General features: G+C 45.5%; 52 protein-coding genes (2 of these 52 cut by a window edge). 7 read left to right on the top strand and 45 right to left on the bottom strand.

Annotated features, from left to right (window positions below; translation table 11 throughout):
* The 6 genes from GC102_RS08890 to GC102_RS08915 all read right to left on the bottom strand — a co-directional run.
* Positions 1–18, bottom strand: partial view of a response regulator transcription factor gene (locus tag GC102_RS08890; RefSeq protein ID WP_171689175.1) — the 5' portion only. The gene continues 1617 nt to the left of window position 1, outside the view; the window shows 18 of its 1635 coding nt (coding positions 1–18); it begins with the start codon at positions 16–18; the stop codon falls past the left edge of the window.
* Positions 15–1793, bottom strand: coding sequence for a sensor histidine kinase (locus GC102_RS08895; protein ID WP_246320820.1), 1779 nt, complete (start codon positions 1791–1793; stop codon positions 15–17). The genes GC102_RS08890 and GC102_RS08895 overlap by 4 nt, the downstream gene beginning before the upstream one ends.
* 270 nt (positions 1794–2063) lie before the next feature.
* Positions 2064–3407, bottom strand: coding sequence for a DUF455 family protein (locus GC102_RS08900; protein WP_171689177.1), 1344 nt, complete (start codon positions 3405–3407; stop codon positions 2064–2066).
* A 118-nt stretch (positions 3408–3525) separates the two neighbouring features.
* The gene (locus GC102_RS08905; protein WP_171689178.1) at positions 3526–5376 is read right to left on the bottom strand and encodes a heparinase II/III domain-containing protein; all 1851 of its coding nucleotides are present in this window, start codon (positions 5374–5376) and stop codon (positions 3526–3528) included.
* 45 nt (positions 5377–5421) lie between these two features.
* Positions 5422–6573: a trans-sulfuration enzyme family protein gene (locus GC102_RS08910; protein ID WP_171689179.1), complete on the bottom strand. Its 1152-nt coding sequence runs from the start codon at positions 6571–6573 to the stop codon at positions 5422–5424.
* A 52-nt stretch (positions 6574–6625) separates the two neighbouring features.
* Complete coding sequence (locus GC102_RS08915; RefSeq protein WP_171689180.1) at positions 6626–7420, bottom strand: phytanoyl-CoA dioxygenase family protein; 795 nt, start codon at positions 7418–7420, stop codon at positions 6626–6628.
* Positions 7421–7599: 179 nt separating this feature from the next.
* Here GC102_RS08915 and GC102_RS08920 point away from each other — a divergent pair, with 179 nt between their 5' ends.
* Entirely contained in the window at positions 7600–8484 is an 885-nt protein-coding gene (locus GC102_RS08920; protein ID WP_171689181.1) for a helix-turn-helix transcriptional regulator, read from the top strand.
* 40 nt (positions 8485–8524) lie between these two features.
* On the opposite strand, the gene GC102_RS08925 is transcribed toward GC102_RS08920, so the two are convergent.
* The 3 genes from GC102_RS08925 to GC102_RS08935 are packed head-to-tail and all read right to left on the bottom strand — an operon-like array spanning position 8525 to position 13115.
* On the bottom strand, positions 8525–11368 hold the full coding sequence (locus tag GC102_RS08925; protein ID WP_171689182.1) for a family 78 glycoside hydrolase catalytic domain: 2844 nt from the start codon (positions 11366–11368) through the stop codon (positions 8525–8527).
* Positions 11369–11394: 26 nt separating this feature from the next.
* The gene (locus GC102_RS08930) at positions 11395–12108 is read right to left on the bottom strand and encodes an SGNH/GDSL hydrolase family protein (RefSeq protein WP_171689183.1); all 714 of its coding nucleotides are present in this window, start codon (positions 12106–12108) and stop codon (positions 11395–11397) included.
* Entirely contained in the window at positions 12105–13115 is a 1011-nt protein-coding gene (locus tag GC102_RS08935; protein WP_171689184.1) for an aldo/keto reductase, read from the bottom strand. Before GC102_RS08935 ends, GC102_RS08930 begins: the two co-directional genes overlap by 4 nt.
* A 192-nt stretch (positions 13116–13307) precedes the next feature.
* Between GC102_RS08935 and GC102_RS08940 the strand changes: the two genes are divergently transcribed.
* Entirely contained in the window at positions 13308–14528 is a 1221-nt protein-coding gene (locus GC102_RS08940; protein WP_171689185.1) for a BNR-4 repeat-containing protein, read from the top strand.
* Between the two features lie 167 nt (positions 14529–14695).
* A complete protein-coding gene (locus GC102_RS08945) occupies positions 14696–15118 on the top strand; it encodes an ester cyclase (RefSeq protein ID WP_171689186.1) in 423 nt (140 codons plus the stop codon).
* Positions 15119–15140: 22 nt separating this feature from the next.
* On the opposite strand, the gene GC102_RS08950 is transcribed toward GC102_RS08945, so the two are convergent.
* The 16 genes from GC102_RS08950 to GC102_RS09025 form a co-directional block, all read right to left on the bottom strand.
* Positions 15141–21248 carry an OmpL47-type beta-barrel domain-containing protein gene (locus GC102_RS08950; protein ID WP_171689187.1) on the bottom strand — a complete coding sequence of 2036 codons (6108 nt, stop codon included), beginning with the start codon at positions 21246–21248 and terminating at the stop codon, positions 15141–15143.
* A 34-nt stretch (positions 21249–21282) separates the two neighbouring features.
* Positions 21283–22296, bottom strand: coding sequence for a glycoside hydrolase family 88/105 protein (locus GC102_RS08955; protein WP_171689188.1), 1014 nt, complete (start codon positions 22294–22296; stop codon positions 21283–21285).
* A gap of 15 nt (positions 22297–22311) precedes the next feature.
* On the bottom strand, positions 22312–24066 hold the full coding sequence (locus GC102_RS08960) for a hypothetical protein (protein WP_171689189.1): 1755 nt from the start codon (positions 24064–24066) through the stop codon (positions 22312–22314).
* Positions 24067–24116: 50 nt separating this feature from the next.
* Complete coding sequence (locus GC102_RS08965) at positions 24117–25763, bottom strand: extracellular solute-binding protein (protein ID WP_171689191.1); 1647 nt, start codon at positions 25761–25763, stop codon at positions 24117–24119.
* A 67-nt stretch (positions 25764–25830) separates the two neighbouring features.
* Positions 25831–26706, bottom strand: a complete 876-nt coding sequence (locus tag GC102_RS08970; RefSeq protein WP_312883204.1) for a carbohydrate ABC transporter permease — start codon at positions 26704–26706, stop codon at positions 25831–25833.
* 24 nt (positions 26707–26730) lie between these two features.
* Positions 26731–27693 (bottom strand): ABC transporter permease, encoded by a 963-nt coding sequence (locus GC102_RS08975; RefSeq protein ID WP_171689192.1) that lies wholly within the window; start codon positions 27691–27693, stop codon positions 26731–26733.
* Positions 27694–28033: 340 nt separating this feature from the next.
* Positions 28034–30271 (bottom strand): AraC family transcriptional regulator, encoded by a 2238-nt coding sequence (locus GC102_RS08980; protein WP_171689193.1) that lies wholly within the window; start codon positions 30269–30271, stop codon positions 28034–28036.
* 179 nt (positions 30272–30450) lie between these two features.
* Positions 30451–31401: an alpha/beta fold hydrolase gene (locus tag GC102_RS08985; RefSeq protein ID WP_171689194.1), complete on the bottom strand. Its 951-nt coding sequence runs from the start codon at positions 31399–31401 to the stop codon at positions 30451–30453.
* A gap of 142 nt (positions 31402–31543) precedes the next feature.
* Complete coding sequence (locus GC102_RS08990; RefSeq protein ID WP_057302418.1) at positions 31544–31753, bottom strand: YezD family protein; 210 nt, start codon at positions 31751–31753, stop codon at positions 31544–31546.
* Between the two features lie 18 nt (positions 31754–31771).
* Positions 31772–32602 carry an alpha/beta hydrolase family protein gene (locus GC102_RS08995; RefSeq protein WP_171689195.1) on the bottom strand — a complete coding sequence of 277 codons (831 nt, stop codon included), beginning with the start codon at positions 32600–32602 and terminating at the stop codon, positions 31772–31774.
* A gap of 218 nt (positions 32603–32820) precedes the next feature.
* A complete protein-coding gene (locus GC102_RS09000) occupies positions 32821–33240 on the bottom strand; it encodes a DUF4395 domain-containing protein (protein ID WP_171689196.1) in 420 nt (139 codons plus the stop codon).
* A gap of 22 nt (positions 33241–33262) precedes the next feature.
* On the bottom strand, positions 33263–34282 hold the full coding sequence (locus GC102_RS09005; RefSeq protein WP_171689197.1) for an ABC transporter substrate-binding protein: 1020 nt from the start codon (positions 34280–34282) through the stop codon (positions 33263–33265).
* A gap of 47 nt (positions 34283–34329) precedes the next feature.
* Positions 34330–34668: a 4Fe-4S binding protein gene (locus tag GC102_RS09010; RefSeq protein WP_171689198.1), complete on the bottom strand. Its 339-nt coding sequence runs from the start codon at positions 34666–34668 to the stop codon at positions 34330–34332.
* On the bottom strand, positions 34668–36278 hold the full coding sequence (locus tag GC102_RS09015) for an FAD-dependent oxidoreductase (RefSeq protein WP_171689199.1): 1611 nt from the start codon (positions 36276–36278) through the stop codon (positions 34668–34670). Before GC102_RS09015 ends, GC102_RS09010 begins: the two co-directional genes overlap by 1 nt.
* 35 nt (positions 36279–36313) lie before the next feature.
* The gene (locus tag GC102_RS09020; RefSeq protein ID WP_171689200.1) at positions 36314–37084 is read right to left on the bottom strand and encodes an ATP-binding cassette domain-containing protein; all 771 of its coding nucleotides are present in this window, start codon (positions 37082–37084) and stop codon (positions 36314–36316) included.
* A 16-nt stretch (positions 37085–37100) separates the two neighbouring features.
* On the bottom strand, positions 37101–37892 hold the full coding sequence (locus GC102_RS09025) for an ABC transporter permease subunit (RefSeq protein ID WP_171689201.1): 792 nt from the start codon (positions 37890–37892) through the stop codon (positions 37101–37103).
* A gap of 502 nt (positions 37893–38394) precedes the next feature.
* Between GC102_RS09025 and cysT the strand changes: the two genes are divergently transcribed.
* Genes cysT through GC102_RS09045 form a run of 4 tightly spaced genes read left to right on the top strand, consistent with a single transcriptional unit; the run spans position 38395 to position 42242 of the window.
* Positions 38395–39201, top strand: a complete 807-nt coding sequence (gene cysT / locus GC102_RS09030) for a sulfate ABC transporter permease subunit CysT (protein WP_312883205.1) — start codon at positions 38395–38397, stop codon at positions 39199–39201.
* Complete coding sequence (locus GC102_RS09035) at positions 39198–40004, top strand: sulfate ABC transporter permease subunit (protein ID WP_171689203.1); 807 nt, start codon at positions 39198–39200, stop codon at positions 40002–40004. The genes cysT and GC102_RS09035 overlap by 4 nt, the downstream gene beginning before the upstream one ends.
* A gap of 14 nt (positions 40005–40018) precedes the next feature.
* Positions 40019–41104 (top strand): ABC transporter ATP-binding protein, encoded by a 1086-nt coding sequence (locus GC102_RS09040; RefSeq protein ID WP_171689204.1) that lies wholly within the window; start codon positions 40019–40021, stop codon positions 41102–41104.
* Between the two features lie 34 nt (positions 41105–41138).
* Positions 41139–42242: a sulfate ABC transporter substrate-binding protein gene (locus tag GC102_RS09045; RefSeq protein ID WP_171689205.1), complete on the top strand. Its 1104-nt coding sequence runs from the start codon at positions 41139–41141 to the stop codon at positions 42240–42242.
* 74 nt (positions 42243–42316) lie between these two features.
* On the opposite strand, the gene GC102_RS09050 is transcribed toward GC102_RS09045, so the two are convergent.
* The 20 genes from GC102_RS09050 to GC102_RS09145 form a co-directional block, all read right to left on the bottom strand.
* Complete coding sequence (locus tag GC102_RS09050) at positions 42317–43111, bottom strand: TIGR00266 family protein (RefSeq protein WP_171689206.1); 795 nt, start codon at positions 43109–43111, stop codon at positions 42317–42319.
* A 102-nt stretch (positions 43112–43213) separates the two neighbouring features.
* Positions 43214–43999 carry a sugar phosphate isomerase/epimerase family protein gene (locus GC102_RS09055; protein WP_171689207.1) on the bottom strand — a complete coding sequence of 262 codons (786 nt, stop codon included), beginning with the start codon at positions 43997–43999 and terminating at the stop codon, positions 43214–43216.
* Positions 44000–44029: 30 nt separating this feature from the next.
* A complete protein-coding gene (locus GC102_RS09060; RefSeq protein WP_171689208.1) occupies positions 44030–44413 on the bottom strand; it encodes an NUDIX hydrolase in 384 nt (127 codons plus the stop codon).
* A gap of 97 nt (positions 44414–44510) precedes the next feature.
* Positions 44511–45008, bottom strand: coding sequence for a GNAT family N-acetyltransferase (locus tag GC102_RS09065; protein WP_171689209.1), 498 nt, complete (start codon positions 45006–45008; stop codon positions 44511–44513).
* A gap of 91 nt (positions 45009–45099) precedes the next feature.
* Positions 45100–45648 (bottom strand): nucleoside/nucleotide kinase family protein, encoded by a 549-nt coding sequence (locus GC102_RS09070; RefSeq protein WP_171689210.1) that lies wholly within the window; start codon positions 45646–45648, stop codon positions 45100–45102.
* Positions 45649–45720: 72 nt separating this feature from the next.
* Positions 45721–46581, bottom strand: coding sequence for an aminoglycoside phosphotransferase family protein (locus GC102_RS09075; RefSeq protein ID WP_171689211.1), 861 nt, complete (start codon positions 46579–46581; stop codon positions 45721–45723).
* A gap of 43 nt (positions 46582–46624) precedes the next feature.
* Positions 46625–47503, bottom strand: coding sequence for a methyltransferase domain-containing protein (locus GC102_RS09080; protein ID WP_171689212.1), 879 nt, complete (start codon positions 47501–47503; stop codon positions 46625–46627).
* A gap of 34 nt (positions 47504–47537) precedes the next feature.
* The gene (locus GC102_RS09085; RefSeq protein ID WP_171689213.1) at positions 47538–48095 is read right to left on the bottom strand and encodes a hypothetical protein; all 558 of its coding nucleotides are present in this window, start codon (positions 48093–48095) and stop codon (positions 47538–47540) included.
* 46 nt (positions 48096–48141) lie between these two features.
* Positions 48142–48585 (bottom strand): NUDIX hydrolase, encoded by a 444-nt coding sequence (locus tag GC102_RS09090; RefSeq protein WP_171689214.1) that lies wholly within the window; start codon positions 48583–48585, stop codon positions 48142–48144.
* A gap of 24 nt (positions 48586–48609) precedes the next feature.
* A complete protein-coding gene (locus GC102_RS09095; RefSeq protein WP_171689215.1) occupies positions 48610–49422 on the bottom strand; it encodes a class I SAM-dependent methyltransferase in 813 nt (270 codons plus the stop codon).
* A 175-nt stretch (positions 49423–49597) separates the two neighbouring features.
* Complete coding sequence (locus GC102_RS09100; RefSeq protein WP_171689216.1) at positions 49598–49996, bottom strand: hypothetical protein; 399 nt, start codon at positions 49994–49996, stop codon at positions 49598–49600.
* A 148-nt stretch (positions 49997–50144) separates the two neighbouring features.
* A complete protein-coding gene (locus tag GC102_RS09105) occupies positions 50145–50633 on the bottom strand; it encodes a DinB family protein (RefSeq protein WP_171689217.1) in 489 nt (162 codons plus the stop codon).
* Between the two features lie 300 nt (positions 50634–50933).
* Positions 50934–51416, bottom strand: a complete 483-nt coding sequence (locus GC102_RS09110) for an acyl-CoA thioesterase (protein ID WP_029195928.1) — start codon at positions 51414–51416, stop codon at positions 50934–50936.
* Positions 51417–51459: 43 nt separating this feature from the next.
* Positions 51460–52638 (bottom strand): formate-dependent phosphoribosylglycinamide formyltransferase, encoded by a 1179-nt coding sequence (gene purT, locus GC102_RS09115; protein WP_171689218.1) that lies wholly within the window; start codon positions 52636–52638, stop codon positions 51460–51462.
* Positions 52639–52785: 147 nt separating this feature from the next.
* Positions 52786–54705 carry a nitric oxide reductase activation protein NorD gene (locus tag GC102_RS09120; protein WP_171689219.1) on the bottom strand — a complete coding sequence of 640 codons (1920 nt, stop codon included), beginning with the start codon at positions 54703–54705 and terminating at the stop codon, positions 52786–52788.
* Positions 54706–54709: 4 nt separating this feature from the next.
* Positions 54710–55594, bottom strand: coding sequence for an ATP-binding protein (locus tag GC102_RS09125; protein ID WP_171689220.1), 885 nt, complete (start codon positions 55592–55594; stop codon positions 54710–54712).
* 471 nt (positions 55595–56065) lie between these two features.
* Positions 56066–56770: a hypothetical protein gene (locus GC102_RS09130; RefSeq protein ID WP_171689221.1), complete on the bottom strand. Its 705-nt coding sequence runs from the start codon at positions 56768–56770 to the stop codon at positions 56066–56068.
* 21 nt (positions 56771–56791) lie between these two features.
* Positions 56792–56953 carry a hypothetical protein gene (locus GC102_RS09135; protein WP_171689222.1) on the bottom strand — a complete coding sequence of 54 codons (162 nt, stop codon included), beginning with the start codon at positions 56951–56953 and terminating at the stop codon, positions 56792–56794.
* 142 nt (positions 56954–57095) lie between these two features.
* A complete protein-coding gene (locus GC102_RS09140) occupies positions 57096–57575 on the bottom strand; it encodes a hypothetical protein (RefSeq protein ID WP_171689223.1) in 480 nt (159 codons plus the stop codon).
* Between the two features lie 38 nt (positions 57576–57613).
* Positions 57614–57671, bottom strand: partial view of a trimeric intracellular cation channel family protein gene (locus GC102_RS09145; protein ID WP_171689224.1) — the 3' end only. It continues 578 nt past the right edge of the window; the window shows 58 of its 636 coding nt (coding positions 579–636); its start codon lies off the right edge, out of view; its stop codon occupies positions 57614–57616.

Genomic DNA, 57671 nt, shown 5'->3' on the forward strand with positions numbered 1-57671 from the left:
CACCACTTTATATGTCATTCGGAGCCCTCCTCGGTTATGATCGGAAGACGAATCCGAATCGTCGTCCCCTGATCCATTTCGCTCATAATGCTTAAACCGTATTCTTCTCCGTATAAGATTTGAATCCGTTTGTGCACGCTGATGACCCCGACATTCGTATGCTTATCCTTCTGTTTCAGCTTCGAGTGCTCCGGAGGGTTGAGCAACTGGTTCCTCGTTTCTTCATCTATGCCTACTCCATTATCGGACACTTCTAGATACAGATCGTCTTCTTTGGTCCAACAGCCGATACTGACAATCCCTTTGCCCGGTTTCTCTTCAATTCCATGCTTGATCGAGTTTTCTACTAGCGGCTGCAGGATGAATTTAGGAACCATGAAGGACATCAGGCTCGTGTCGAAATAATAATTGACCTCAATTCTATGACCATAAATTATTTTATGAATAGTCAAATAACTCCTAATGTAGTCCACTTCTTCCTGCAGGTAGATGATATCGCCCTTCTTGCTAATGCTCTCTCGAAGCAGCTTGCCGAGCAGGTAGATCATTTCACTGACTTGTTCGTCGCCACGCAGCTTGGCTAAGCTATGAATCGACTCCAGTGTATTGTAGAGAAAATGGGGATCAATCTGGGCCTGCAGCGCTTTATATTCGAATTGCAGTGTGCGGTATTCGGCTTTTTGCTTAAGCAGCTTCTCCGTGTAGATGGTGTGGATCAGCTCGCCGATTTTCTCGGCCATCGAATTGAATTTCTCCGCAAGCAATCCCACCTCGTCTCTGCTTCTGGGTACAATCGCCTTATGGGTGAAGTCCATGGAGAAATGGGTCATGCTCTGAAGCAGCAGCCGGACGTTTCCTGTAATGTTTCTGGAAATGATCACCGCTAGGATGAACGCAATAAACATCGAGACCAGTATGGTGCTGATTGTCCACACCTTGATGACTTCAGTGCCGCGCGTTAATTCGTTGACCGCGATGACCTGGACAATCATCCACTTGTCATAGGGTGTTGTAATAATGGTGGAAATGTACGTTTGCCCTTCAAACTGAAAACCCTGATTGAGACTGGGCTTGTGAGCGTACATCTTGTTTTCGATGAAATAGCGGGACGGCTTGGAAACAAGCCTTTCGAACAGCAGCGGTTCGAATACCTCGTTCAAGATGACGATGTTCCCCTTCGTAAGTTCGTCCACGTTCGTGTAGATGCCGCTGATCAGCTTGCTGTCCACACCGACGATAATAATGCCCACATAACGGTTGGTCGTGACGTCATACACCGCTTTTTCCATAAAGATAACGTTGCTGTTTCCCGGAATCCAGGAAGCGCGACCTCGCTTATCCTTAATCATCTCGACGTCCACATTCATCAAGTTTTTATTGTAATTTTGGGTTGCACTGCGTTCGAACCCGAACTGATTGCCTGCGGCATCGATTACCATAACCGACAAATAATCATCTTTGGAGAACAGTAAATCTTTCATAAATTCACTGATCGCCCTATTCTTGATGTACAAATCGGGTTCGCTGTTTTCAGGAATGCCCAGTGTCGTATTGAGCGCGGAATTACGGAACTGCTGGAATACTTGCTCCTCGATATCCTTGGTGCGTTTCTCGAGGTTTATCCCGATTTGTTCGATTAAATATTCGGAAAAAATGGCTGTATTCTGTTTGATTACGCTTACAGAAACGTAGTAATTAACGGAGCTGATCATTAGCACGGTTACCAAGATCATAACGGTAAAGGACAGCAGAAACTTCGTACGCAGCTTCAAATTCAGAAATTTGGAAATCATCTTAGACAACCGCTTCACCCGCATCCTGATGGAATGGCAAGTGCGTGAAGCAAAAAGGAAATCCGTTCGCTCACGCACCTATTGTTAGCATTATAAACCTTTCCACCGTAATCGGCTATTGACTGCCGACCTCACGCCTGAATCGCACTCTAAATATAAGGCATGACAAGAAAGCTTTCTTGGTCAATCTGCCAAAAAAATAGGGGATTTCCCTTATTAAAATAAACCTCCAACCCCACCTTCATCATAGTGGTTTTGGAGGTTTATTCACTAGTACTTGTCGTAATTGAGTTCCATGGTCGCAAATCCACAAAACTCAGGAAAGCTGTGCAGCACTTTGTTTATCTCATCCTGGCTGTAGCCCATTTTGCGAAGATGCATCTGCTTGACGGTTTCAGCGGCATTCTGGGCGGATACGAAATCCTCCATATGCTCGAATAGCTTCGCGCCCCATTTCTGTCCGAATCCAACATGGAGACGCTCGTCGGCGATATCGTATTCGGATTGGATTGACGACAAGGGATCGCCATGCTTCATGAACGCTCCAATCGATTTGCGCTTCTTTATGAAGGAACAGGGCTCCATAACCATCGTCAGGCTAGAATAGAACTCCGGAAACACCTGCTTCATCGTTGCAGACGTCGGCGCCGTGGACGGGTGCCAGGAGAAATCCTCCGTGCGATAGCCCATCTGCTTCAATCGGCGAACGCCCATTTGGCTGTGACGGACTTCATCCCACGTATGCCGTGCTACATCGAGATAGAAGTCTACTGGCATTTTATGCACGCCGTAGTACAGATAGGTCAGGCTTTCCACAGCCGACATTTCGCTGGCATTGATGAAGATCATATGTTTCACACTATCGTAAGTGGGAGATTTCGGATCGAACATGGCGCTTTTATATTTCGTCAGATCGACATGCGGATACTTTGGATCGTTAGCAGGCTTCAGCGGAATCGGTCCTGCCGGCTCGGAGACCGGATGGTCGGGCCAATCGATCTTTTTCTTCGACGACGAACTCTCAAGCATCTTCCACACTTGATCGATATAGACTAACCAACTGTGATATGCATCGCGTTTCTCTTGGTCTTCAACAAAGGCAAACTTCATGTAAGGAATACCCCAGGAAAGCATCTGCTCCTTATCGAGCTCGATATATCGCAGCTTATCGAACGTCGGTCCGTCGAGAATAGGGTCAAGCGTTTCATGAAAAGCGGTATACTGTTCATAAAGCTTAGTGACGATGAACTTATAGCCCGCTGCGAATTCAATCAGCCCTCCCGCATGCGTAATACGCTGACAAGCTTCTTGGAGACCCCTCGGCGTCCAAGCTTTATCGTTGATATCCGCTCCAGGCAGCTCGCTGATCCGTTCGCGCAGCTGTACCATGTGCTGGGTATGCAGGTACGACAGTCGCACCAGTTCCCCTTTCAGATCCCAATCCGGTACAGACGGGACCCATCCCATCGTCATCCGCGACAGCTCAAACTCTAACCAGAAGCACATCTTAAGCAGCTTCGCAGTATCGATCGGCCGCAGCAGCGAACCTCTGTAGGAAGATGCAGCTTCAAGGAAGCTGTAATCCGTTACGTCCACTTCTATTCTCTTCGCCATCGATGATTACCTCCCCTAAGAAAAAACGGATTCAAAACTCTTCTGCTTTCTATTACAAGGAAACGCTTTCGCGAAATCTTGTTGCATTGTCTTGAAGTAATGGGGTATTCTCTACTTTTCACTCTATCGTGTAAACGGCACGGTACTCTGCTCCACAGCCTTTCCTTCTTACCAAAACACCGAATCGTTTATTCGCAGTCGTATCTTCGTAGCCCTCGAATAAATAAATTTCCGTTCCCATACACCCTTCCATCCGAAGAATCAACGTTCGTTCCGGCAACACCCAGCGTATCGACCAACTGTCGCTAGTCGTGAATACTCTTAGATTCATGAGGTGCTGGTAGCCGAACTCGCTCCCGAGGGGCGCACACGGCTGCGTCTCAAAATCAGTCTCCATCTGCCCGTGGCAATGAAAAAGCCAATCAGTCAGATGTTCGTCTTCGCTGATCACCTGAAACGTATCCGAGATGCATCCTTCCTGAAGATGAATATCGCGCATATAATCGACGCCAGGATATACTTCCTTGGCCTTGGCGCGAATCCGGTTCCGCTCCGGTTCGAATCGTTCTACGATTCCACGCTCAGAACAAATCTGATCGACGGCATCGACGATGACCGTATTATGGGCGATTGTCTTCCGCTGCCACTCCAAAAACAAGAACGAGCCATAGCCGTTCGAGGAGATATCGTGAGACCATAAGCAATCCGCGTCGAACAACTCGATATTCATTAAATCAGGGTGCGCATGGCTCCGCGTATTTAGGCCGTACTTCATAAATAAAGCCGTCTTTCCTGCGCGTAACGAGCAAATATTCGAAGCCGGATAATATTTCGTTCCGCGCTGCATCTCTTCCCCGGCGTATTCCCCTTTGCCGAACAAGAGCCGCTGAACCCACCCTTCAGGCGAATTTTCAATCATACCGCCATAGGCCATCGTTGGACTGTAGTACTCCTCGTATGATCTGGAAAGCGCATACTCGAAGGCCGGATCTGGAAACAAACGATTCGCATACTCGTACTGTCCCGCATAGTGAGTCAGCGCGATATTCGGCCAGCCGTCATTCGGATTGGGAAAAATTCCGTTATCAAACACAAGCTCCGCTGGGAACACATACATCCGTTTAACGATTTCTTCCATGCCACCGCATTCCACATCATAAATACGGGCGAACAATAGGAAATACGTGAACGGTTCTACGCAATAGAAGTGATAGTGAAATGAACCTTCGTACCAGAATCCTTCCGCTGTCACGCCTTCCTGCAATTGCTGCAGCAGGCCGAACGGACCATTCAGTGCCCGTTCTACGTAGCTTCTCTCCCCGAAGAACATCCCCGCCATACCGACTGCCGCCTTCATCCAACAGGGGATGTTGTGAATGCTGGTAGAGTGGCTGTCCAGCAGCTCTACCTGAGGGTCGAACAGCTTGCTTTTATAGAGCCGAAGCTCTTCGGAGCTTAACGTTTCCTTAATCATCTCCATTCCCTGCAGCAGCCAAATCATGCCGACCGCGTCACAGAGATCGGTGCCGGCTATTTTGCCGACGTAGCCGGGTTTAACGTCTACCTGAAGCTGCTCATAATGATCGCTGTAAAAAGACAGCACCTTGCGGATGTAAGCCGTGTAACGTTCATCGCCCGTGAGCCGATACAGCACCCCAGCGTAAAAAACATGCTTGTGAGCTTCATCGCGGTACAAATAGTTCCATGCCTGATCGAAACGAGCACCCTTGTTCCGGTACCCGCAGCTTCGGCAGCTATTCTCTTGGGGTGTTTCTCTCTCGAAATCGATCCTGCTCCCGCAAGCTTCGCAGAAATAGTTGTGCCCCCATCCGGTAATTCTCCCAGGATCATCTGCGTAATGATTGACCCACCACTCCGTGGTCTCAAGCAGAGTGTCATAGACGTGCTTCGCCCACGCTTCCGTCCGAATTTTCTCTTGAATATGCTGCCAGTCCTGTACATAGCTCACGTTTAACACCCGTCCTTTCATTCTTAGTGCAATACCCTTAACCGACTATCGTGTCATTTCGATCAGTGCGCGGTCCAGATCATCGATAATCGAAACAGCACTCTCCAGACCGACCGAAATGCGCATCAGACCGATCGGAATTCCCGACAGGAGAGATGTTTCCTCGTTCACCCATAAACCCGGTGAATTGATTAGACTCTCGAACCCGCCCCAGCTAGGGCCTTCTTCGAAATAGCGCAAGCTTTTCATCATCTTCATAATCTGCTGTTTGTCGCCCTTTGGCACGAAGCTCAGCAATCCCGAGTAACCGGACATCTGTCTGCACCCAAGCTCATATTGCGGATGGCTGGGTAGACCCGGATAGTAAACAGCGGATACTCGGGAATGCTCTTCCAGGAAAGCTGCAACCTTCTTACCATTCTCCTGATGCTGCTTCATCCTAACCGGGAGGGTGCGCAGGCTTCGGATGAGCAGCCAGGATTGATGCGGATCCATAACAGCCCCGAACAAGCTTCTTTCGTTATTTGTGATCGATTCTAGAACCTGCTTGCTCCCTATGATGACGCCGCCCAGAATATCACTGTGTCCGCCCAAATACTTAGATGCCGAGTGGACCACGAGATCAATGCCATATTGAAGGGGATTCTGATAGAGCGGCGTCGCCCAGGTATTGTCGATAATCGTCGCAATCCCATGCGATTTCGCCAAAGCGGAGATCGCTTTCAGATCCTGAAGCGAGAAAATGTTCGATAGTGGGCTTTCCAAATAAATAACCTTCGTATTGGGGCGGATCGCCTGTTCGAATTCCTCGATGCTTTCGCCTGAAACGAGGGTCACCTCACAGCCGAACTTCTTCATATAGGTTTCCAGAAATGCTTTCGCCGGCACATAGGCCGCGCGCGGACAAATAACATGGCTATCTTTCTCCAGATAGTATGTCAAGGCGGCGCTGATAGCGGCCATTCCCGAAGAGAAACAACGCGCTTCCTCCCCGCCCTCGAGTGCGGCGATCTTCATCTCGGCAATCTCTGTCGTCGGGTTAGCGACGCGCGTATACGTATACCCGTGATTGATTGTTTTCCTTGTAAATAACGAGTTTTGAAAAATGGGGGGCACAATCGCACCCAAATAACGGTCATAATCGTCGCCCAGATGAGCAAGAATGTCTTCCTTACTCTTTAAAGAATCCTTGTCCATACCTTTTCCCCTTCCTTATGAACCGTTGATACTCTCAAATTTAAATAATTTGTTACATATGGGCTAATAGCGGGAACATCCGACCTGCCAACGGCTGGTTTTCTTGCAGGTTCAAATCCATCGTTATCGCATGCTTTTTCCCGTTAAAGGTCGTTCCGTCAGGCATGTAAATAATCGCTAGCGCCCGCCTCGGTTTATCGGTTACATTGGAGTGCGCATAGTGAAAGGTAAGCCCATTATGGAACGTACAGCTTCCTGCTTTCAGCGGCAGCTTCACCGGCTTCGCATTCTCATAATCGGTCCCCTTAACGAACTCGAATAGATCCTGCGGATTCGCCAAGTCTATATGGTTCAGCTTGCCGGCGTTTTGCGATTTCGGTACGAACATCATACAGCCGTTCTTCTCATCTACGTCATCGAGCGCGATCCATATCGACATAGCGCCCTGCTCATTCATCGGCCAGTAGGGGAAATCTTGGTGCCACGGGGTCGGCTTGGAATCGCCTGGCATTTTCCACAGCGCATGATCGTGAAAGAGACGAATGCCGCTAGCACCAGTAAGCTCTAGTGCCATTTGTGCAAAACGCGGGTTGAACGAATACTTGTGCATGCCTCCATGGTCCCGCCATACGTTAACACGCTGGTTAAGCACGCGGTAGTAGCTGCCGCCTTTTTTATCCGTTTGCAGTGACATCGATGCGGATTCCTCGACCATCACTTCTTCCATATATTGACGAAGCTCGATTAATTCTTGCTCACTCAGTACATTATCCACTTGTACGAACCCGTTCTCCTGATAAAATGTACGATGCTCCGAGGTTAAAAGCGATTGAATGGCATTGGTCATGACAGCCAGCTCCTTTTGTACTTTCTATACTTTGGTATCACTATATCACGCGCAAAAGGGAGCAGACTTGGTGAATCCGTCAGAGTTTCAAGGTGATTTACCAGCTTTTCTTCTTCCTGGAAATACTCTATGATAAAAGGAATTGAAGCACTTATCATCCTTCCCGGAGGTCTTGCCCGATGACCCGATTTCAGAATGAAAGCTACTTGGAAGCCCACGATTTTCCCTTTCATCTCGAGCAGTACACGTCCAAAAGAAAAGAATCCGTTTTGCCGCATTCGCATGAATTTATCGAGTTTGTGTATGTGGTGGAAGGATCGGGGCGCCATATCTATTCCGGAACGGAATACCGAATCCAAGAAGGCGATGTCTTCGTCATCGAGCCAGATGTAGAGCATGCCTATTTAATTGACGAGCACCTCATCGTTTACAACATCCTGTTTGCTCCTTCGATCCTGAGTCACGAACTGCAATCGTTATCCAACGTAACGTCGTTCGTCGACTTTTTCTACGTAGAGCCTTTTCTGCGGCAGTCGGTCCACTTCCAATCCCATCTTAGACTGAATCCGCACCAAAGGATCGAGATGAAGCAGCTGCTTGACCGCATCCTCAGCGAATACACGGAGAAGAAGCTCGGTTATCGCCTGCTCGTGAAGACCCGGCTAATCGAAATGTTCGTATTCCTCAGCCGCTGCTACGATCAGATGCTGCACAAACCGATGACGGCGCTAGCCTCCGAGCATAAAGTAATCGAGCGCGTAGCTGAGTTTATCGAGCTGCATCACGCGAATCCGCTGTCGCTTGCCCAAGTCAGCCAGATGTGCGCCATGAGCCAGTCCGCCTTCACATCCAGGTTTAAGCAGTATATGGGCAAAACCTTCATCGAATTCCGCAACGAAATTCGCATACGCATGGCCAAAGAGCTGATGCTTTCTACAAACAGCAACATTTTGCAGATTGCCCAGGAGGTCGGTTTCGACGACTTGAGCTTTTTCAATAAACTTTTTAAACAGATGACCGGGCTCTCGCCCGGGAAATTCCGCAAAAGCCAGAAGGAGGTTTAACATTAGCAACGCGCTACGTTACAACCCTGCCTAACCGGAGCTATCCAATCACATGAATCTGAATGTCCCAATCCTCCGACAGCTCCGGTGCAGCCTCAACTTGGATGTCTCGCGGAACAGATACGCGCATCACTCGTTTATCCTCTTCCTTCGACCACGATACATCGATACGCCCGTAAGCAGTCGGAACGATCCCATCCGCCCAAAGCAGCTCCGTAACAGGGGGAGCGATTCGAATTTTGCGGTAGCCCTCCTCCAGCTTTTCAACGCCCAACAGCTGATTGCCAAGGACAAAAGCCGGCGCAGATGACCAGGCGTGCGCATGGCTCCTCGGGAATACATGAAACGTTTCCCAAGTGGTGGTAGCGCCGTATTGGATCATCTTGCCCCAGTCGGTCCTGATCTGCGCCAGCGTACGATCGAGTTCGCCGAAACGCTGCCACACCTCAAACAGATAGAACGAGAAAAAAGGCGAGCCAATCTTAATCCAATCCTCCGGCGGGTCCAGCAGCTTGAGTTTGATAACGGCTGTCTGCCGCTCTCCGAGGCAGTCGGCCAGATACAGCAGCACATGCGTCTGGAGACTTCTCGTTGTCGAAGGCTTACCGTTACGGTAGATACCGTCTAGGTAATCTTGAGCATCTTCGTCCCACAAATGCTCCTGAATCGCCCGTTTCAACTGCTCCGCATGATTGAGCAGAGTCTCCGCCTCGCTATGCAATCCGAGCGATTCCGCCATCTTCGCTGCGATCCGGTGGCACTGGGCCAGCTGCGCCTGCTGCGCTGTGACTACGCCGACATAGGGAATATCGATTGGCGCCCAATCGAGCATATTCCAAGAGCTGGTATCAAACAGGCCGTCTTTGTTGAGAAAGCCCCTATACGCATCGAGCGTTTCCCGGATTTCCGGATAGATCGCCTCGAAGAACGTGCTATCGCCGCTGTAATCGACATATTCCTTGCAGGCGATAATCCAGCTGAAAGTCCACATCGGAATAGCCGCCTGCCAATCGGTTGGCAGTAAAGCAAGCAGCAGCGGACTTTGACTCCGCGACCGCGGTACCATTTCCAAGCAATGCCTGACGAGCTCATAGGAACCGAACAACTGATAGTTGACAAGCGCGCTCACCCGGCAGTCCCCTACCCAGAATACCTGCTCATAGGTGGGACAATCGACGAACGTATCCTCCATGCACATCTGCGACGTATGTCTGGAAATTTCCCAAATATCATTCAGCAAGGGATCCGAACAGCGGAATAACGCCTTATCCGTAGCCGGGTAGCTGGACTGGTGCAGCTGGAGCCGGTGAATCCGCATCTGTACATCAGCCTTACGCACCGTGACGATCAAATAACGGAAGCCCATCCGGGTGAAGCTCTTGAACATCTGCCTGCCATCGCGACATATGTACCGGAATGAATTATTGCAGCCGGATGTATAGGCATTGACGCCGTTGACGCGGTTTTCGAAGCCGTATACATCGATCACCGTTCCTTGGGGGGCATCTACTTCTAGCTCGATTGTCCCTACGTAAATTTTCCCGAAATCCAGAACGATTTCTATATCCCCGCCTTCCATGGGAACGGGCAGCTCAGTCGGCAGCAGATGATCATGGAGCATCCGCTCCAACCGGTTGGTAACGGGATAGTGCTTGACTACTCGTTTACGCATCATCAACGAGTAGATCATATTATTAACAAGCACATGTCTTGAATGAACGTCCTTGCACATGTCTTTGTACGCCTCTAATGCAGTCAACGTGGAGCAGGCCCCGATTTCCAGCAGCAGAGGATGCTCGTGATTCAAACCCGTGCTTTTCTCAACGCCCCCATATACAGGCTGGAAGCCGTCGGCATGCGACTCGATCGTCTCGAACGGGCCAATGGTAACGAATGAGGCATCTTGATTGCCCTCAAATGGATGCGCGAACCGCAGTTCCGTATCGAAATCGAATTCCATATGGGAGAACAAATCATTATGAACGCCGCAAATTTCCATCAAGAACAGATGCTCGCCGGCAGCCACCTGAATCTCGTCATTATGAACATACCAGCGGTCATCGATCCTGAACCGTCCCTGAACGCCGTTCCACTTAGAATGTGCGAACGTTAAGCGGCCGCAGGCTTCAGCCTCAGCCACCAGCTTAACCGCCAAAAATCCGCTGAATATTTTCGCATTCGCATCGCGCGAATCGGGATACAGGTTCTCCCGCATATTGACGGATATCACTTGGCGGATCGGTACAATCTCGCTAAGGGCGATGATCTGCTTCGGCCTGACGATCTGCGTGGACAACGGCTCGATACCCCGGGGATATAACTTCCCCCAAGGTACGCCTCCATAGGGAGCGACAACTTCACTACGCGCCCAGTTCCTGTCATCGTAGGAAGGAAGCACCCATTGTTCGCTCATCGCATTGGCATCGTATATTTCCATCCAACCAATATTCACATTACGTTTGACCACATCGGCATCGTATCCCTCATGTCTACGGTAGAGCCACGTTTCATCCGTGCCGATCACTTGAATACCGGCGGAGCCGTGCAGCGATAATTGAGCAATGAGGCCCGCTTCATTCTCAACATATTGATAATTGGAATGACCGTAGTGCCAGACCTTCACGGCAATCGCATTAGCGCCAGGCCGTAATAGGTGAGTAATATCAAACTCATCGTAATACCAGTGGTCAGCGGTCGAACGAATAGGACCTTCTCCAAGCTCCGTCCCATTTACCCATAGCCTGTACTTGGTATCCGCAGAGATGGACAGCATCGCTCGATTGGATAACGCAGCCGCCCATTCGAACGTTTTCCGAAAGATGATGTGCTCATTAATCGGTCTCCGGTCTCCCGTCTTCCATATCCAATTAGCCTTTTCGAACATGAGGCTCTCCCCGCTTTCTGTAGGCGTTATTCGTGTTCTTCGAATATTCGGGCTTCGATTAGTTCTGCCAGCTGGGCATGCAGCGCGCGGTCAGGGTGATTGATTCCATTGGCCAATCTAGCATGAGGAGCTTGCCCCTTCATCAGCCAGTCCTCCCACAGGGCATATATATCCACGTAAGGCAGCTTTTCTTGATCCAAATACTCCCGCAGCGCAAGGGTATACAGCCGTAAATAGCCCTTCTCTGCCGTATCCGTGAAGCGTGGCAATACGACTCTATCCTTCTCGTGAATGTTACAGTTGTCGTGCAGCATCATCATGTTCGGAGTGAGCAATAGGAGATCTGCTTCCGTATCGCGTTTCACGGTTCGTACTAACGCGTCCATTTTTTCCAAGTAAATCTTAAGCCCGGCCTCCCCAGCATGACAATCATTCACGCCGAAGCCTATTGTGACGAGATCCGGCTGATAAGCAATCAAGTCCCGCTGCCACCTGGGTTCCGACTTCACAACCGTATCACCAGATACTCCGGAATTGATTACATTCAGAACAGTCGTAGGATACCGTTTCACGATACGATTCTTAAACAGATTGTGATAGACCCGTTCATGCTCGATCGTAGCGTATTCCATACATCCCTGGGTCACACTGTCACCGAAAGCCACGTATGTGACGGGACGGGCCCGGACATCGTCAGCCTTCTCCTTTAGACGCTGCCGGAATCTGGAAAAAGCGCTCATAACGGATCCACCAGCGTGTCCGGATTATGATAATTACGCGGCCAATTGAACGATTTCAGCTGCTCAAGCAGCTCAGACGGCAACGGCTTCCCGTCCGAAACCTTGAGATTGGCTTCCAATTCCTTGGCGTTGCGCATACCCGGAATGACGCAGCTCACAGCTTCATCCGACAGACAGAAGCGGAGCGCAACTTCGGCAAGCGTCATAGTAGTATCGTATTCACGGATCATCTGTTTGATCGCTTCCACCTTCTCAAGCGTCCGCAGGAAACGATCGCCCTTGAAATAGCTCCGTCTAACATCGCCTGGCGCGAAAGTCTCGTAGGATTCCGGCGTCCAACTGCCTATCAGCGAGCCTTCATCAAAAGGTACCCTGGCAAGCACAGCCAATCCGTTCTGCTTACACGCAGGAAATAGTTCTTCCGCCGGCCGCTGTTCAAAAATATTATAAACAACCTGTTGGGCTTGGATCAGCCCAGCCTCAGCAAGCGCAATACCTTCCTGCGGACGATAATCGCGAATTGACACGCCGAACTCGCGGATTTTACCTGCCTTCTGCAGCTCCGTCAACGCCTCATGCCATTCTCGATCCTCCAACCCCTTCGGAAACCAGCCATGCAGCTGATACAAATCAATCGCTTCCACACCTAGCCTAGTCAAGCTGTCCTCGCACTGCTTGCGAATGTGAGCATTGGGATAACGGCCTGTCATATCCGGATCAATCTCATTCGGATGCGGCCATTGAACGGGCTGCACCTTGGAAGCTATATAAATATGATCACGATTCCATTCCTTGAGCGCCATGCCGATGACTTCCTCGGAGTGGCCCTTCCCGTACATTTGAGCCGTATCTACCAGATTGATACCCCGGTCCCACGCTTCAAGCAGGGTTCTTACCGACTCGCTGTCGTCCACTTGTCCGAAAGCCCCGCCACCGCCAATCTGCCAGCCTCCGAAACCGATCTCCGAAACGTCCCATTCCGTATTACCGAATTTTCGATATTTCATAAGAAGCACCTTCCTCCCTCGAATCACCTTTAAGTATAAGGAATTTACGAAGAGGCTTTCTTGGTCAATCTGCCAGAAAAAACACGCCAAATTCGAACTTCACAGCCTATAGCGGATGATGTAGAATGTAGGAACTTGACCATCCGAGTGCACGAAGGGACGAAAAAGCATATGAAGGAGGATTCGATTTCTATGCGAGGAGAGAATTATGCAAATTTTACAGAGGACGGGGCGTGGTGTTTCTTCGCCGATCCGAGGGCAGTCCGTTATGTCGGGCAGCAGGATCGTACATATGTCGGCTGGTTAACGAGACATGGCCACGTCATGATCGGTACGTACGATCATCGTGACGGGACCCTCGACTCCGTAGCGATTAAGCCAAGTCTGCAGCAGGACGACCATGCGAATCCTTCGCTCTATTTTCCTGCTGATGGACGCGCAATTATCTATTATTCAGCTCATAACGGGAAGACGATGTATTACCGCAAGATGGAAACTGCCGAGGATATCACATCCTTCAGCGTCGAACAGGAACTTCCGGAGAATACGAGCGGCATGCACGGTTATACGTACCCCAATCCGATCTATGTCGGCCAGGAACGGAAGCTGTATTTGTTCTGGCGGGGCGGCAATTTCAAACCGAATTTTAGTACCTGTCCAGATGAAGAAGGCGCATGGTCGGAGCCCCAAACCTTAATAATGGGAGATGGAGCCCGCCCATACGTCAAGTATGCGGGCAACGGGGAGGATACGATCTACTTTGCTTTTACCGACGGACACCCCAATATAGAGCCGCATAACAGTATCTATTTCGCCTGCATCCAAGACGGTATCGTCTATCATGCGGACGGATCAGCCATTAAGCCGGCCTCCGACCTGCCCATGCTTCCCTGCGATGCTGATGTCGTGTTCGACGGAACCCTGCACGATGCGAAGGCCTGGATCTGGGATATTGCGGTGGACGCCAGCGGTCGTCCCGCCATCGTGTACGCCGTCTTCCACTCCGATACGGACCACCGCTATTGGTACAGCTATTGGAACGGCGATTCCTGGGAGAATCATGAAATGACAGCCGGCGGCTCTTGGTTCCCGCAAACCGCGCAAGACGCCGTGGAACGGGAGCCCTTCTACTCGGGCGGTCTTATACTGGATCATGCCGATCCAGCCAACGTCTACTTATCCCGTTCGGTGAACGGCATATTCGAGATTGAGCATTGGCATACGGCTGATCATGGGAAAACGTGGGAGTTCGCTGCCGTAACCACCGGTTCTTCCCGCAACAACGTGAGGCCCGTCCTAGCTCGGAGCAGCGGGCAAGAAGACGCGCTCCTTCTCTGGATGCACGGGGATTATGTGCATTTCACCAGCTATGAGACGGCGTTGAAGATGAAGACGGTTATGGGGAAACAATAACTCTCTAAGGATAAATTCTGACCTGTATACCTTCGATTAAAGACGGGAAATACTTCTAGTTAATTATGCTATCATAGAAAAAAAACGAAAATCTCTCTGAAATTGATCAGTGAGATTTCGTTTTCATGTACAATATAAGTAGAATCAGCTTTGTGAAGAGGTGTCCTATGACCACATTACCATCAGAAATCGTACGCCATTTTTTTGAAAAAGTTCGCTCCGGTCTTGCACCGGATACAGCTAATCTTTACATGGCCGAGCAGGTGCTTGCTCATCAAATAACCGCAGAAAACGAAACCACCGTTCGCCGAACTCCTGCCAATTATGCAGACCACGTTAGGGAAATGATCGCAGCCTATGGTGATTTCCACCTGGAAGTGCAAGAATTAATTGCTCAGGATGATCGTGTTTACGTACGCTGGAAACAGACTGGCACTCACATCGGAGAAGTCGACGGCTTTCCGCCAACTGGTCGAACCATCATTGAAATCGCCAGTGCTGTGTATCGCCTCGAAAACGAACGTATCGTAGAGTACTGGATTCAAATCGATCGTGAGGGCATCCGTCTGCAGCTCCAAAGAAACGCTTAAGTCATACCTGTTTTCCCATAGCTTATTGGTTATGTGGTACGCGAACAGTGCTTATCGATGTTGATTTATTACCTGCATTGTCAGTTATCCTATACGTAATCGTGTATATTCGCCCCGTTCCATTACCTAATCTTTCCGCCCGTAACTGAAATGAAGTAGCGGGCGTGCCTATATTAGCCTCAATGTCACCCTGACCACTATCCGGTTCATTACTTGTAATGGAGGTTAACACCAGAGATGCAACACCTGATGCAGCATCACTCGCGTACACCGCAGCATGAACCGTCACCATCTCATGATTCGGCGGCCATAATGACGTTTTATCTAACTGAACTGTTACTAATGGAGCTGTTTGGTCAATCTTAAACTCAATTGTTTTGACCTGTTCTACATTGCCTGCTTGATCCGTGCTTCGATATCCGACCTTATACGTCCCTTCTACAAAGGCAGGAATGGAACCGGTATAGGTTATCCAAGCCCCGTTATTTACTTGATATTCTGTTTTTGCTACACCGGATATTTGGTCATACACGGCTATGCTTACCGTTACTTCCGATGTATACCATCCGTTGCTGCCGTCTGGAGTCACCGTACTTACGGAGGCACTGCTTATAGGAGCTTCCGTATCCCCCTTAAAATAAGCCCAATCCGTCTGGATTCCCACTAGCAGTGCAGGTGCACTGGAGTTTTCATTTAAACTTCCAGCTTGGGTGCCAATGGAAATTTGAGTTCCCTTATTTAGGCTTCCTGTAAAACCATTCAATTGACTTTTTTTCATAATCCCTTCCGTCAATACTCTTCCCGACTTGCCTGGTATAATCCGCTCTAGCGTGATGCCTACAAAGCTTCCAGGTGAATCAGCAGCGCTCATGAGTCGCAGCGTGGTATTGTCGGTATCAAATCGTACAGCGGCAAATCGGGGAATGCCAACCTGGGTATTATTTCGTAAAGTTAATTGCTTATCTGGCACCTGCGGATAGTATTCAGCACCAGTGACGTTATACTCCGCCACTCTGCCCGAAGCGCCCAAAATTCCGTTCATTTTTGCCAATATATAGGTATTAGGTTGATTTGTATAATTTTCATTAAAAATGATCGTTTTGGTTGTTCCATCTTCAAAGATCACTTGAAGTGTTTTATGAATGATCGTGCAGTCCCCCAGCCTTCTTCCGAGCGTATTATTGACCTCAATGTTGGCATTCAGCCCCACTTTGATGCCGGATATATCCCAATAGCCGTATAGATAACCGCTCAGGCCACCGCCCCCGTCTCGGGTTTCATACTGTCCTAGAATAGCTGGTACCGCATCACCGCTGACCCTTACATAGGAACTGCTGCCTGTGGATTTACTGAACAAGGCTAGCGCTCTTCCCCTGTGCTCATCCGAATAGCCAATAGGTGTACTGTTATTAAAAGTAACCTTATAATCCGCATGATTGGCATATTGGTTCTCCGGTTTTTGCGTAATCCAAGGCGAATCATCCTGAACCATGTAAGTCCCAATAATCTCCGTGTTGTTGAAAAAAACCTCATCTTTGGTTCCACTGCCTAGCGATTGTATGATAATAGGCTTCAAAGTCTCCGTAGAAACAATTTTACTGTCGTTGATGATATTGATCTGGGGTTTGGTGAAATCCTCCCGATTATGCACATACCAGCCATCAGCTTTTGAAACAAAAGTGCTTCCATACACAATTTCCGTTACACCGCTGGCGGATCCATAACCCCAAGCATGGGAACCAACCCCGCTGATCCCTCCCCATACCTTGGCTGGATCTAAGTCTGCTGGTGGAGTAACCCCCGGATGTGCGGCCATCCAGTTTTGGCGATACACGACAGCTTCCAGATTGCCGTAATGCTCAATATGGGAATTCTTCACGATATGGATAGCATCCTTATTATTGCCGTTGTCTTCACTATGAATCGGATATCTCATGTTTTTAGCGGTGACGGTGAGATTCTCCAGATTTGCCGTCCCCTTCAACCATACGGTCGATTGATTGGTAATTTCGCTGTTCGTGGCCGAAGCGACGTTCTCTCCTTTCAGGATAACTTGATCCCTATCAGTTCCTCGAAGCGTCGTATAGGGCTTTACTACCCAATTTTTCTCGGTGTACACGCCCGGATAGATCAGAATGACATACTGCTTAGCAGAACTGCTATCCTGAATGCTATCATTAGCCAATTTAGGAGAGACAAAATCGCCAGTTCCATCAGGCTTCACTGTCAAGGTGACCGTTTCGTAAACCCCTTCCCGAACTGTTACAGATGAAGTAGCCGTTTTACCCCCATCCACGGTTGTAACCGTGATATGGGCGCTTCCCTCCTTTTTTCCGTAAACAGCTCCATTCACGTCCACGATTGCCACTTCTGGATTGTCAGAACTCCAAGTAACTGCCCTTTCTACCGCATTAAGAGGCTCAATGATAGCCATCAACCTCGCTGTCGTTCCAGGATTAATCTCCATAGCCGTTTTATTCAGACTGATTCCCGAGACTCTAGCAGGGATTGGATCATTAGCATAAGTCACCGGCCGAATCTCCACATCATCCAGATAGTAGCTATCTGCCGCTGCCGGAAAATCCGTATAGATATACATGGTTAAATTGGTAATAGTGCCGGTTTCATTCAGCTTAAAATATCCTTCCGCCTTTTTCCAAGTAGAGGTATCCATCGCAGGCCCCGTAACCATCACCACCTGTTTGGTCTCTCCGTTCACTTTGTACTGCAGACAAATTCGGAGCTTCTCCCCCGCTGTGGAGCCGGGAGCCAGCTTCCCCCAAGCCGAGTAGTAGTATTCTTTACCATTCTCTATGCCGGGGAAAAGAATTTTTCCATAAGCATACTCCTTGGTGACTTTAACCGACTGATGGCCCGAATGGTACTCCGTGGTGCTTAGTTCTGCAGCAATTCTTTCACCGGAGTAAGACAGAGTACCCATTTCCATTCCTGGATCTGTTAAAATATTGTCTCCAACTATTTTGAATGGACCGGAGATATACAAGGTCTCATCTAACGCTTCCCATGCAACGTTATAACCAAATAGTTCCTTCAAAGCATCAGGTGACACCAACAGATCATAGCTCGTAGTCACAGGAACATGCTGCAAGGCTACGGCCGTATTTCCTGTATAAGCTGTAAGCTGTCCTGGCACGACCCGAATAACACTGCCATTCTTGATGGCTAGGATGGCTCCTGTATCATCTCGTTCCGTCGTAATTCCATCCTTCGCCAGAACTTCGGCCAGCGGCAGCATGGCACTGCCGTCGATCATTTCCAGCGGAGTCACGGTTTTCATCGGTTGCCCGTTCAGATACAATTTCACTCCCGCAATGGGAACCTTCACGAACCCTATCCGGTCAATGCTGAAATCACCCGTAGTTGTAAGGGGATCGAATCGGATTGCTTGGATATTTCCCGTCCACTTCTTGTTGCTCCACATGGGAACATAATAGTCCGTGTAACCGTTATCATTCGGCCTTACAAATAATCCGATTCCTTTGGCTTCATTCCAATTTCGATCCGTTTCCGTAATGAAATAAATCTGTCCGGCTGTATCACTGGAACTATTTTTCATACGGATATGGATATAGGGGTTTTCTTCTGCTGATATCCCCAAGGAAGTCGGTGAATGAAGGCCTGGATCACTTCCTGTTGATGTACCTGAATAGTGTCCTTCTGCTGTACTTACAGGATAGACTTGCTTCGCTACCGCCCAGCCCTCACTGTCCCCATCTGTGTTGAAATCCCACAACTTGCTGTACGTAATAGGACTAATATCCGTTATTGGAGGGACTTCCACTGTTTTTGGAGGAACAATCCGCCCTTGGGGATATAATCCTCGGACTCTCTCCTTTTGTGCCTCTGAAGGAACAGTATCCGAATGTTCTCCGCCCTCCGTAAACACATTACGAATCGCACTCAGATACTTGAAACCGTTTAATCCGGCAGGCATGATGAAGTGGCCTTCCCCATATTCGTTCCAGTTATCCAGAAGAACCATTTTCCGGCCCACGCTGTTTACTGGCAAGGATGGCACAAAAGTGTCCTTCACCCATTGGCCCGTTGACTGGAACTCCTCAGGTGTCGCATAATATCCGGCTGGTCCATCCCATGCACGATCGTCCCTCCCCATGCTGACAACGGGAACCACATCCATGGAACCAGCATCTCTTTGCTGCTCCAGCTTTGTCTTTTGCAATTCTTCTTTCCCTGCAAAAGCTCCCCATGAATAGGCAAACATGGCGTCGAGTCCGGCTTCATTCTTCATTTCTTGTATCAAGGAGGCGTCAGAACTTGAATTGGATATCAGAATAATAACATCATCGAAGCCAGCATCTCTGGCTGCCTGTCTTAAATATTCCACTTCTGCCTTAACACCTGCCGCAGTGCCTCCGAAATTCCGTTTCAAGCCGGAATAACTAAAAATCCCAATGACAGGCTTATTGTCAATGACCACATATCGTGGATCTTTAAAATAGTATTCCATCCAATACGGCACAACATTGTTTCTGAAATCCTGGCTTCCGCTAACTTTGGAGGATGAGGCCTCCCACATGATCATAAAATCGGCCTTGTCGCTGTACTTGGCATTGAAATAACCATCATGAAGTGCCGCTCCCAGACGGGGCTCCTTTATCGGCTTTCCTTCTGTGCCTGTCGGTCTGTACCAACAATACATCTGGAAATCAACCCCATGTTCAGCCATCCATTTGATTTCCCAGTCAGCTACCTCTGGGTTACCTTCGTCATAATAACCAAGATAAGGCTTTCTTTCTGGATATGGATTGATCCGGTCCCATCCCAGGTGCTGCCCTTCTCTCCACAAGGAACAAGCTTGAGCTCCTACCAACTCATCATCCGAGTTTGCGGGGACGGGTGCAGGCACATAATCCTGTGGCTCTGCTGCCTCGTGATATAAGAGGATATCATCCAGTGACATGCTTCCCCTATTTGAGCCTCCGATTGAAAAGTTAACACGGTTAACACCGCTGGGCGGGGTGTCGATTTGTTCTACTTTCAATTTACCGTTCAGGTAAAGATCTGCTTTACCCGTCACTGTATTCAGTTTGAGTTTTACATGATACCAGAGGTTTGGTATGTAGTCGTAGAAGGCCACATTTTGACCGCTTGAGTTCTTATAAGCAAATTTCCCGTCTGCTGTAAGCCATTGGAAGACTGTCGAATTTTCATTTTTTAGCGCAGCTGAGAAACCATCCATTTTAACGGGAATAAATACTTTGTATTCAAAAATCAAGCTTCCTTCCTGAGAAGGTACAGATTTCTCCATACTCATCTCGCCAGTCGCATTCGTTGCATTCATCTTCAGACTAAACACATCCGGCGGCTTCGAATTATCCATCTTCTCCACAGCAATCACACCACCACTAGTCTGTGACTGCCAATCCTCAGGAAGGGGGCCTTGAACCGTGGATATAAATTTCTCATTAATGGCATACCCTTTGTGAATCTTTACCGGAGCGAAAAATAGGTCTCCCGTTGTGACATCACCCGTGATCACATGAAAGTTATCTATAAATGCCACATCGTTCGTAAAACTCTTCTCTGATGCTTTTACGATACCGTTTACATAAACCTGGACTTTTCGCGCATCCAGATTAACGATCACTTTGACTCCGAATTCCGCATTAGCGTTGATCGTCTGGAGATTGTAACTAGTATCACTAGATTCCAGAACTAAATTGCCATTCTTAACCTCAAGGCTGACCCCTTCAGTTACTCCGCTTCGAAGCTGCCACTTTACACCATTTACGACAGATGGCATCTTAAAGCGGTATTCCAGGGTAAGGATGCCGGCATTCTGAGATCGTATTTGTTTATTCATGGATACGGGAAGTACATCACTGGTATCACTGATTTTAAACCAATTGTTAAAACTGTAGGAGATCGATCCTCCAGCTCTTTTCACATCCCATCCGCTTGGTACGATGTCACTCGGTTCGTAGGAAGTGGCAAGGTTAGAAAAATCTTCATCCAACAGGTATTCCGCTTTTTCAGGAGTAGTTGTCGTTTCTGCATAAACCGTGGAAGTTTCCCATGGATTTACTGTTAAAGTGGACAACATACATACCATCATAAGGATCGCAACCAGCCTGCGCCTTGTCTTCATATCACTTTCCCCCCTTCATGATTTAAGTTGTTTCTTACGCCTCTTGGCATAGCATCAACAAGGCAATCCCTTGACCCCAAGGCATGATAGACTGCCGGGGAATAGTGTTATACTCCAGAATACTTTTTTGAATGCCCGTTCCTGCCGAAACACCCTGCACCGTACCCTCTTCCGAAATATGCCGAAGTACAGCCTGATATCCTTTTTCCGCGCAGAGCAAGTATTTTTTATCCAAATAGCCCATACGCACGCTTTTAGATATGCCATATACAAAGCCCGCCGTAGCAGAAGTTTCCTCATAAGAGGAGGCATCATCTAGAATGGTAGACCACATGCCATTGTCCTTTTGAACAGCCGCCAGTGCCTCGACCTGCAGGTGGATTCTTTCAAAAAACCAACTCTTTTCCTTTTCATAACCACTCAAGGTTGCGAATATTTCCGGTATGCTGATCGTTACCCAGCTGTTTCCTCTGGCCCAGAGACAACCGCTGAGATGATAGTTGCCTGACAAACTGTAGCCATGGTAAAGCAAGCCATTGTCCCCGGTTTGAAGGCATTCGATATGAAGTCTAGCCTGCAGTAGCCCTTCCTCGATATATGCCGCTTTATTCACCATCTGTCCCAATTCGGTTAAGAACACACCGGCCATAAATACCGTATCGACCCACATTTCTCCGGCAAACTTATCGTTAATGACGGTATGCTCAAGAGCCCCATTAGATAAACGTGGAGCTTCCTTCATGAGCCAACTGGCAAATTTTTCGGCAAAATCAAGGTAATGATGTTCTCCCGTTTCTCGATAGAGCAGCAAAACCGAGAGCAGCGGTGCTGTCGTATTGATGTTATACGAAATCTTCTGGCTGTTCGCCATGTTAGAGTCGATAAACGTTTTGATGAAGTTATAGATCTCTTGGCTTCCGGTTGTCTCATACACTTTGCGCAATCCGTACAAAGCGACGCCTGCGCCCCAGTCCCAATCGCCTTTCTTGTCTACATTAAAATCCATCCTCATCGTTGTTTGTGCTACTTTTTCCAGAAATTCATTCACTTCTCACACCTCCAGTTACTCTTGCCTGACGGTCATCTGGTTAAAATCGTAGGTTGCTTTTTTTTCGTTTGACCTTAATTCGATAATGCCACTGTTAAAAGCTGAAACCATATACGGTCCGTTATATGTAGGATAAGGAAAGATCACCGTTTCTCCATTTACGGATCGCTTAGATTTGTCCATCGATAGTTCCCCCACGGAGGAAGAACAGTACGATAACTGCATATTTACAGGGTCGAAAACAATACGGTTCTGCAAAATCGTCCTGCGAAACGTCTCAAAATCCGGGAAGCTCATGTCATCTCCCACTTCGCAAATGACCGCATTGCACCTTCCATGAATTTTGACTTCTTTTCTGGCGTACTCACCTTCTTCCGTCCAGTCATACCCATTGTGGATAAATAAGGAGATATAAACCCCGGACTTTCGTAGAAAAAGGTAATTCCCCTCTTCCTTCACCTCATCAAAGGTATCCCTCGGAACATGGAGGTGAATCCAGTGCAGCGCTTGCCCATGGGGGATCTGATACATGGACATCACCACATTTTTCTCACCGAAAAAGTGCCCACAACCACAACCCAAATCTCCCGTCCAGTAGCCATGCTCGCTGCCCTCCGTGCCATTATGCCCGGGATGATGACTGAATATTTTCAAAGTGGTGTCCTCCGCAAGACTCAGATCCCATTGGTGCTGCTGATGATGGGCATACCAGCCCGCTTCACTACCTAGTCGGTATGAATCTTGGAAATTCACGGCTCCCATGATATACCGGGGAGTGTAATAGGTATATTTATTGATGCTTCCCTCCTCCTGCGGCAGCCTTTTGTGAGGTGTTTCGCAAGTTATGCAATGTAAATGCTTGCTTTCCTGATGCACATAGGGCTGCGTTCGCCCTAGTGCAATTTCATAAATCTGCTGAGGGGGCCGATAGCGCGAGCAAATGGCAGCTAAGAGGCAGGAGCCTTGGATTTCCTCCCTGTAACTATGCCCGAAATACAGATAGTAGAGAGGAAAGGTACCGCTTCGGGCGTGATCCAATGCCACAGGCGCATAGATGCGGCCATGAGCCCCTCCGTACAAACCGTCGAGGCTATCGCATACCATGTCCATCATCAGCAAATCCAGCATCATCTCTGCAAGTTTAACAAGGTCTGAATCGTAGGCAAAATCATAGAGACACAGCAGACACTCCACGACTTCTGGCATATAGCTGGAGGAATCAAACTCTGCCCATCCCCGCTTGGCGCGAAAAATAAGGTATTCCCGGAGAAGTTTTCCTTCCGCCTCCAGAAGCTCCTCTCCTTTCTTTCCATACGCCTTGAAGCACTCTTCCGGATATTTCTGTGCAGCCAGATACCGAGAGGTATGAAAAAGCAGCATGTGATTCTCTGACTTGTATTTACTTTCAAAATCATGATTCAGATAGAAGTTTCGTATGGAGCTGCTGGTCGCCTCCTGTAGAAGGCCAATAGGCTCAAACTGGTAAAGGGCGCGTATAAGCTTGATGGCGGCGAAATCCGATTCTCCTTGCGGATCGCGGCCGTAAAGATGGGGATGCACAAACCACTCAGCTGTCCTAAGTAATCTCTGATTACATGCCTCCACATAGATGCCTTTACTCAGATTCGCAATGGCCATACCTCCATAAAGGTCCTTGGACATATCCTTCTGAATTTGCTTATCGAGCAAATAGGAGCTTCTTTCTTCGAGGCTATCTATAGCCTTGCATGCCAGAGACTCTGCATCGTCGGACAGTGTAATGAATTCCATTCCCATCTCACCTTATTCCACAATGTCATATTTGGGGTAATTCCTACCATTCAGTTATTCTTTAGCAAGTACTGGTAAATATCCTTGGTCAGGAACGCATTCTTTTTATTCTGCTCATACCACTTCGCATACCAATCGAGGGTCTGATTTTGTCCGATCTTCTGCTTCAAATTCTTAAGATCATTCATCCCTTGATCAACAGAAACGCTGCCGCCGCTGACTACAGTCTTTGCAATCAGGTCCTTGCTTTGCTGGATCCAGTCATTATTGATTTTTAACAAATCGGCTGGAAGCGTGGGCATATGCTCACTATGCGTAAGAGTGTATAACGGTATTGCGGGATTTTCGTATAATGCACGTGTTTGTTGTCTGATTCCAGCCCATTCCTCAGCATTTGGAATATTCTTGTCAAGGACAGGAAGGTTGCATATCACTTTGGAATCAACCGTTGTCGCTATCAAGTTCAAATCGGCATTATAGTTTACTTCAGTTTTACGTAAATCCGGATTAATCGCTCTGGGACATCCGAGCTCGTCATTTTTCCAATGTACGTTTTCCGTGCCGAATTTCAGCATTTTCCACGTCGGTTCAGCTATCATGAAGTCGATCGTTTTCACTGCAGCGACCGGATCCTTCGAGCCTGCATAGACCACCGTCGTCATCTGAAGTGGATTTAACATTCCGATCGTGTATTGTCCGAACTCTGTCTTCGGCATCAGCATGGGGGCGATCGTTGCATCTCGATTCGTGCTGCGGAGCGTCGTTAATAAATCAACGTTAGCGTTGTCAGCCACATAGATTCCGAGTTTACCAGACAAAAAGTCTTTTTTTGCCTTCTCGCCGTTCTTGTCCGTCAAATAATCACGATCAACAACGCCTTCGTCGAACAGTCGTTTCTTGAAGGAAACGGCCGCTTTCATTCTCGCATCATCTTCGATCAGCTTATCATCTTTAATAAACATCGTATTGCCATGCATAGCATCAATCGCTTTATCCCCTAAGTAGGCGAGTGAAAAGCCATATGTATCCTTTTTCCCATTGCCGTCCGGATCTTGTTCGGTGAACGCTTTCGACACTTTCAATAGATCATCGGGCGTTTGCGGTATTGGCAACGAAAGTTTTTTAAGCCAGTCGGTGCGGATGAATACGGCTATTTGTACAGAGCTAGGAATAACTCGCCCGATTTCGTATAATTTGCCGTCAGGTTTTGTACCGATCTGGCGCAGAATCGGATATTTTTCCAGCAATTTGTTGTAGTTCGGCGCATGTTGTTTGATCAGATCCTCCAGCGGAAGCAGCTGCTTCTGACTATAGAGCTGATCCCGGTAGCTCGTATCAAATTCGGTGATTACGTCCGGAGCTTCTCCTGAGGCAAACAGCGTATTAAACTTCTGCTTCGATTCAAACCGCGGAATGGCGACATATTCGACATCCGCAGGCGCGTTCTCGTTAATCCATTTCGTCCAGCGGTTATTCGTAACCGTTCCTTCCGCGGGCGGAGTGTTGCCACGGTCGTAGAGGGACATTTTGATCTTGCCCCGTTTCTCCGGTGCTGATGACGACGATCCCGCTTTTGTTGGTGAGACGGAAGCTCCACTACCCTCTTCTTTTGGTTTGCTACAAGCCGTAAGTACCGTCCCTGCCGCCAACAAAGTCACCACTGCCATTAACGTACTTTTCTTCATTTTGTCTTCCACTTCGTTCATCCCCTTTAGTATTTATAGACTGACTTCGAATCCGTTCATCCTATCGCCATTTTACGATTTATCCTTTGATAGCGCCAAGCATCACACCCTTTACAAAATACTTTTGCAGAATCGGATATACAATCAGCATGGGCAGTGTCATGATCACAATGCCTCCGGCTTTCACAGCCTCAGGCGACATATTCTCCAGATCTTCCGGCTGCAAGGCAATCGTCTGCAACAGCAAGCTCTGACTCTGCACCATCTGCTGAACAAATACGGTCAAATTCATCTTCTCCCCATCATTGATGAATATGAGGACGCTCAGGAAGGAGTTCCAGTAACCAACAGCTAAAAATAGGCAAATCGTCGCGATAACAGGTAAGGATAGAGGAAGAAATATTTGCGCAAGAAGCCGCCATTCACCACAGCCGTCGATGCGTGCGGACTCCTCGATCTCTGCCGGAATTCCTTCGAAATAGGTACGCATGAGCAGCAGATTATAGGCGCCAACCAACCCGGGGAGCCATAGTGACCAGTAGGTGTTGATCAGGCCGAGGCTTTTCATCACAAGAAAAAATGGAATCAGCCCACCGCTGAACATCATCGTAAAAACCATGGCCAGCGTAATAAATCTGCGTCCGTAGCAGTATTTACGGGACAATGCATAAGCGGCAAGAGTCGTACAGAGCAAGCTTAATGCCGTTCCTCCTAACGTGATCTGTAAGCTGTTCAGAAAAGCGGGGATGACTCTTGAACCGAGAAACAGTGTTTTATAAGCTTCCACATTGAAATGAATCGGCCACAACCAGACGAATCCGGAATCGATTGCCGCTGAGTCGCTGAATGAAACAGCGATAATATTGATTAGCGGAATGAGGCAGCTGACAGCAGCCATCAGCAAAATGATATGAACCATAGCACTAAACCATTTTCCTGCGTAATTCTCTCTCACGTTCTCACTTCCTTTCAAGCTCGATTACCATAGACTCTGGTTGAATTTACGGGCAATACTGTTTGCGGTCAACACAAGCACGAAGCCTACTAGTGACTCGAATAAACCCATCGCAGCAGGAACGCCGAATTCGCCCCCCTGAATTCCCGTCTTGAACGTGTACGTGCTGATGACTTCCGAAATATCGGCGACTACCCGATTCTGCATCACATAGATGTGGTCGAAACCGACCTCCATGACACGCCCTACACCAAGTATCAGCATCAAAATGATCGTCGGTCGAATGCCCGGCAGCGACACATGCCACATCTGACGCCATTTGCCAGCGCCGTCCATTGCGCTCGACTCATACAAGCTCGGATCGATCGTCGTAAGCGCCGCTAAATAAATGATCGCCGAGAAACCGGCTTCCTTCCAAATGCCTGAACTCAAAAACACCGCAACCCATGAGAACGGTTGATAAAGGAAGGCATACCGCTCACCGCCAAGCTTCTCCAGTATGTCGTTCACCATCCCGGAATCCTGAGAAAACAAGGTGATAAAGATGCCGCCGACAATAACCCAGGAAAGGAAATGGGGCAAATACAACAGTGTTTGTACGATTTTCTTGAACCACATTTTCCGAACCTCATTCAGCAGCAGAGCAACTAATATCGGAAATGGAAACCCAATAAAGCTTAATAAGCTCAGCATGAACGTATTGCGAATTATCTTCCATCCTTGTGGATTGTTAAACAAATAATCAAAATGCTTTAATCCAACCCAAGGACTCCCCCAGACTCCATCCCAAAAGTTATAATCCTTGAATGCAAGGACGATCCCGCCCATCGGCGCATACTTGAATAGGAGAAAACAAATAATGGCTGGAGTCAGCATGATATACAGCGGAATATTTTGCTTCAGATACTTGCTTTCCCGCTTCTTCGTATCTCTGGATCGAACCGATTTTTCCACTTCCAAAGCTGTGTGCTGCGAAGATACTTGCATGTGACTTTACCTCCTATGTCGCCCTGCCGAGCGTGTACCGCATGGTTGTGATCGTTTCTATTCCGCTCACAACTCAACACTACACGGAAGTCCCTTAGCTCAGCAATTCACACATTTAGACGCGATGCACAACTTCAATAATCGGCAGCAGATAGGGGTTTAAAAGGTATGCAGCCACGCTTGGTGGCATCCCATGCACAGTTTTTACACAAGACTCCGTTTCCACAATTCCTTTGGATAATGAGGATAAACGGCTTATCGGCCTTCAATAAACAAAAAACGACCCCTTCAGGGACTTTGTTGATCTTTCCCTAAATCGATCGTTTTCGATACTTCTTGATTATGATTGTTGGAACTCCTTGCGGTACTCACCAGGTGTCCGGCCTACGAGTTTCTTGAATACACGGATAAACGAAAAGGTATGTGTATACCCGACCTTCACTGCGATTTCCTGGATCGCCACGGGTGTTGTGACCAACAAATATTTGGCCTGTTCGATTCGTAGGCCAGCCAAATAATCAATGAATTTCTCACCGAATTCTTCTTTAAACAAGCGGCTTAAATAATTCGGAGTCAACTTAAATTTCTCACTCAGCATGACGAGCGAGAAATCCGGATTGTTATACTCATTCTCGATATATACTTTCACTTGGTCGATCAGATCGTGCTGACTTCGCTGTTCGCGAAGGGTATCCAACCTCCGGGAGGCATCTTCCAGAATATCATGCAGTTCTTTCTCCAATTCATCTACCGTGTCGAAGGCCACAATCCATTCGTTGATTGGATTCATGGCATATTCTCGCCAACACTCCAGATATTCTGCGGATAACCCCGACATTTCCTTATAGAAGTGAAATAATAAATAATTCATTAGATTAACAACTTGTTCCCGTGAAAAAAGCTGTATGCGAATTTCCGCAAACAGGGCGCTATAATGGCGTTCCCATTCCGCTTCGCCGATCCTATAGAAATGGACCAGTTCACGAACATAAGGTAGAGATCGGAATATTTCTTCGCCCGATTTGTTATTAATATCCTTGAATTCAATGAGGCTGCTGACTCCAAACGTAGTCTTATAGCTGAGTGCTTCTATAGCTTCTTCATAGGAACTAGATACCTTATGAATACCCGACACTTTCGTTCCAAGTCCACAGGTGACCGTAATCGATACATTTTTGTAGATCCAATCCACCGTTTTGCGCATGATCTCTCGGAACGGATCACCTACAGCAGTCTCATTCGGCAATTGACAGACGACGCATAACCGATGTTTTTCGATCCACTCTGGACAGATTAGGATGCCCGCATTCTGATTCAGTTCTTGAACGACGTTATCAATGATGAATTTAATCAAATATTGATCCTTATTATTGTAAGTGGAGGTAAAATTCGAATACTTGTCGATCTCAAGAATGGCCACTATATATTGATCGTACGTCTCTTGAAATCCGAAACGCGATAACTCCTTTTCCCATCCCTCTTCTAGCTGAAGCTGCGTCCCAGACAGCAATTCTTCGAACAAGTATCGCCGACGGTAGCTGAAATTCTCGTCGTTCTCTAGCCGATACTTGCCGAATTGTTCGAGCAGATGATCAAGCAGATTGTCAATAATTTTGAATTCATCGTACTTGACTTGTCCTAGTATATGCGGTCTCTGCAGCGGGACAGATGAGAGTCGCTCCAGAAGTGACTGAATGGGCTTGTAGTTCTGCCGACTCGCGTATACGATCCAGAGTGCTCCTCCAAATACCGTGATGATGCCAAACACTAGCCAAAATGCATTGAGGTTCGACAGAAAGCGAAAAAAGACGCCGTCAATAAATCCGCTGCGAATCGTCCAACCTGTGTACTCCGATTTCATAACGGTAAAATCTTCCCGTTCTTGGCTAGCTTTACCGTCGATCGTGTCGTCACTGATGATATAATCACCATTGGCATCAAGTAGGTGAAGATAACTGAATTTAGAACTGGACACATTGTTGACGAGCTTAGCTATCGTATGTAATTTAATATTTGCAACAAGAACTCCATCCGTACCCAGCGGCAATGGCATCCGCATGACCAGAGATACTACGGACGTTGTCACTCCGGCATTGTCAATATACTCGCGACCTATACTCCAGCGATTTGCAGGGGGAGCGGCTATTAGCGTATTCAAATACTTGATGTTGGAAAATTGATCGAGCCCCATCATCGACGTGTCACTTAAGACAATTTGGTCTCGGGTGCGATACAAATACACCGAATCGATCTCACTGAAGCTGTCTCGCAGCAGAATCAATTTCTTATATACGTCGCGATCGTTAAGGTAGCGGTTCTTCGATAACGGAGATACACTATAAAAATCGATAACAGATTGGTCATCGAGAAATGTCTGCACGATATATTGTTCGACCGTTCGCAGTTTGGAATCGATATATTGCATGGTGTTTTCTGCGTAGATCTCGTTCGCCTTCAGCGCCTGCTGCTTGGACAACTCACTCATGGTGACGAAAAAAATCCATAGCAATACGATAATAACAAGAATGAAAACGGGCAGATAGGCAAATACAAGGCGATTTCTCCAATTCTTCCTCATGTTAACATCCCCTTTATTCGTCCAAAGTACAACGTTACGGTTAGACAAGTCAATACTCAATTAGGAGAATCATGCACATTTAGAAAAATGCAGGCTGTGAATGAACGAAGAAAACCCCTTCCAACCAATCAGGCAGGAGGGGGAATAGCAGCCTTCTATCTTTGATTCACTTCGTTATTTTAACCCCTAGATGCAACCTGCTCATTCAGCCATGCTGCAATGTCATCCATGACTTCATCCCGATTCACTTCATTTAACATTTCATGTCTGCCGCGGGGATATAGCTTGCTGCTAACGTTTTTAAGCCCAAGTTCCTTGTACATGCTAAGCAGCCTGCGTACCCCTTTACCTCCACCAACCGGATCATCTTCACCTGCGAATACGTATAAAGGTAAATCTTTACGTATTTGGTTGACATGCTTAGCTTGATGAATCTCCTTTAGTCCTCTAAAGAAATCTCTGAAATAACCCGATGTAAACGTAACGCCGCAATAAGGATCTTCTACATACTTATCAATTTCGCCTCCATCATTACTTAACCAATCGAATGGCGTTCGATTCGGTGCGAATCTTTTATTAAAAGCTCCAAATGAAAGAGACGTAACAAGCTTACTCCGGTGATGATCTCCACGAATAGCTGCTTCTGCTGTAGCAATACCAATGCCAGCATACAAGGCTGCACCCTCTTTTCCATTGGAGCCTGACAGAATGATGCCTTGAACGTTGTCGGGATGTTCATTTATATACGACACCATGTAGTGCTGCGTTAAGAACGAGCCCATACTATGTCCCATCAGAAATAATGGAATCTGCTTTGGATACCTTTTATGGATCTCACTAGTGATCTGCCCCATATTTTCAACCATACCATGAAAGCAATCTTTGCCAAATTTACCTACGGCTTCAGGTGTTCCTGCAGTTCGTCCATGCCCCAAATGATCGTTCGCATAGACAGCATAACCTTGGCTTGTTAATAATGCAGCTAGCCTCTCGTACCTAACGGCCGTCTCGGACATGCCATGTGCGATTTGCACAATCGCTTTTATTTCACTGGACTCATCAGGCAGCCATTCATATACATAGTTATTAATCTGCTGAGAGTCTTTCCATATAAAATGCTGCTTCTGCATAAGATCCCTCCATTAACTTTCCATTTCACTCCAAAATAATACGCCTGTTCTTCATCATTATACGGCTTCCGCTTCATGAAAACAGCCCCCTTTCCGAAGAAAGAGGGCTTGTAGACCACTTTTATACTTAACCGCTCTAATGCTAGCCTTTACTCGTTTGTTTGACTGATTTTACTGCTTGCAATTGGGATTGCGGTTGAGATGACGCGTCGAATCGTTTTCTCTCTGTTTTATCGATTTGAGCAATTTTACCGTCGTGAACGACGATTTGAACGGAACCGTATTCCAACCCGTTTAACATTTGTTTAATTCTATCCACCCAAACATCGTCTAACTCTAGTGGTTTCGCCATTCTATTGCCTCCGCTTCCTTAAATTGTCCAATCGTTCCAATCTTTTTTCTGCTTTTGAATAAAGGCTAACCAGTTCCCTGTTTTCTCAAAAAGTTCTTTCGCAGAACCTGTTGTTGAATAAGTATGATCTGCTTGATAAACAAGCTCGAGTTCGCATTGCCCCTCTGATCGCATCCAGAACATCTTCTGGTATAATGGCGCATAATCGACTGGTATCGTATCGTCCGCAGTACCGTGTATAACGAAGACATCACCGTTAAATTTACGCAGTTGTTCAAACGGTTGATGCTGGGATAAAGAATCAAAAAATTTACTTGTCAATACATAGCCATGATGATCGATCGCTCCACCTATAGGAAGTTTCTCGTATTCAGATTTGCTTACAATTCTTACAATATCATTGTGTGGATGAGCGACAGCTGACCATAGCACGAGTGTTTTCACGCGATTATCTCTCGCTGCCGTTAGAACTGCAGCCGCACCGCCTAAGCTATGACCCACCAAGATCACACGACTAAGATCTACACAATCAATCGTTGATGCATAATCAATAACACTTCGCGTTTGTTCAATCAGAACATCCAGCCCGCCAGCACCATAGTCGCCAGTACTCTCACCGCAACCACCGTAATCGAAACGGAGAACTAGGTATCCTTGCGAGCTAAACTCACGAGCTGCTTTCACAAATAGCCGATCCACCCCTATCCGACTGCCAATAAATCCATGACAGATGATAATAAGCGGCCAACGTTGACAATCAACTTGCGCGGCTCCTGATTGATTTGTCGGGTAATGTAACGTTGCGGCCAATTCGACGTCGTCGCTTTGAATTGTGATAGCATGCTCCATGATGTTAACTCCCTTTCGCGTTCGCATATAATTCCGATAAGTTTAGTATGAATTAGGTATAAACCAATATTAGCATCACCTACTAGAGGTGTCAATCCTATTTTTAACATATTTTCGGCAATTATCATTTGCCCTAATTTGATGTTTTTCACTTTATTATGTGGATAGAAAAGACTCCCACCTTACTCTAGTGAGAGTCTTTCCATATTTACCTTTCATTAACCGCGCTTCACTCGTTGTCTGACGATGAATTGCTTATACTGATAATAAATCGCACATCCGATGCAATAGCCCAACAAGGCTGCACCTGCAGCTAAGAGTAAAAAGCCAGTAAAGATATACCCCACCATACTCCAACCGATGGTAAAAGAAGTAAGTGATAAAGTAAGAAATATTACAGCCAAAGCATTGTTAAACCTTGTCAACTCTGCGGCTTGTGTTTCAGTACCGCTTCGAGATAGAAACGGTTCAGACACCACCACGAACAGATTCCATTTCCCACCACCTATAAAGCCAAGCAACTGAATCACCCAAAGCAAGCCAACTAGCCAAGTCCATTGAAACGCAAATGCCAGTAGGACAAAGACAACAATACCCGTTTGATTGGCCTTTACATAGGAAATTGGAACTTCTTTCACCCTCATCCCCCCTTGGTCAATCCTATTTCACTAACCAGTCCGTTATAACAAAATCTTTCTTCGCTAATCCTTGCTCCACAAGAAATTTCTTCGTTTCTTCTATTAGTTTTAACCCATCCGGTGTGCTTGATTCAACGGGCCACTGCTCGATCTTGAAGGAAGCTTTCACAACGTCCACTGGATAGCCGGATGCTTCCGCATAGAATTTGAAAAACTCTTCACTGTTCTCACGAATTTCCTTCACTGCTTTCGTACGAAGATCGTTCCAAAGTTTAGGAAATTGAGGATTTTTAGCCAAATAATCTTCCGTAACTACGGTTAGACTTGAGCCTTGTAGAACCGGATGTTTGGCCGCTTCATCAATAGCAACATATCCTTTTTTCAGAAGTAAAGGACCGAAACCAGTCGGATAGGCGTATGCTGCAATGTCACCGCGGGATAGCGCAGCTTCGCCATCAGCAGGCAATAAATGCAGGATCTTTACGTCTTTATCAAGCCCTTGCTCCTTAAGCAAGCTAGTTAGATATCGGCTCATATAGGAGCCTTGGGAAGTAGCTACCTTTTTACCTTTGAGATCAGAGAGCGTCTTAGGTCCATCTGCTTTAGCTACCAACCAAGCATTCATATTGATTTGCGTTTGGTTAATTAAACGCGTTTTCAGACCTGCAGCTTTCCCATTAATTGCGGGAGTATCCCCATAGATTCCAACATCCAGCGTTCCCGCGGTAATCGCTTCGTTCAAGTTAGGACCATTCGGGAAGTTGAAATATTTGAACTCCTTAACGCCGTATTTCTTGAGTTCGCTTTCCAAGTAACCTTTGGATTGCGCCCAGCCTTCCGGTCCTGTTATGGTCTTATTATTATTCGCCGAAATAAAACCAATACGAAGTGTTTCAGGCAATGTTGTTTTTGCATCTGATGCTGCTGGCGTCGTTGCTGGAGCCGTTGTTTTCGTCGATTTTGCCCCGCAAGCCGCTAAGAATACTGTAAATAAAGTTAAAATAAGAGCAATACTGAGCACTTTCAATGATCTCTGTGTCATATGTCTTTGGACCCCCTGATAGTTATGTGGAATGGATAATGAACGAATTAATGTGATGCACGCATACGCTGGAAAATGATATATGAACCGTCTGAGGAGGCTGTCGAAACTCTGCCTTTTCCCCAGCCTATGTTCTCTTTATAGCTTCCTAATAAACCTTCTTGAACTAACTCCCCTTCGTTGACTGCAATCGTTTGTTCCGCTACCGGAGAAACGTAAAGAGCATCCGTTGGGCAGTATAACTCACACATGAAGCAGCTTTGGCAGTCCGATTGTCTGGCGATAACCGGAATATCTCCCGCTACGGATTCGAATACATTCGTAGGGCATACGGATACACACTGATTGCAGCTAATGCAGCGATCCTTACTGAGCAGTTCAATCATTACACAACAGCCTCCTTTTTGACGATTGAAAATGATGGGTCAATCAAAGGCTTTGCCCAAGTTGTATCCAAACCACCGCTAATGATGCGATATTGCTGGGCTTGATCAACTCGCGGGAAATCCTCCCGGCGATGCATACCGCGTGTTTCCTTTCGTTCCAAACCACTGGTATACATCCATCTAGCTGTTGCCGTCATAGCAGCTGCTTCACGAACTCGAACAACATTCCCATCACTAGCTTGAATACCCTGTTTCAGCTCATGCCACAGATGATTTAAGCGTCCCAGTGAATCTTGTAAACCTTCTCCTGTGCGGAACCAATTACGGTCATACGGAAATACTTCCGCTTGAACGGCTTTGATAATTTCTTGCGTATCAGGAGCATCGGATCTTGTCGTTGCTTGTTTGGGTACACCTGTTGCTTCGGACAATCCTTTAGCCTTCCTATTTGAAGCTCCTACACCCAGTTTCAGCGCATATTTAGCCGATGCCTCACCAGAGAAATACCCTGAGGACATAGCCCAAGCTGCGTTGTGACTTCCACCGCCGGTAAATCCACCGCAGATTAACTCTCTTGTCGCTGCATCTCCTGCTGCATAAAGACCAGGCACTTCCGTCGCGCACGTTTCGTCAATGATATGGATACCGCCAGTCCCCCTTACAGTGCCTTCAAACCGCAAAGTGACTGGAAACTTTTGTGTGAAAGGATCAATGCCCAGGCGATCAAACGATAGAAAAAAGTTAGGCTGCGCCTGACGCATCGCTTTTTTGACGATATCATCAGCCTTATCAATTCTAGCGAATACTTGCTGCGTCAGCAGCGTTCGAGCAATCACTGAACGCCCCTTTTGCGAGCCAGCGCCTTCTATTACGCTGCCATCTTCATAGTAAAATGTTGCCCACGTATAGAAGGCAGACTTCGTTACAGGTGAAAAGGCTGGCGCTAAAGAATACGCGGTGGAGAATTCCATTCCCGATAAGTTAGCTCCCGCTTCAGCCGCGAGCAAGTACCCATCACCTGTCAAGACATTCGTCCCCAAAGCCTTACTAAGGAAAGCACATCCGCCTGTTGCAATCACGACTGAGGTCGCATCCACACGCCATGTATCTTTCGTTTGGTTGTTCACCCCAGTTGCCCCTGCAACACCATGCTCATCAGCTAGCAGTTCAAGCGCTGGACTGTGGTCCAGGATGCGAACTCCCGCTTTCTGCACTTGCTTGCGCATCAGCTTCATGTATTCAGGCCCTTGCAAGCTCTTCCGGTGCGAAGTTCCTGCTTCGTCAAGCGGGAATGGGTATCCCCAAGCAGCAATTTGATTCGTATTGGTATACGTTTGGTCTAGGACTTTCTTCATCCAACCGCGATCAGCTAAGTAACCGCCAAGCGCTTCTCTACTCTTCATAGCTTCTTCACGCTCATCCGCATTGGGATTCACGTACCATAAGCCTGTGCCAGATGGTGCCGTAGCACCGCTCGTTCCGCAGTACCCTTTATCAACCAGAATGACTTTCACTCCTTCTTTCGCCGCTGTGATGGCTGCCCATGCGCCAGAAGGTCCCCCACCAATAATTAGTACATCCGCTTGGAGCTGCAAATCAAATTGAGTCATTCCTATGTCCTCCTTTATTTTCACTCTTCTATTCGTTAAATCGAGAATGCATCTGCCGCAATTCTTACCTGCTCATATGATTGCTTCACAAGAAGCCGATCCAAAATGGTCTTCTCATAATAAGCGAACCCACTATCATGCTCTCTTGGTCTAGAAAGTGAGATCTTTAAGTCCAGACCTATTTTCCCATCTTCAATAATGATGACCCTGTCAGCTAAAGCTACAGCTTCACTAACATCATGTGTGACCAACAGGACCGTGAATTGCTTCTCCAACCATAGCTGCTCAATCAGCTGCTGCATTTCAATCCGAGTTAAAGCATCCAAAGCGCCTAACGGTTCATCTAGAAGCAGCAGACGTGGATTCCCCGCCAGTGCTCTTGCCAAGGCTACCCGCTGCCTTTGACCACCGGAGAGAACAGCAGGCCAATCATCCCGTTTATGTTCAAGCCCAACTTGCTGGAGTGCTTTAAAGGCAATTTCTTTGTCGCCGGATTTAACACCGATCCGCACGTTATCGATATTCTTTTTCCATGGCAGCAAACGGTGTTCCTGAAACAGTACCCTCGTATCTTCATGAATACCATTGATCGCCTGAGCATCTAATAAGATCGCACCACTTGAAGCCTCATCGAGTCCTGCAATTAAACGAAGCAATGTACTTTTTCCACATCCACTGCGACCCACTATCGCTACAAATTCTCCCTGTTTAATCGATAAATCAATCCCAGATAACACATGTGTTTGTCCAAATGCTTTGTTTACATTCCGAATGTGCAGCAGTGTGCCTCCGCTTTTCATGCTCATGACTATTCCTCCTTCTCTAGGCTTTATTCAAGTAGTTGTGATGCCACTTCAGCCAACGATTTTCAAAATACTTGGCAATTAAATCAGATAATTTCCCCAATAGTGCGTACAAGATTACACATAACACGACAACATCCATTTGCATAAACTCTCTGGCATGCGTTGCCATATAACCAATTCCGGAATCCGCCGCAATCGTTTCAGCTACAATTAAACTAAGCCACATGATGCCTAACGAAAATCGGATGCCAAGTAAAATGTTCGCTAATGCCCCTGGTAAAATCACTTTCGCAAATAACGCGAATCCTTTAAGGCCGTACACTTTGCCCATTTCTACTAAACCTGGATCTACGGATCGAATCCCATGAAACGTATTGAGGTATATGGGGAAAGCAACTCCCAATGAAACAAGGAACAACTTTGATGTCTCACCGATACCAAACCACATAATAACGAGAGGAATCATCGCTAGGTGGGGAATGGTTCGAACCATTTGGACTGAAGAATCAATATATCGTTCGGCTATTGGGAATACCCCATTTAGCAAACCAATTACGAATGCGATGCTCCCGCCAATCAGGAACCCCAGAAAAGCCCGCTTCGTGCTCACGGCTACGTATTCGAAAATAGTTCCATCTTTAATGACACCGTATAAAGCAGTTAAAACCTCCCAAGGCGTAGGCAGAATGCGCTCAGATAACCAACCGGATAATCCAAGAACTTGCCAGAGAAGCAGTATGAAGATCGGTATGACCCAAGGCTGCCAAAACTTAGATTCAGTTAATGATGAAGTGCGATTAGCTAGCATGCGAATCCCTCTTTCTTCTCATAAAGTAAAGTGGCGTTAGAAAACGGAAAAGACTCCCGATTCATGCCTCAGAGTACAAAGCAAGAATGGGAGTCTCCAGTCTTCTGGTCGACTCTTTTATTTAATTTACTAATTCATACCTGTTTACTTGGTTTTTATTTGTTTACTATACTATCACCTGTTTTAAGCAGCGTCAATGACTTTTTCTGCATACTAAAAGACTATTCACAGAAGAATAGTTATTTTCAGGCAGCGATTATTCCTTCTGAAATATCCCTTCATTAATAAGCTTGTCTTTTAACATCCGAAAATCATGTTTAAACTCGTATTTTAGTCGCGCAAAACATGCAATATCACTTGTATATTTACTTATCAGAAAAATATTTCATCATTCTTGCATAAAAATGAGATTAGGCGTATTGACAAATCAGACCATCCGTTGGTATAGTCAATTTATTATTCCGAGTAAATAGCTATGATTAATGAAATTAGGTGGTGTAATGTGGGAAATAAGGTTTTTAAAGCTACGGTTCGATCTGTGCTTATCGGCTATTTGTTAGTACTTCTTGTCATCCCCATAGGTTCCATCTATTTGAAAGGATTTTCGTTAGGTTGGGATCCATTTTGGAAAGAGGTTACAGGACCATTAGCCTGGAAGTCCATTCTGTTAACCATTAAGCTCAGCGTTGTCTCAACCATCATTCAAGCGATTGTAGGTACCATCATTTCGTATGTTCTCGTCCGCTATACCTTCCGCGGCAAAAGTATTTTAAACAGCATGGTAGATCTCCCCTTCTCACTCCCGACTTCCGTAGCTGGTTTAATGTTCCTAACCCTATTAGGACCTTCAAGTCCACTAGGTGTCTGGCTCGACCATTTGGGAATTAAGCTGCTTTATAATCAAACGGCTATCGTGATCGGCCTTGTATTTGTTACCTTTCCTTTTGTCATTCGAACTGTTCAACCTTTACTTGAACAAATCGATCCAGCAGAAGAACAAGCCAGCTTTACGCTTGGTGCGGGAAGATTTTACACCTTCTGTAGAATCGTGTTCCCCGCCATTTTCCCAGGTATCATAGCCGGCAGTATGCTCGCCTTTTCTCGATCACTTGCCGAATTTGGAGCCATCTCCCTTATATCAGGCAATTTGCCTGGTAAAACGATGGTGGCATCGGTCTATATATATGGTGAAACACAGAACTTTAATCCCGAAGGTGCAGCCGCTATCTCTCTCGTGCTCCTGACATTGTCCGTCCTTATTCTCTGGATCATCAATGTACTGACACGCGGAAAGGGGCGCCTAGCATGAGAAAAGTATTGATCAGTATTTCGTTTCTCGTAATTTTCTTACTTATTATGTTACCTTTTCTTGGTATTACCTTTGGTGCTTTTGAAGAAGGCCCGCAAGCTTTTTTCGACGCTCTTGTACGACCTGAAGCCCTTCATGCCATGAAAATTTCTTTAATTATCGTTGTGATTGTAACCATTCTTAATGCCATTGTCGGCATTTACGTTTCCTTAGAAATTGTCAGAGGTTCTTGGATCTCTCGCTGGTTGAAACCTGTCATTAATGCACTTATTGATCTACCATTTGCTGTATCTCCTATCATTGTTGGTTTAATGGTTATTTTGATCTTTGGTCCAAACACGGCATTTGGCACCTTCATGGAAGATCATAATATGAAAATTGTCTATGCTGTACCCGGCATGGTCTTAGCAACGATGTTCATTACGTTCCCTTTGATGGTACGTGAAGTGGTTCCTTTACTTGAAGAGATTGGTACACAGTCGGAAGAAGCTTCTGCTACTTTAGGGGCTAGCGCCTGGCGTACATTCATTCAAATTACATGGCCAGGTATTCGTTGGGGCGTGCTGTACGGTCTCATCCTAACGATCGCACGAGCACTTGGTGAGTTTGGATCGATCCTAGTCGTGTCTGGCAATATCATTAATCAAACGCAAACAGCTACAACCCTTGTTTATCAAGATGCCGAACAATTCCACCTCGTGGCAGCGAACAGCGTTGCTTTCGTCTTAGGTCTCGTATCGATTTCTATTTTATTAGCACTTGAGTGGTTGAAAAGAAGAAGTGAAAAATTGAGAAGCCATTAAGGAGGAGCCCCAGCATGCATATCGAAGTCAAAAACCTAAATAAACATTTCGGGCAGTTTCATGCCATCAAGGACGTTAATTTCAGCATTACGAAAGGTCATCTGGTAGGATTGATCGGGCCAAGCGGAGGCGGCAAAACGTCCATTCTTCGCATGTTGTCGGGATTAGAAAGCCCCACCTCTGGCGATATTTACTTCGACGGGAAACTAGCGACTCATCTTCCAGTTCAAAAAAGAGGAATTGGCTTCGTGTTTCAAAGCTATGCCCTCTTCAAGCATATGACCGTTTTTGAAAATGTGGCCTATGGCTTAAAGGTATTGAAAAAGCCAAAGGATTTCATTCAAGATCGCGTTACTTACCTTCTAGGTTTGATGGGGCTTGCCGGTAGTGAGCGTAAGTACCCTCATCAGCTATCTGGCGGTCAACGCCAACGGGTTGCTTTTGCAAGAGCATTAGCACCCGAACCTCAACTGCTCTTGCTTGATGAACCTTTTGCAGCCATTGATGCTAAAATTCGTAAAGAGCTGCGTGTTTGGCTCAGAAACCTCATCGATGAGTTTAAAGTAACAACCCTATTCGTCACCCATGATCAGGATGAAGCCATTGAGGTTGCGGACGAAATCATTCTCGTTCAAGGCGGAAAAATTGAGCAGCAAGGAAGTCCTTGGGAGATTTACACGAAGCCCGCTTCCTCTTTTGTGGCCTCGTTTATTGGAGAATCCAACATCATTTCGCAATATACCCCACTAATCGGGTTCCCTTACTTAGAAGAATTGCAGAACGATGGTCAATGGCTTCCAGACGTTAACGTGATGATACGACCAGAATCCATTGAAGTTCGCAATCATGATGTTTCTCATCTCGCTACAGCTGGGGAAAAAGGGAAAGTAACACATGCTCATTTCCGTGGGGATTCCTGGTATTTGGAAATTGATACAGGCGCCCTAAAGCTATTTGCTTACCAGTCCGTGAAGGAGAAGATTTATAAACCTGGAGATGAGGTAAATATCCTCATCCATCACATTTCCGTGTTTACGAAAACGGACAATAAGTTGATTGAGAATCAGGCTAAACAAGATCCGCTGCCTGTTTTTATATAATAATTTCTATACATTAATAGGGGAGTTGTAAACCATGAAAAATTTCAAAACGCTTGGCTTAATCACCGCAACACTATTCACAGCAAGTATCGCACTTACAGCTTGCGGTACTGGCACGAAATCTGCAAGTACACCTGCGGCATCAACAGCTGCTGCAACAACCGCGGCAAGCGCTTCTCCAAAAGCTGAAGGCGGTAAAGTGACGATTACACTAGGAGCATATTCGGTCGTCAAAGAATCCTTCGATCTCATTATTCCAAAATTTAAAGATCAATGGAAAAATAAAACAGGTCAAACTGTTGAATTCCAAGAATCCTATGTGGCATCTGGTGCGCAAGCTACTGCCATTATCCAAGGTTTTGAAGCTGACATCGCTCCACTTTCTTTGGAAGGTGATATTCAAAAGATCGCTGAAAAAGGCTTAATTACGCACGACTGGAAAAACAATCCTTACAAAGGTAATATCACAGCTTCAATTGCAGCAATTGGTGTTCGTGAAGGTAATCCTAAAGGAATTAAAGACTGGGCTGATTTGACGAAACCGGGTGTTGAAGTTCTGATTCCTAATCCGAGTACTTCCGGCGGAGCCAAATGGGATATTAATGCCATCTATGGCGCAGGCCTGAAAGCTTCCGAAGCTGCAGGTAAAAAAGACCCAGCTGCAGCAAAAGATCTCGTAAGCAAAGTATACAAAAACATTAAAGTATTGGATAAAAGCGGAGCAGATTCCCTTACTACCTTCGATAAAGGTGTTGGCGATGCGATCGTAACTTATGAAAATGAGCTTCTAGCTCGTATTCAATCCGGTAAAAAGTATGTAGAAGTCATTCCACAATACACAACATCCATTGAGAATCCAGTTGCCCTTATTGATAAATACGTAGACAAACATGGTAATCGTGAAGTAGCGCAAGCGTTCCTAGACTTCTTATATACACCAGAAGCCCAAACAGTATTCGCAGAAAAGGGCTTCCGTTCCGTTCTACCTGAGGTTGCTAAGAAATACGAGAAAAACTATACTACGCCTGCAGGCTTATTCAACATTGAATACCTCGGCGGTTGGGATAAAGTGAACAAAGAGCTTTATGGCAAAGGCGCAATCTGGGAAACCATCCTTGCAGAAGGTGGAGCCAAGTAAGAACAAAGGAAAAGCCCGGTGCGAATGTGCAATTCGCTTCCGGGCTTTTTTGTTATACGTTATGAGTGCAATCCTTATCTTCCGTCTCCATCAAGCAAATTACCAAGACCGCCTAAGATACTTCCCTCTTCTTTCCTTCCTCCAACTCTTGATGCTGAAGCCATACGGTCCGCCAGCCTACTGAACGGCAAGGATTGGATCCAGACGCGCCCAGGTCCGCGTAACGTAGCGAAGAATAAGCCTTCTCCGCCGAATAGCGCAGTTTTAACGCCTTTGACCATCTCAATATCGTAATCTACTTCTTGTGTCATTGCCACGAGGCAACCCGTATCCACGCGAATCACTTCTCCTGGGCGGAGCACACGTTCACAGATGGAGCCACCCGCATGAACAAAAGCCAAACCATCGCCTTCAATCTTCTGCATGATAAAGCCTTCACCACCGAAGAATCCAGCCCCTAGCTTACGCTGAAAAGCAATACCTACTGAGACACCTTTCGCTGCGCATAGGAAGGAATCTTTTTGACAAACTAATTTACCACCGAGATCTTGCAAATCCATCGCTATGATTTTCCCAGGATAAGGTGCAGCAAAATTAACTTGTTCTTTCCCATGTGAGCTGTGATTCGTAAAAACCGTCATAAACAAGCTTTCACCCGTTAATAATCGTTTACCAGCTCCAAGCAGCTTGCCCATGAACCCTTTATTATCACTGCTGCCGTCTCCAAATACAGTCACCATCTGGATGTTTTGATCCATCATCATCATACTACCGGCTTCAGCTACCACACTTTCACCCGGATCCAACTCGATTTCTACATACTGCATTTCACTTCCTAAAATACGATAATCAATTTCATGTGCGTTCATTACTTTCTTACCTCCTATTTGTTTTCCGTAAGGATATCAACATAAATTAAGCCATTTTTAGATGTTATACGATGTATTTGAGGGTTGGTTTCAGGAAACCCTTCACTTATAATTTTTCTTTATTTGCTCTATCGATTCTCTTAAAGATGTACTAGTCTTTACTTCAATCACAACGGACAAGCCATGATTTTCGGCAAAAAGAAGTCGATCATTAATTGGAACATTACCGCTATATAAGGACTGATGGTCTGATTTTTCATTGCAATCATGTAGATGCATATGCTTAATGCGATCAGTAAATTCGCGGAATACAACCTCTTCCTTAAAGTTAACTTTAGCATCGTGTCCTACATCCCAAGTGAGGTAAAAGTTTTCGAACTTCGCTAACATCTCGAGAGCTCTTCTGATGAACGGAACATGAAAATTGCATGTATTCTCTATCGACAAAACAACATTTAAAGAATTAGCTATCTGATAGAGTTGTGAATATGATTCAAAGAGTAATTTATTAAATTCTGATTCGTATTGTTCATTAATCCACATTCTCTCGTGGGGTAGCGTAAAGTAAATGCCATTATTTAAATGCATATTCAGAGTTTGTATCCCTGCCCTACTAGCCCATTCAATTGTTTCTTTACATCTCTGTAAATGTCCTAGTCTTATTGGAGGATGAAACGATGATAAATCAATTTCTTCTGGTAAATGAACAGTAAATTCAATACCATATTCGTTATTAATATGCCTTATTTCCTGATGACTTAAATTCTCTGGTAAACATATCGGAAGATTCATATTTAGTTCAATGAAATCAAGACCTAATTCTTTACACAGGTCAACATTCTGTTCAATTGTTTTAAATTCTATTAAAGTTGGCATTCCTACTTGCAATTTGGATTACCTCCTTTTCCTTCGATCTTGTTAAAGAATGATCTTATTATCCATAACCTTATTATGTAGTTCAATTATTGGTTTTGTGTAGCTATCAAATGTAAAATCATCACTTAGTTCAATCCATGCTATATCAACTAGATCACTATTATATTCTTTCGTATTATCAAGATACATCTCTCCACCTATAATCTGAGCTCTAAAAGTGTGCTTGTTATTATTGGTACATAAATGCCCTTCGATTTTAATATCAAAACCTGTTTCTTCTTTCGTTTCTCTTATACAAGCTTGCTCTGGTGTTTCATTTTCCTCTATACCCCCTCCTGGGAAATTCCATACAATATCGCCTCTCTGAACATATTGTTTTACCATAAGGACTTTATTGTCTTGTATAATCAAAGCTTGTGAAATCACTTTCGGTCACCCATCTTCTCTGAGGTAGCTTATTATCACAAATGTACTATATATTCGAAGCTACCTCTTCTTAAAAAAATTCCACAAATATCTTCAACTATTTATTGGAGTCCCATTTTCTATCACATAGAACTACTGATGTCTCGATTTGTCTTTCAGATACATTCCAAAATCTATGTAGTAATTCCCCCTTCTCTTCATGTGAAATTAACTTAAATCCATTTTTTAGATAAAAATTAATCGCCCATTCAGCCGATTCCCAGGTCCCGATCAGAATTGGTTTATCTGTTAAATTAATTAAATGATTCAGAAGCTTGGTCCCTATACCACCTTTACGTTGACTCGTTTTAACATAAGCATGTCTGATTAGTGATACTTCCCCTTTATCTTGTATGCCCATGACTCCAAGTAACTCATTGTTTTCCTCTAACCCCCAAAACATAACTCCTTCATTCATTTCATGATTTAAGTCTTCCATTGTCATGTATGGTTCATGATACATATCATAAGGAATAACTCCTTCGTATGCTTGAGCGGCATCATTGATAATCTGATGGATAACTTCTTTATCTCGGTATTCACACAATCTGATCATGATATTTAAACTCCTTTTATTGTTTAATTCAGAAATTCCCTCGGGAAGACCAAGGTGGCTTCTCCTTTACTTATATGAATATGCATGCAATTCACTTTGTTATTTCTTGTACTATCAATTCAATGATCGTTTCAATAGGTAATAATCCATCAACAATATAGTCCGAGTTAGGTTTTACTGTACTTAACATATTTAGATATGCATTTCTACCGCGATCAAGATAATTAGTGATATCATTTTGAATTATTTCGGTCTTCGTATTTTTGTAATCTCTCTGAATTCGTCTACATAACGCTACATCCAGTGGGGTATCAATAAAAATTGTAAAGTTTAATAGCTCACTCATTGTCTTGTGCCGATAAGCAAAGGGATAATCAAGTATTATATATTTATGTGACTGGTTTTCATCAAAAATTAGAGATTTGAGATCATTAATTAGTGGTGTTAAATTCCATTGGTTATGATCTGCCCCGCTCTCTACCCACTCACAAATGTCTTTTGGACTATCATCAAAATCATACTCATCAAAATATAAGGCCTTGGATTTCACTAAAGTAGCATTCAATTGTTTTACTAAAGTGGTTTTGCCACCACCAGATACTGCTGAAACAGCAAGTACAAATGGTTTTTGTTGATGCATCAGTACACCTTCTTTCAAAAATAGAAAATTTTCAAGAATTTCGTAAATGTCCTCGAATTCATCATGTTGCTTTCAAAGTAAATTTCCATTTAAATGTAAATTACTCTTTAATATGTTCTTTACTCTGGTAATTGTATTTGAGCTTTTAGGCAGACCAACAATTCTATTAAGTAATAGCCATCTAAGGCAAGCTACTGCCTCAAATAATTCTAGTTCTTCTATTGTATATTGATTTTGCGATAGATAAGCAGAAAGATAAACGGAACCATACCTTTCTCCAACATAAATCTTAATTAAAACAATTGACCAAGCAATATCATATCTTGGGTCACCAAGTTGCCCGTTCGTCCAATCAATTATTGTGTACTTTCCTTCCGCTTCCAAAATATTTCCCAAATTAAAATCACCATGAATAAGACAAGCTTGTTTAAGATTCGCACTTTCAGTAAGCCGGATTAATAGATTCTTAATGTCCTGATGTTCTTCAATTCTCGGGTAAAAATAGCTGACAAAATCATGTTTTTGAAGTATTAAACTATCCACATCTTCTAGGGGAAATCTATGAATATTGGTTAATATCTTAGCAAGTTTAGTAAGTTTAGACTGATTTACTTTATTTATAGGTGACCCGTCAAAACTGGTTAGTAAAACTTGATTTTTATTCTTATCCAAACCCCAACCAAAAGGCATTGATACTGATAACCCTCGGCTATAAAGAGCATCTAGCAACTTATACTGACGTTCAACATCTGGCTTTGAATCCCTATTCCATACTTTTAATACAAAGCTTGTTTCGGCTGTACAAATTTTTGTTACTTCTGCTTCAAGTCCAGAATCCAAAGGGATAATGGTTAATGAACTATCTTGTTCTACCAGTGAATCAATTACTTTGTTTTTTACCATCCAGTTAATCTCTCTAATTGGTTCACCCATGGTTCTCTTCCTTTCGCGGGGGATTTCTTATTAAGTTGTTGTGCTATCTCTTCACAGTACCAAATGTAATTTTCATGTTTGGTGCATATGTTAAGTAAGAATTATCATCGAATTCCTTTGAAAATAGTAACTCAGCTTCATATTGATTCATCGCCTCATTAACCATTAATCCGCGATTCACTAATCTATGAAGAAATTCCTCTTTCTCTCCAGGTAACTCCCCTAATCCTTCTTCCCTCAAAGAGGTATAAAGACTTTGCTTACTTAGCAAGTCCGTATTCTGATCCAAGAAATTAACCTTATCACTTATTCTACACTCAACGTTCTTCAAACCTAATTGACTGAGATAGATCGGTAATTTAATGCCAATATTTCCGTCCATACCCTTGTGTTTAAAATCTCCCTCGTACAATTTCTGCAAAATACCCAATTTAATCACTTTTGAATGCTCCAGTTCATCAAGGCTGTAGTTTGACATGTTAGCAATCCAATGTGGTTCAAAGCAAATGACCATTCCATCATCTAAAACACAATCAATCATCTTCTGAAGTACTTTCTTCGAATCAGACATATGTAATAAAAAAGCATGGCACATAGCTATGTCATACTTTCTGTTTATTGTAACTTCTTCAATGTCACTCACGAAAAATTCTGAGGGATAAGGTTGATTTTGAAAGACTTCCCTCGCCGTATTAATAAGTTCATTACCCTTGTCAATTCCCGTATAGGTTGATCCTTCTGGTAAAAGCGGTAACAGTTTAAGCCCCAAATATCCAAAACCACAACCGTAATCGATGATGTTCACTGGTTTTAAGATCTTCCAAACAGTCTTCACTAAAAATTCTAAATAATCATCATTGTAATAAAGTCCACGCGTATTTCTTAAATATTCAATCTTGTTATCCCAGTAATATTCGGACATTTTAAGCTCCTTCTTTATTATGACTTTAGGTGGGCTAACGCCTTGATTTAACTTGTCTGTAAAATAAAAGAATTAAAACAAGCACAAGTAGCGCCCCACTTATATACATATATGTCCTAATGCTTCCTTCCTTTTCGTTTTCAATTGTAGTATTATTTTCAACCTCTATTTCTTGACCTAATAAGCCTAGTTCACTCTTGGCTTTCTGATATTCCGTATTTCCTGTGCAAAAATTAGTTTCTAATGCACCGTCATTTCCTAAGTATGAATATACCAAATAAGATTCATTACTCTTGAATTTGTATCCACACGACGCACCATCACCATCATAACTATAAATTGAAATATTTTTAGTTATTTGTCCTTTCCAAGCATTATTTACCTCAAAAGTATACTTCCTAAGTTTTCCTATATTACTGTTCTTAGTTCCGCCAACTTCTATTACACGCCCTGTAAAAACGGCATCTGATCGTTCTAACTTTTCAGTAATGCTGCCACCAACACAACTACATGCATAGACTTCATTATCTGTAAGATTTATTCCGGTAGTTATTATGAATAAAACAAAAAGTGCTACTAGTATTTTTCTCATTTTTGTCTCCTGGTCATTAAAGCACCTAATCTTTGTTCTGTATTTACTATCTCTTTAAAAAAGTATGTAGGATTGGTTTATCTGGAGGACTAATATTGTCAGGTATCTCATTTAATTCGAAAAATCTAATTTCTGCTACTTCCGACTCATCGAGGTTGATAACTCCATCAAATTCTTTACATATATAAGCAGCCACTACGTTATAGACCTCATCACCGTGTGGATATTTGTAATACAATTCTTGACCTGAAAATACATCTAATAATTCAAGCTTCTTGGCTTGTAAACCGGTTTCTTCAAATAACTCTCTTCTTGCTACTTGTTCCATTGTTTCCCCAGGCTCTAAGGATCCTCCAGGCAATCCCCACATGCCATTATCAGTTCTTCGCTCAAATAAAATGGAGTTATTATGAATAACAACGACACAAGCACCGGCCATAATCAAAGGTCTTGTTCCAACGTTCTTTCTTAAGTCCATTATGTAACCCATAGTTATATCACTCCTCGAGATTATCTATTTTCTTCGACCGATATACAATAAATGTGAAGATACTCCTAATAGGTGAGGATTCTCAGATTCTTTGTAAATCATATTCATTACTTCTTGAAATTCTTCTTCGCCACGAGAACGCCAATATTCAAATTGCTCTGACTTAAATGAACCAGCTATACTAGATGACCCAATCAATTTGAGGCTTTCAAATCCATGAGATTCCATGAAAGGATTAATGTCTTCTATATTAAAATAATACGCCCCTGTGAATCTTCCTTCGTCCTTATGATTAAATATACCGGTTTCTAAAAATGAGTTTATATCCTCAATGTTGTCATTCGGTTTCCAATGTTCAGGGAATAATAAGGAAGTCGTTAGATGCCGTATCCTTGTCATAAATGCGACAAATACAATACCATCCCGCTTAGTAACTCGATGCAATTCTTGTACGGCATAATCCCGATCTGCTTGCGTTTGTAAATGATATAAAGGCCCCAACATTAAAGATGCATCAAATTGCTCATCATTGAAAATGTCTAAATTTCTTGCATCAGCAGTATGAAAACCTTTGAAAAATTCCTCTAACTTCAATTCGACTGCCTTCTCACCAGCTATTTCCACTAATCTCGGGGTAAGATCCGTTAGTGTAACATCATAACCACATTTCGCTAATTCAACTGAGTATTTACCCGGTCCAGCTCCGTTATCTAAGATGTGCCCTTTCTGCGGTAGCAAACTCCTTATATGGTGCCAGTTAACTATAAATTCAATAGGTTCTCTATCAAGACGGCCCCATTCGTCAAATCTATTATAATAATTAATCACTTTATCCATGTATATCTTCTCCTTTATAAGTTTTTAATAGACAGCGGAATTCTTTCGTTCAAAGAAAAAAACGCTCCTTTCTTTAATTCAATAAATTCCAAAATATCCCTCTATTTCATACGAAGAGTAAAACAAAAAGGGGCAGAACCCCAATGGAGTATCTGTCCCTTTGTCTTCGATTATTTCAACATGACCGACAAGTCCGACGCATCTGAAGCTTATTTTTTGCTGCATTTCTTGCTCCAACAATGATGCCTATAGAGGCTGAAGTCACGATCCCTGGAAATGATGGGAGTGCTGCGGTTACGGATGCAACTTTGAATCCAGTTTGGTTACTGGGCACAAATGATCGGAAGGTTGCGGTAAACTTACCTCTTGCGTCTGTAATGGTAATGGTAGAAATGATAGTACCCAATGTGCAATCGGTCGATAATAAGACAACGATCCCTGCCGCAGGACGACCATTCTTCTGGACTTGTCCCGAAAGAGTCGAAGATTCCCCAGCTATTAAAATGGTTGGTACGGCAATCATGTTTATGGTAATTCGAGCTTTCTTCCCTTTACGATTTGAGAGTGAAACCATTTTAAACTCCTCCCTATTCATAAGCCATTTCTATATTAATATATGAAAATGGTGGTAGTTTTGACTGTACGAATCCTACTAACTCAAAAATGTGCGTAAAAAAAAACGCACGTTACCTAAGTAACATGCGCTTTTACTTTTACGTTGACTATGAATCTCGTAATAAAATTTTATAAAGTTTAATGACACTTATATGCATGCCTTCATGGTACAAATTAAAACTTAGAAACTGTTCTGGCGTTTCCAAGGTCATTCCGGCTGAAGTTGTATACGGTGGATCAATTTTCTCCCCTAAGCGATGACCGAGCACATCACGTATCCGCTCTTGCTGATCTTTCAGCAAGTTCTCCAACTCTTGCAAAGTAGGAACGGCAGCGGAATCGGGCCTGTTTAAAGGCGATGTACCATACTCGAACTGTTCCTTGAATCCTTCTGGCAAACGAAGCGGAAGTCCCATATATTGAAATGCGAACCGTTCAAGCACGACATAAACGTGCCCTAACTGCCAACGAATCGTATTTCGAAAGCCATCGGGAATTCGGTCAGCTGTTTCCTCGGTAACTCCATCCATCAATTTTAAGGTTTGGCCCCTAACGAAAGCCAGCTGTTTGAACAAATAGTGTTCTATCGTCCTCACTCCTTCAAATCATTGTTTATGGCATATTATACCATAATATCAAGCAATGGCTAAGGAAGCGAAAGTTATTTCCACCAAATATAATAAAAGGACAGTTCCTAGTAAGGAACTGCCCGACTCTTCAGGGGAAACAATTTTCAATGAGAAAACCTCTATCGAGGCCATTCAAAGATGAGCGACCGCGTTTAACGAGGAGAGACTTTGGTCTACAACCAAAGATCCCTATATTAGGTTTTATCGCCAATAAAAAAGCGGTTTTCGTGATCCGAAAACTTATACTTTCTTATGTGGTCAAAAAGACTACATGTTCAAATTCCGCTCTTCTTTGCGAAGCTTGCGCGCGGCAAATCGAGTTTCGGCTGTTTCGAACAGGCGTTTTTCTTCATCCGTTTCAGGGATGATTTCTGGCACCGGACACGGTTGTCCGTTATCATCTAGCGCCACGAAGGTTAGGTAGGCCGTCGCAGTACGCTTCTTTTCACCTGTCAGAAGGTTCTCCGACTCGATTTTCACATAAACCTCCATCGAACTTCGATGTGTCCACGTAACAAACGCCTCCAACTGAATAGCCTCTCCTAGTTTGACAGGGGCGAAAAAGTCTAAGCTATCGCTAGATGCTGTCACGACACCTCTACGTGAATGACGCATTGAGGCAATCGTTGCTACCTTATCTATATACTGCATCACGCGGCCGCCAAACACAGTATTGTGATAATTCGTGTCTGCCGGCAAAATGATTTCTGTCAAAACGGTTCGGGAGAGTCTTGCTGGTTTAGCTTCCATTATGCTTGCCTCCTGATGATGACTTGACTTGGGTAACCTAATCTTATTCGTAGTTGAGTTTAAGCAATCCAGCCGCTTGCTTCGCAAGGCTTCGCGCTTCCTCTACCGTATCTGCACTGCTCAGCGCAACGGCCATGCGGCGTCCCACTTTCGTCTCCGGCTTACCAAAGACGCGAACCTGTGTATTGGGTACGGATAAAGCTTGCTCTAAACCGCTAATTGTATACTCTACCTGTTCACGATCCGCTTTAAGGGTATAGCTAGCACCTGGCGTCAAAAGACGAATACCTGTAATAGGCAGTCCCAGAATCGCTCTAGCATGCAGGGCGAACTCGCTCAAATCCTGTGTTGCCATCGTAACCATGCCGGTATCATGCGGTCGCGGCGAAACTTCACTGAAATAAACGCCTTCCTTGGTCAGGAACAGCTCAACCCCATAAAGTCCGAAGCCTCCGAGTGCGTCCGTAATGGTTTTGGCCATGTGTTGGGCGTCTGAAATTTGCTGCTCCGTCATCGCATGAGGCTGCCACGATTCGATGTAATCTCCATCTTTTTGAATGTGACCAATCGGCTCACAATACGTTGTGCCTGAAACTGAACGAACAGTCAACAGCGTAATTTCTGATTCAAAATGAATGAATTCTTCCACAATCACTCTAGCGTTTTTCGCGCGGCCTCCTTCCATGGCGATGTTCCACGATTGTTCCACATTCTCAGGTGTGCGGCAAACGCTTTGACCTTTACCTGAGGAGCTCATGATCGGCTTAATAACACATGGTGTACCAATCTCCGCAACAGCAGCATGTAATTCTTCAAGGCTATTTGCAAAAGCATACTTAGCTGTCCGCAGCTCTAGTGTTTCTGAAGCAAGGCGGCGAATCCCCTCGCGGTCCATCGTCAAACGGGAAGCTGTAGCCGTAGGAATGACACGATATCCTTCCTTCTCAAGCTCCACAAGAACAGGCGTAGCGATAGCTTCAATTTCAGGTACGATAAGATCCGGACGTTCTTGCTCAATCAAAGCTCTAAGCTGCTCACCATCGAGCATATTAATGACATGGCTGCGATGTGCTACTTGCATAGCTGGTGCATTCGCATATCGGTCAACGGCGATTGTTTCAATCCCTAGGCGCTGCGCTTCGATAACAACTTCTTTCCCAAGTTCTCCGGATCCAAGCAGCATAATTTTCTTGGCTTTGTTCGATAATGGTGCTCCGTACATGAAATGATATCCCCCTTATGTTAGGTCGAAATAAGCAAATAATTGGTTGACATGTATGTAAGTAAAAAAAAGATAATGACGATAAGCAGGGTAATTCATCCGCATTGAAGATAAAAATACCCTGATCTATTGTAAAGGATTTCGACATTAAAAGATAGATTTAAGCAGAAGTTTGCGCAAAATGGGCACCAACTGTTCGGCGAGCTCCTCCACATTGGGGACGACAATACTGCTGCGCCCATACATGTTGCGCATTGCAATCCGCTCCGTTTCGTGGACAGCGCCACTTGCCAGAAAGATGCTGATGACCTCAATACCTTGACGCCGAGCGTGAAGCACGGCTTCATAGGTGTCGAGGATACCGACATCATTGTAATTGGCTGCCGAAGGCTCGCCATCCGAGAACACCAAGAGGATGCGCTGCCGTTCTGTGCGCCGCAGCAGCCGCTCTGTCATGCGGCGAATCGCGAAGCCGTCGCGGTTGTCCTGCTGCGGCTCAAGCTGCAGCAGAGCCGCGCCGCTTCCGGACGCTAAGGAGGAGCCGAAGTCGACCGCAACCTGGAACAGGTTCGGCGCTTCCTGCTCCGTGACACGGTCCGCGTCCTCCCAGAATCCCACGATTTCGTGCGGGATTCGTAAGGATCGGAGGGTCTCGTGGAAGAGCACGAGACCGAGCTTGGTTTCGTCCATTTTGTCATACATGGACGCCGAGCAATCGACGAGCAGCGCGAACGCCGCGTCGAGTTGGGGTACTGGCGCGCGCTTCTTATAGAAGAGGCGCGGCATCTCTTGCGTCACGGCTCGCGTTAGCCGCTTGTCGAGCCGTCCGAACAGCCGATCGCCCTGCGGGGCGATCCGCTTCTGCTCCAGCGTGCGCCGTATGGCACGCTGCAAAGGCTTCGCGAGCGCTGCGCGCTCGCTCAGGCGCCTGTACCCGGCCTCCTGCGCAGCAGTCGGCCGTTCAGGCGCCAGCCACGTCGCCGTCGCATACGCGGCGACTGCGCCCTCCCCGTGCCCCGCGGTAGCGGGCACGGCAGCACCCTCGCGCCGCTCGCCAGAGGCGGCGCCAGTGCGCTTAGCGCGCACCGAGCGCCCTTGGGCGATGGCGAGCGCCTGGTCGGCCGCGTCGCCCTCGCGGGGCGCAGACCCCTGCGCGGCTGTGCGCGAGCCGCGCTCCAGCTCGAACCGCAGCAGCCCCGGGCTGCGGTCGCTGCTTTCGCGGTGCCAGGTCGGCATGCGCTCCTGGCCCGGCAGCTGACGCTCCCCCTCTTGCTCGGGGAGCACATCATCATTTGCGAGCCGCTTCGCACGCTTCAGCTCGCCCTTATACCCTGCAGGCAGCGGCTCCGCCACTCCGCTACCTGGCTGCATCCAGAAATATGCGGCTGTCGCATCTCTGACTAGCCAATAAGACAGCGAGTCCATCATCGCCTCACAGCAAGCGGCAACCTCGGCCGTATGTGCGGCTTCCTCAATCTGCTCCAAAATCGGATAAATCTGAGCTAACCGGCCAGAAAGTCCAGCACCAGCATCACCCAAGCCAGCATGCCATTCCAAACCAGTAAACCAACCATATACCAATAAAAGAACAGCGTCTGCCAACTCGCCTTTGCTCAGGTGTGTACGCAGCTTATGTTGAAAATAGACCCTCAATATGCGATGTCGATGTGCGAATACACGGGCAGTTCCCGGTCTGCGAGCTCGACAAATACGTTCTAGTCGCATATCTTCACATAGCGCAAAGAGCGAATTAGCCAGCTTCGGGAAACTCGCACTTTGGCAAAAGTGTAGATATGACTTAACCGCGTCGGCCCCTGTGAACCAAGCACTACCGATACCCCGTAGGTAAACATCACTCTTCATTCCTGCCGTTTTATCAACAAGAGGATAATCCCGCCAAAACTGACTCACGGTTATACGAGCGGAAGCTTCCTCATAGTCCGCATGGAACGTCGCTTCCACTTCTAGTTCTTTGCGCTTGGTAAACATCCGTGCCAAATCAACAAGCTGCATTTGGAGCATCGCATCGATTTTATCCTCTAATAAGCTTAGCTTTCCTACAAACATAGGCTCAGAATAACGTCTCGGCCGCATTCATCACGGCTGCACGCTCCCTTTCATCCTCCAATTTATCCGCAATAGCTCGCGCAACTGCCCGCATCGGAGGAATATAAGCCGTCAAATCGCAAGCATCCAGTAGCGCTCGAATCGATCCTGCTTCGTCGGGCAGCTGCCCCATTTCAATAAGCGATAGTAAATCGGCAGATAACTGTACGAATGTTCTTAACTGCTTTTCATCCCGTAAAACAGATTTGCTCTTTAGCAGTTGAAACAGTGTCTCACCTTGCAAATAGGGAACATCAATCGTTACAAATCGGTTTTTCAAGGCTTCATTGAGCGGCACTGTACCAATATAGCCTTCGTTAATGGCTGCAATAACTCGAAAGTCCGGATGTGCTGTAATGACGTCCCCTGTAAAAGGGTTTGTAATCGATCTACGATGATCCAAAACACCATTTATCAAAGGTAAAGTTTCCGGCTTGGCCATATTAATTTCGTCTATGTATAGAAAATGTCCCTTTGTCATGGCTTTCATGATCGGACCGGGAATGAAAGCAATCTGAGTACGCCCCTGCTCATCGTGCGTTAACGTTTTGAATCCAAGCAAGGCTTCAGCATCGAGATCGGTTGAACAGTTTACGGCATGCATGGGCTGATCAAAGAACGCTGAAACATGCTCAGCCAGCTTCGTCTTTCCCGACCCTGTTGGACCCTTCAACAAGACATTTTTGCCCAAATACAGAGCAATCATGGTATCCGTTAAAATGTCTTCACGAGGGGCTTCGAAAGCTGCCGTTCCAATGAGTTTACGTTCTTCTGCTGTATGTTTCTGTCTTTGCAGCTTATTCTGCTCTATATGCTCACGTATTTCTTGTGGTAAAGTGTCTGTCATCATGACTTTGATGGTCCTTTCCTGATCCCTTTGTCCTCTTACTATTTATCAGGAAAGCTTAGATTGTCAAGCTTTTCAGGGCAGCCACGGTTCATCTATAATCGAGTGAGAATAAAAAGCCATCGATTCACCGCATTTCGGACAACTCGGTTTGGTAGGGATATCATTATAATACAGCGCCAATCCATATGCGGTTTCAAAGTTAATCGCTTGGATCACATCATCCTTATGAACATAATCACACTCTCGTGAACTACAATAAGCACGGACCTTATAACGATTACTCATTCTTTCTTACAGACATACCTAGCACTATTAATTCAGCTTCTGGTATCATCGTCGAGCTCCTTTTTTGAAAGCTTTCATTTGATGTGAACGCAAATATATACGACAAAACCCCCAGCAGACAGCTGAGGGAGAGTAACTATAGAGCACCTATGGAATAGTTACGCATTTCGCCTTTTTCAAACATCCTTAAGGTAAGACGTTTCTTTGCCCCGAGGAATAGGTTGGGAACACATATTGGACCATCGTGTTAAATTCATTCAAATACGTATCCATTCGTTTATTATTTCGCTGTTGCGTGTCATAGTACATCATCCGATTCACGAAATGCGGATTCGACGAGATGAAAATATTCGTTTCCGGATAAATCCGAGTTAACAAATGTCGAATGGCATTGGCACTTTCCGCTGGAAGCGGTTTGGCCGAGAGCCAATCCATCTGTGAGCCCACCCCCGAGCCGAACAAGCCTGCTTCGTTTTCCGGATCGTTATGTTTACTTAACATTTTAACACCATCATCGGCGCCCATCGCTTGCATGCCCCCCATATCAACTGCGACATAAATATTGTTATCGGTTACGGCAACAGCAGTAGATCCTAAGTGCGCCGCTTGAATAATCTGATCAGCTAAATCTCGATTCAGCTGCAAATGCGTGTTGATATGTGCTTTCACATTATCAATCGTAGGTTGAAGTATCGTAGGCTGAGGTGATTGATTGACACTCTTTGCACCCATTGAAGGATTTTCATTGTTTCTCAATCCTGTATCCCAACTGCCAGCTCCTGGGTTTGAAGAGCTTGCGCCTGCTTGATTTTTGGGACTCGCTGCTGTACAGCCTGCTGACAGGCCGACGAGTATAGCCGTCACCACGATTTTGAACATCGTTTTTTTCATATAGTCCCCCCTTCTATTAGCTCAAACTTTACTTTTTTTACTCGCATCATCTTCTTGCGTATAAGCAATCAGGGCGACCTCATACCCCAGTTCAGCCTTCATGCGGGACTCGAGGCTGCGCAGATCTTCCAGCAAATCTTCACGTGTGCCAAAGTTAGCAAAACGGTAGGACTCTGTATCCATGATTTCTCCCCCCTCTCCTAAGCAAAAGCTATTAGAGTTAATATGGACATTTATCCTCATTTTTACTAAACAAAAAAAAGCCCGCCGCCGAATCATCGGCAAGCTGGCTCTGTACAAACATTATGAAGGCATTCAATCATGCCTATTCCTTTTTATTGCGTGTTTCATCCAGTTCTTCAAGCAGCTTACGAACCGCTTCTGGATCTACATTCCCATTTTCACGAAATTCTCTCAGCTTATTTAAGAGGTCCTGTGCAATAGCATCATCCTCAGTTTGCTGCAATTCATGTGAGGGGTCAAACCAAATGTAAAATCCCTCTGGACCATTTCTCAAAAATGATTTGTGCCAATGCTCTGGATAAGCATAACCCTGCTCCCCAAATATCAAACCGAGCACATCATCGCTGTCAATAGGCAGCAAATAATGAAATGATTCCGGCTCACCTGTGTTCGTAAAATCTCGATGCATGTAAGCATAATGAAGATAATGCTCTCCTGTTTCTACGTCTTTTGACACCTCATACATGTCAAGCTCCGTTTGCACTAATTCTTTCACCGAAATAATCCGCGATGCAATCGTCTCTGCCGAAACCTTTTGCTGTTGTAACAATGATGTTTCCATTTTAACCATCCTCCTTTCAAGCTTCAGATAGTCCAATGCTACGAATCGGATCTGCGTGTTGCCTCAAGAGGAGCCCCCCGTAAGGAACGTTTAGGC

This window comes from Paenibacillus germinis (assembly GCF_013141785.1).
Classification (GTDB): Bacteria; Bacillota; Bacilli; order Paenibacillales; family NBRC-103111; genus Paenibacillus_E; species Paenibacillus_E phytorum.

Bases quoted from the DNA above. Each gene is read 5' to 3' on its own strand.
- GC102_RS08895 (WP_246320820.1), bottom strand. From the start codon at position 1,793: ATGATTTCCAAATTTCTGAATTTGAAGCTGCGTACGAAGTTTCTGCTG.
- GC102_RS08900 (WP_171689177.1), bottom strand. From the start codon at position 3,407: ATGGCGAAGAGAATAGAAGTGGACGTAACGGATTACAGCTTCCTTGAA.
- GC102_RS08910 (WP_171689179.1), bottom strand. From the start codon at position 6,573: ATGGACAAGGATTCTTTAAAGAGTAAGGAAGACATTCTTGCTCATCTG.
- GC102_RS08915 (WP_171689180.1), bottom strand. From the start codon at position 7,420: ATGACCAATGCCATTCAATCGCTTTTAACCTCGGAGCATCGTACATTT.
- GC102_RS08920 (WP_171689181.1), top strand. From the start codon at position 7,600: ATGACCCGATTTCAGAATGAAAGCTACTTGGAAGCCCACGATTTTCCC.
- GC102_RS08925 (WP_171689182.1), bottom strand. From the start codon at position 11,368: ATGTTCGAAAAGGCTAATTGGATATGGAAGACGGGAGACCGGAGACCG.
- GC102_RS08930 (WP_171689183.1), bottom strand. From the start codon at position 12,108: ATGAGCGCTTTTTCCAGATTCCGGCAGCGTCTAAAGGAGAAGGCTGAC.
- GC102_RS08935 (WP_171689184.1), bottom strand. From the start codon at position 13,115: ATGAAATATCGAAAATTCGGTAATACGGAATGGGACGTTTCGGAGATC.
- GC102_RS08940 (WP_171689185.1), top strand. From the start codon at position 13,308: ATGCGAGGAGAGAATTATGCAAATTTTACAGAGGACGGGGCGTGGTGT.
- GC102_RS08945 (WP_171689186.1), top strand. From the start codon at position 14,696: ATGACCACATTACCATCAGAAATCGTACGCCATTTTTTTGAAAAAGTT.
- GC102_RS08950 (WP_171689187.1), bottom strand. From the start codon at position 21,248: ATGAAGACAAGGCGCAGGCTGGTTGCGATCCTTATGATGGTATGTATG.
- GC102_RS08960 (WP_171689189.1), bottom strand. From the start codon at position 24,066: ATGGAATTCATTACACTGTCCGACGATGCAGAGTCTCTGGCATGCAAG.
- GC102_RS08975 (WP_171689192.1), bottom strand. From the start codon at position 27,693: ATGCAAGTATCTTCGCAGCACACAGCTTTGGAAGTGGAAAAATCGGTT.
- GC102_RS08980 (WP_171689193.1), bottom strand. From the start codon at position 30,271: ATGAGGAAGAATTGGAGAAATCGCCTTGTATTTGCCTATCTGCCCGTT.
- GC102_RS08985 (WP_171689194.1), bottom strand. From the start codon at position 31,401: ATGCAGAAGCAGCATTTTATATGGAAAGACTCTCAGCAGATTAATAAC.
- GC102_RS08990 (WP_057302418.1), bottom strand. From the start codon at position 31,753: ATGGCGAAACCACTAGAGTTAGACGATGTTTGGGTGGATAGAATTAAA.
- GC102_RS08995 (WP_171689195.1), bottom strand. From the start codon at position 32,602: ATGGAGCATGCTATCACAATTCAAAGCGACGACGTCGAATTGGCCGCA.
- GC102_RS09005 (WP_171689197.1), bottom strand. From the start codon at position 34,282: ATGACACAGAGATCATTGAAAGTGCTCAGTATTGCTCTTATTTTAACT.
- GC102_RS09010 (WP_171689198.1), bottom strand. From the start codon at position 34,668: ATGATTGAACTGCTCAGTAAGGATCGCTGCATTAGCTGCAATCAGTGT.
- GC102_RS09015 (WP_171689199.1), bottom strand. From the start codon at position 36,278: ATGACTCAATTTGATTTGCAGCTCCAAGCGGATGTACTAATTATTGGT.
- GC102_RS09020 (WP_171689200.1), bottom strand. From the start codon at position 37,084: ATGAGCATGAAAAGCGGAGGCACACTGCTGCACATTCGGAATGTAAAC.
- GC102_RS09025 (WP_171689201.1), bottom strand. From the start codon at position 37,892: ATGCTAGCTAATCGCACTTCATCATTAACTGAATCTAAGTTTTGGCAG.
- GC102_RS09035 (WP_171689203.1), top strand. From the start codon at position 39,198: ATGAGAAAAGTATTGATCAGTATTTCGTTTCTCGTAATTTTCTTACTT.
- GC102_RS09040 (WP_171689204.1), top strand. From the start codon at position 40,019: ATGCATATCGAAGTCAAAAACCTAAATAAACATTTCGGGCAGTTTCAT.
- GC102_RS09045 (WP_171689205.1), top strand. From the start codon at position 41,139: ATGAAAAATTTCAAAACGCTTGGCTTAATCACCGCAACACTATTCACA.
- GC102_RS09050 (WP_171689206.1), bottom strand. From the start codon at position 43,111: ATGAACGCACATGAAATTGATTATCGTATTTTAGGAAGTGAAATGCAG.
- GC102_RS09065 (WP_171689209.1), bottom strand. From the start codon at position 45,008: ATGATCAGATTGTGTGAATACCGAGATAAAGAAGTTATCCATCAGATT.
- GC102_RS09070 (WP_171689210.1), bottom strand. From the start codon at position 45,648: ATGCATCAACAAAAACCATTTGTACTTGCTGTTTCAGCAGTATCTGGT.
- GC102_RS09075 (WP_171689211.1), bottom strand. From the start codon at position 46,581: ATGGGTGAACCAATTAGAGAGATTAACTGGATGGTAAAAAACAAAGTA.
- GC102_RS09080 (WP_171689212.1), bottom strand. From the start codon at position 47,503: ATGTCCGAATATTACTGGGATAACAAGATTGAATATTTAAGAAATACG.
- GC102_RS09085 (WP_171689213.1), bottom strand. From the start codon at position 48,095: ATGAGAAAAATACTAGTAGCACTTTTTGTTTTATTCATAATAACTACC.
- GC102_RS09090 (WP_171689214.1), bottom strand. From the start codon at position 48,585: ATGGGTTACATAATGGACTTAAGAAAGAACGTTGGAACAAGACCTTTG.
- GC102_RS09095 (WP_171689215.1), bottom strand. From the start codon at position 49,422: ATGGATAAAGTGATTAATTATTATAATAGATTTGACGAATGGGGCCGT.
- GC102_RS09100 (WP_171689216.1), bottom strand. From the start codon at position 49,996: ATGGTTTCACTCTCAAATCGTAAAGGGAAGAAAGCTCGAATTACCATA.
- GC102_RS09110 (WP_029195928.1), bottom strand. From the start codon at position 51,416: ATGGAAGCTAAACCAGCAAGACTCTCCCGAACCGTTTTGACAGAAATC.
- purT (WP_171689218.1), bottom strand. From the start codon at position 52,638: ATGTACGGAGCACCATTATCGAACAAAGCCAAGAAAATTATGCTGCTT.
- GC102_RS09120 (WP_171689219.1), bottom strand. From the start codon at position 54,705: ATGTTTGTAGGAAAGCTAAGCTTATTAGAGGATAAAATCGATGCGATG.
- GC102_RS09125 (WP_171689220.1), bottom strand. From the start codon at position 55,594: ATGATGACAGACACTTTACCACAAGAAATACGTGAGCATATAGAGCAG.
- GC102_RS09130 (WP_171689221.1), bottom strand. From the start codon at position 56,770: ATGAAAAAAACGATGTTCAAAATCGTGGTGACGGCTATACTCGTCGGC.
- GC102_RS09135 (WP_171689222.1), bottom strand. From the start codon at position 56,953: ATGGATACAGAGTCCTACCGTTTTGCTAACTTTGGCACACGTGAAGAT.
- GC102_RS09140 (WP_171689223.1), bottom strand. From the start codon at position 57,575: ATGGAAACATCATTGTTACAACAGCAAAAGGTTTCGGCAGAGACGATT.